The organism is Desulfurobacterium indicum (assembly GCF_001968985.1).
GTDB classification, from domain to species: domain Bacteria; phylum Aquificota; class Aquificia; order Desulfurobacteriales; family Desulfurobacteriaceae; genus Desulfurobacterium_A; species Desulfurobacterium_A indicum.
Genome location: NZ_MOEN01000001.1, coordinates 1 through 57,671, shown reverse-complemented (window position 1 = coordinate 57,671; position 57,671 = coordinate 1). Strand labels below are relative to the sequence as shown.

Here is a 57,671-nt window from a genome sequence, read left to right as displayed (position 1 = left end):
CAACGGTTTTATCCCGAAATTTTTCCGGCGACACATGCCAGACAACATCTTTTATATAAAAAGAATTTCTTAAAAGTTCCTCCCTTTTGCCTAGAACGACCTTTCTATTTTTAACATCGATATTTAAAACATAAAGAGGGTATTTATACGGAATTCCCAATCCTCTCCTTTGACCAACTGTGTATTTGTAGAACGCATCAAATTTCCCAAGAACAGTTCCATCTGTTAGAACAAATTTCCCGGAACCGTTTTCTATAAAATTAGATAGAAAAGATACCACACTGCCGTCAATGAAACATATATCCTGACTTTCCCCTTTAAAATCAAATCCTACATCTTTTGCTTTCTTTATAACCTGTTTCTTTGTTAAATTTCCAAGAGGTAAAATCAATTTTTGAACAGCTGACTTTTCAATCGTGGATAGAAAGTATGACTGCTCTTTCCCGAAATCAATTCCTCGTTTAATGACTTTTTGACCAAACTCTTCAGAGTGAACAATCCGTGCATAGTGACCGGTAGCTATAAACGGCATTCCAAAATTCTCAGATAACTCGTAGAGTTTTTTTATTTTTATTTTCTTATTGCACATCACACAGGGATTGGGAGTTAATCCTTTTTTATAATAATCAATAAACGGCTCAATCACTTCTTCAAGAAACAATTCTCTATAATCGACTACTGTCAATGAAAGATTTAAAAGCTCAGCACTTCTCTTTGCTTTTTCAACATTCTCTTTACCAGAAAGTAAAAACAGAACTGGATGAACTTTAAAACCCTGTTTCTTTAACAAATAGGCTGAGTAAAAACTATCAACTCCACCACTAAATCCTAATAGAACTTCTTGTGACATTAATTATCTCCCTCGTCAACAGCAATCTCAACAGTGAAATCGGCAAACTTCAGAACTTCTTTAAATTCCTTTATGATATTTTGATAATTCACTTTTCCTTCTTCAACCATATCCATTAATTTTTCGAGCTCTCTCGTAAATGACTCACTCACATAATCACCGAATCTCGTTGAAAGATAGTTGTAAACCTCTTTTCCTAAAGAAGTGGGATAGAGAAACTTTCCTCTCTCAACAACATATTTTCTGTCAAGAAGTGTTTGAACAATTTTCGCGTATGTGGAAGGCCGCCCTATACCTCTTATTCTCATCTCTTCGACCAGCTCTCCTTGTGTAAATGGGTAAACTACCGGAACTTTTTTAATCTTAAACCTTTTAATCATTATTTCCCCTTTATCAGAATCAAAAGGAAAACGAGGAAGAGAAACTGGTAATATCAGATTCCACCCATTTTTTAAAATCCTACCATAAAAATCTTTTTCTTCCTTAATATCCAACGGTAATACTTTTAGCAAAACTTTAAAAACTTCAACGGAAAACGGAATCATCTGAGAAGCAATAAATCTTTTGAAAACAAGATCATAAAGTTTAAAATGATCATCTGAAAGAGCACCCCCAACAACAGAAATAGAAGCTCTAAGAGTATCTGCTGACATCGATCTAACAGGTCTTATACATTCATGAGCTCCGCCTTCACCCCACTTTCTCGGCTTAAAAAATTCTTCACCGAACCTTTCAAGAATAAACTCTCTAGCAACCAAAATACCAGCCGAAGATACTCTAATGGAATCTGTTCTGTGATAAGTTATAAAACCGCTCTCAAATAGTTCTTGAGCAAGTGACATAACTTTTTCTGCAGAAAAGCCAAGTTCGAAAGAAGCAGTCTTTATCATTTCTCCTGTGTTAAACGGAGGAGGAGGAACCCTATCAGCAATTTCCTTTTCAAGAACTTTATATTGAAGCTTTAAATCTTTTATTTTTTCATCTGCACTATCAACGAAAAACTCAAGGACACTTTCATCAGTATAAATTTCAAGGATCGTTTTCTTTTTTTTACTTTCTTCTTCTCTTTCTATAACCCATCCTAAAACAGGCGTCTGAACCCTTCCTGCCGACAACCATTTTTTACCGAAATATTTCTGCAAATTTTGACTGAGGGAAAAACCAACCCATCTATCGGCTATTCTTCTTACTATTTGTGCTTTAACAAGATTTTCATCAATCATCCTCGGATTAGACACTGCTTCTCTAAAAGCCTTTCTTGTAATCTCGTGAAACTCAGCCCGCTTTATATTCCTTTGATAAGGCTTTAAAGAAAGAGCTATATCCCAACCTATCTTTTCTCCTTCAGTATCCGGATCAGAAGCCACAAAAATTTCATCTACTTCAAGAGAAAGCAATCGTAAAGCAGAAATAATTTCCATCTTATCAACATCCATAGGCTTTCCACATCTGGGACAAAAAGTTTCAATTCCCTGGTAACCACAGCGGGAACACTTTTTTATTGTCCCGTAAACAGGAACAAAAAACCCGTCCTCCGGAATGACTCCCCACACACCATCTTTTATAGTCAAATCAAAAACATGACCTTTTGACGCAGTAATAATGAAAAGCATATCACCTGTATTAACCTCATAAGCGTCTATAATTCCAACTCTTCTTCTCGTTGGATTTCCAAAAAAAGAGGCTATCGTTTTTGCTTTGTGAGGAGATTCAACAACTACCAGTGTAGGCTTAACCAGTTCTCCAGTTTCTACTCTAATCTTTCCTTCAAAAATAGCTTTAACTCTTTCTCTATCCTTGTCTACTTGCTTAAAAATCTCGTCAAGTTCGTCAATAGTTATAATTTCAAAGCCTTTTTTTCTGGCAACTTCCCTGCCCAATTCGTTATCAAAAACTTTGAAGTTGATATCTTCAAGATAAAGGAGCAACCTCTTCCTCAAAGAGTTAAAAGCTTTCAGATTATCAACAAGAAGAAAAGAAACACCTTTTGTAAGCCCTCCAGCAAACATTCTCGATGCTCTACCAGAAGCCTGGATATACCCGGTAGAGTCACCGACAACGATAAAGAATTTTCCGTTTTCTTCTTCCAAAAATACAGAATCACTTTTTTTAATTTTATCAATAAAACTTTCATCGGAAAGATTTTCTCTCAAATATCGGGCAATTTCCTCAATCTTTTCTTTAACAGGTGGATAACTATCAAGTTTATCCTCTGTTAAGGTTAGATACCTTCTTAAAAATGGTAAATAAGCGGCTACCTTATCCTGCTCCAGAAACTCTCGACACACCAGAATAAAAGTAAATAAACGGGAGGGGGAAAGAGAAACTTCAAACGGAAACTTCATACGAGGAACACCTATAAAAACAACATATCTAACAGCATCCGGAATATCAATACCCCTGGCAAGAGGATTCCTGTAACTTGCGATACCAACAACCGCTTCTATCTGCCCTTTTCTAAATTCATCGAATTTGTCAACTGAAAAATCTTCATAAGATACGGAAACAATACCTTTACTGTTTAAAAATGAAACAACTTTATCTACATAGTCTTTACCGTAAGCTTCGGAAACAAAAACAAAAACGCCTCTACCAAACATTTTAATAAGTCCCAAACTTTCTTCTAAAAGTCCCTTTTCCGGAAAAACTGCGACATCTTCAACATTTCTAAGAGAGGTTCCTGTCTTTCCTACTTCAAAATCCAAAAGTTCTCTAAAAAGTTTTATCTTTTTAGAACGAGGAGCAGCTGTGGCTGAAGAAACTACCAGAACAGTTTTAATGTTTTGTTTAAAAACTGTTAACTTTTTCTCTAGATAATTCAACCTCTTTAAAAAAAATTGTTTAGATTTTTCCGAAGAAACCTTTGCAAGCTTTTGTTTAATATCAATAATTTCTATGGCAATAGATAAGGCATCATCGTCAAATCCGACAAGTTTTAAAATCTTATCTATATTTCTTCCGCTTTTTAATACAGAATCTACATCATCAACAAAAATAAATTCAAAATCTACAGGAATTTTATTCCAGTTTTTGTATAGAAAGTTGGTAGTTGTTACTAAAATTTCAAAATCACCCGAAAATATCCTTTCTTTTTCTGATTTTTTACCTGTATAAGCCAGAACCTCTCTATCGGTTAATTTTGTAAGTTTCTCATAAACCTGCTGAACCAGAATACGTGTAGGAACAACAATGTAGGATTTTCCTTTTAAGAAAGATGAGGTTACCATTCCCCATGTTGTTTTCCCTATACCGGTAGGAGCTATCAAAGAAAATGAACGCTTAAGGGCAACCCTTTTAGCCCATGTAAGTTGAAGAGACCATGGAATAAAACCTGTTTTCTCTCTGAAAAACTGTGAAAATTCATTAACAAAACCAATTACGTCGCATATATTCTTGTAGTGGCTTAGTTTTCTTCTCTCTTTTAAAATTTTACATATATCTTTCTGAGACATAGAACAATCAAATTCCGGAAGGCATTTTTCGCAGGGAAGCCCTTTATCTAATCTATCGCTCCCTTCATCACCTCTACAGTTAGGACAAAGATTACGGAAAATAGCCGTTTTCACAGTAACCTCCCTTAAAAGGCATTACCTTATTATAAAAAAAGGCGGCTTTAAAGCCGCCTTCAATCTAATTAAAAACTTTATAAACCTTTTAAGCTTTTGTTGCCCATTTTATAAGAATCTCAGCAACTTCAGGCCTTGAAAACTGTTTAGGAGGTTTCCTTCCTTCTCTGAGCATAGCTCTTACCTTTGTCCCGCTTAAATGAATATGGTCTTCTTTCCCATGAGGACATGTTTTCGCAGTTGCCATATTTTCACACTTAACACAGTAAAAAGCATGTTCAAATTTCAAAGGCTTAATTCCAAGCTCATCCACGAACTGCTCAACAAACTCTTGCGCCTCATACGTTCCGTAATAATCACCTACTCCAGCATGATCTCTACCAATTATCATGTGTGTGCATCCGTAATTTTTTCTCATAAGCATATGATGAACCGCCTCTCTCGGACCTGCATAGTGCATAGGCGCCGGAAGAACGGAAAGATGAACACGACTTTTGTTAAAGTAATTCTCTATAAGAACTTCGTAACACTGCATTCTAACAGGAGCAGGAATATCATCCTTTTTTGTCTCTCCAACAAGAGGATGGATAAGTGCACCGTCCATTGTTTCAAGAGCACATTTTATTATGTATTCATGAGCCCTGTGAATTGGATTCCTGGTCTGAAATGCTACAACATTTTTCCAGTCTTTATTCTCAATAATTTTTCTTACAACAGCAGGATCTTGATAATAATGTTCCTCAATACCTTCTCTTACAGGTCTATTTAAAAGTCTTACTATCTCACCACCGATAAATTTATCACCTGCACTCTTTATAAAAGCAACACCAGGATGGTTCTCATCAGTAGTTTTAAAAACATTTTGACAGTAAAAGTCAAGGTCAAGAGTATATTTATCATCAACAATCACAACGGCTATAGGTCTATTATGAACATCGTAAATGGCTATCTCATCACCAAGTTTTACGCTCTTCCAGAAATTCTCCGGAACCGGAAGAACAATAGGAATTGACCACAAAAGACCGTTAGGCAGGTGAACATCTTTAATGACAGATTCAACCTCTTCTTTAGTCATAAAACCTTCAAGAGGAGAATAACCTCCTATGGCTATCATCTCACAGTGACCTACATATCTGTTTCCAGCAACAATCTTTGGCAAAGATTCAACTTTTTTTAAAAGCTCTTCTCTCTCTTCCGGTGTTGGCAGTTTGTTTATGAGCTCTCCTCCATGTGGTGCTATCATCTATCTTCCCCCTTTATCAATCTTCTATCTATCAGATAGGAAATTATCTTATCTGCACACTCATCAAGAGACTCTTTATCTGTTTCAACAACTATTTCAGGATTTAAAGGCTCTTCGTAAGGATCATCAATACCTGTGAAATTTTTAATTATCCCGGCTCTTGCCTTTTTATAAAGACCTTTCGGATCTCTACTTTCACAAACCTCAATAGGACATTTAACATAAACTTCTATAAAATCTCCTTCTTTTACCAATCCTCTAACGAAATCCCTATCTTTCCTATAAGGAGAAATAAAAGCCGTAAGCACTACTATACCGGCATCGACAAAAAGCTTCGCCACTTCTCCTATTCTACGGATATTTTCTCTTCTATCCTCTTCAGAGAATCCTAAATCTTTATTCAAACCCATCCTCACATTATCACCATCAAGAACATACGTGTGAACACCCATTTTATAGAGCTTTTCTTCAACACGATGAGAAAGTGTTGATTTTCCTGACCCGGAAAGTCCTGTAAACCAGAGGATAAAAGATTTATGATTCTTCATTCTCTCTCTATCTTCCCGTGTAATACGCCCTTTATGAGGAATAATAAAGCGTTGAGTCACAACCACCTCCAGAATTTCTTCATAAAAACATCAATTTCAACACGGCAATTGTAACAAACATGTATATTAACGATAAAGGCAATCCAACCTTAAAGAAATCTTTAAATCGATAATTACCAGGACCATATACCAAAAGGTTGGTTTGATATCCTATAGGAGTTAAAAAACTTGCAGAAGCCGCAAAAGCAACAGCCAAAATAAAAGCCTTAGGATCAACAGACAATTTTTGAGCAACAGATAGCGCTATAGGGAACGTTATGGAAGCCGCTGCAAGGTTAGTTATAAATTCGGTCAAAACGTTCGTTGTAAGATAAACAAATAAAAGAGCAGCGGTTATACCAAAAGGGATTGAAACAGGAACAAGTGTATTTGCGATAGCATTGGCAAGACCTGTGTTAACCATTGCCTTACCGATGGCAATGGAAAGAGCAGCAATTATAATAATGTTAAGATCAAAACTTTTCTTAATCTGACTGTAAGAAGCTATCTTAAAAATAACAAAGATTGAGATAAGCAACAAAAGAGATTCGAATAAAGGCACGATTTTTAGAGCAGAAAGTAAAATAGCTAATAAAAATCCAACAAGAACCGGTAACGCTTTTTTCTGATCAATATTGATTATTTCTTTAACTTTTGAAATAACGTAAATATCATCAGAATCAGAAACTCTGTCCCAGAAACTTTTTCCTGCAAGAATCAGTAACAAATCACCAGGTTTTAAAACAATGTCTCCTATTTTCCCCTTTAATCTTTCTCCATTTCTGTGAACAGCTACAATGGCCGCATCAAAACGTCCACGAAAATTTGTCGCTTTTACTTTTTTACCAATGAGAGAAGAATTCTGAGGAATAAGAGCTTCAACAAGCTCTACTTTATCATCTCCAAAAGAGCAAACAGGCGGAAGTTTAAATCCAGCCTCTCCATTTACAAGCTCAATTATCTTCTCTGTTTCACCTGCAAAAATCAAAACATCGTTCTCTTTAATAACATCTTTCGGAGAAACGGGAGTTATTCTCTCTTTCTCTCTTATGATTTCAACAAGAAAAAGGCCTTTCAAATTTCTTAACTTTGCTTCTTCAACTGTTTTGCCTATTATGTTAGATCCTGAAGGAACTATGGTTTCAACCAGATATTCCTTTTTTTTCTCAAGAAATGCAGATACCGCATCCTTCCTCTCTGGAAGTAACTTGTGTCCCCAAATTAACATATAACCCATCCCGGCAAAAACAGCAGGAATTCCTACATAACTAAAATCAAAAATCTTAAATGGTTTAAGACCTGCACTAACCACAAGACCATTAACTACAAGATTGGTAGAAGTGCCTATAAGAGTGACTGTTCCACCTAAGATGGCAGCATAAGAAAGTGGAATAAGCAGTTTAGAAGGAGCTATCCCCTTTTTCTTTCCCCAATCATAAACATATGGAATTAAAGCAGCCACTATAGGTGTGTTATTTAGAAATGCCGAGAAAAAAGAAACCGTCCCCATTAAACGAAATAAAAACTGCCTATACGAAAGCTTCTCATCCATAAGTTTGCTAAAAATATACCCGGTTATGCGAAAGTTTTTAATAATTGAACTTACAACAAGCAAAAGAGCTATTAGTGCAATCTGTTCATTTGAGAAACCTGATAGTGCTTCATGAGGTGTCAAAATTCCAACAACTACCAGGAAAGAAACAACAATAGTAAAAGAGGCAGCAGGATGAAAAATTTCCCTATAAAGCAAAAAAATCAAAACAGCAATCGAAACAAGTAAAATAAGCGCGTGAACACTCATACATTTTTCTCCTGAATGCCAATTGCCATTATTTTAATACATTAAAAAATCTTTTTAAACAAACCTTATTTAATTAAGACTAACAAACGTCCCCTCTCCTTTTACGTAAGAGATAAAACGTCTATAAACATCATGAGAAGAGAGAGTGTCACTATTACCGACACAAATAAGCTTTCTGCGTGCTCTCGTAATAGCAACGTTAAGTCTTCTTATATCTTTTAAAAATCCTATTTCACCGGTATCGTTTGAACGCACAAAAGAGATGACTATAACCTCTTTTTCCCTTCCCTGAAAACCATCAACAGAGTTCACTTCAACCTTTAAATCCCTTTCAAGTAAAAGTTCTTTAATAAGCTTAACCTGATTAGCATAAGGAGCGATTATCCCTATATCTTTCCTTGAGATCCCCATATCTACAAGATGGAAAACAAAATTTACTGCAAGTTTTGCTTCCTCATAATTTTCGTAAGAGGTACTACCAGAGGGCTTAAATTCAAAGGCATTTATCTGTGATGTGTCTGCAAAGGTTAACGCTTCTTCTGGATTTAAAATAGCTTTATATGAATCCGGGATCTTCACATTACCTAAAATCAAATCTTTTAATGTATGATTTCTAACAGAATCATCCGCCACAAGTTTACCGTCATAAAACTCTTCGGAAGGAAATTTCATTATCTTTTCATTCATCCTATACTGAACAGTAAGCATAGTTGAAAGCTCTTTATAGTTATCTATCAGTCTTTCAAAAAGAGTCTTTTCAAGCTCTTTGGCTTCTTCACTTGTAACAGTAGGCGGGAGTTGCTTGTGATCACCAGCAATATAAAACCTTTTAGCTCTCATAATAGGTATAAGAGTGGATGGTTCAACCTGTTGACTCCCTTCATCTATTACAGCAACGTCAAATTCAAAATCCTCAAGTAGATCCGATTTAACCATCGAATTGGTTGATATAACAACATCGGCGTCGGCAATGATTTCTCTGAAAAGCTGTGTTTCCATCTCTTTAAGTGCTTTTATTCTTATATCTATCTCATAGTTGGCTAAAAGCCAATTTGCCATAGAACGGATTTTCTTAGCAGGAACTCCTCTGAATGATTTCCCTTTTTTTCCTAAATGAATAATCTCTTCATCTGTCATACCTCTTCTCAGCGAAGGAACAGGTTTGAGAAATTTATCCCTTTTCTCTATCAATTCTCTTACTTTTTCCCATCCCTTTCTTATGGTTTTGCTTTTTTCATGCTCTTCAAAAAGAGCAAAAATAGAAAATTTCTCCAACTCTTCCAGCACTCTTGCAGGATGACCTATTCTAACAAGCTTTAAATCAGAATATTTTGATAAATTTAACAGAATATTGTCCGCTGCAATATTGGAATCCGCAGTGGCTAAAACTCTCTCTTTCCTTCTAACAAGCTGAACGATCAACTCCGTTATAGTACTTGTTTTTCCCGTCCCCGGGGGACCGTGAACAAGATAAAAGTCTGGAGAACCTAATGCGTGACTAACAGCCAATTTCTGAAAGTCATTCAACTTTTTGTTAACGGGCACAAAAGATCCTTCTTCTGAAAGTGTCGGCTTCTTTAAACCTAAAATAATATTTCTCAACTCTCTTTTTCTACCAAACGCATGACGAAACTCTTCCAGATTTTCCTCCATCCGTTTAAAGGTAACATCGTTTACATAAAGATCAAGTCTAACACCTTTTTTATAAACCCACTGAGGTGGTTTGTTATCAAATGCAACAGTAACTGTTTTTTCCGTCACCCTTATAACTGTCCCTAGGAGATCACTTTTGAGAGGATTACCGCGGCTTACCAGAACGATATCACCGTTTCCTATCTCCGTTTCAATAGGCTTTTCTCTGTAAAATCTGACAAGGTGAAGATGAAATTTCATCCCGGCACGTGTGCCTTTCAAATCAAGAATAGCCCTTCCTAAAAGCTCTCTTTCTCTTCCAGATAATCTTCTAATCTCCTCTTCCTGGAATTCCATTTCGGCAAGTCGTTCAACATCGATAAGATGCTTAAAACGCTCTACATAGCTGTGAACCGTCTTTATCTCTTTTTCAGTTTCTTTATCAGGTACAAAGTCTCCATAAGCTTTTACAAGTAATTCATCTTTCAGATAGACAAGCGCCGAAAGATTAGCTATAAAAACTTCTTTGATATCGTGTTTCCTCAATCCTATCTTTTTCAACTCTCTGTATAACCTCTTCTCATCTGTAACACCATTTATTAAAATCGGCATCTTTACCTCTCTCAAAATTTCTTTTATGCTTGTAATATACAACCAATTGAAAACTTTTCACTTTCTAAACTCTTCAAACGTTGATTTAATTGTTATAATATTTTTCTAGCAGTTTCAAAAACAACCACCGGGTGGCTTATGGCTGAAAACACAGAAAAGAAAGATGTAAAGTCAACAGGGAGGATTACAGGCGCACAAAAAGCAGCCATTCTCATACTTTCTCTACCTGAGGACGAAGCAGCCAATGTTCTAAAAAAGATGAAAGAGCATGAAATAGAAAAACTTGTAAAATCCATGTTCTCTCTGGGACCTGTTAACAAAGAGCTCGTAAAGCTTGTTCTCGAAGAGGCTTACGGAAAATTGACACAGCTTGCCCCATTAAAAGTCGCTCCCGATAACCTCAGAAAGCTACTTGAAAAAGCCCTACCTCCCGAAAAATATAGAGAACTGTTAGAAAGCACAATGTTTTCAGAAAACAAAAAAATGGTATTTAAAGAACTTGAAAAGCTTGATCCTAAATTCATAGCTAAACTAATAGAAAAGGAACATCCACAAATAATTGCCATTGTTTTATCCCAGATAAAGCCACAAAAAGCCGCTGAAATAATTCAATACCTGCCTAAACGGTTAGGAGTTACGAATGTTAGAGACGAAGTAATTAAGAGGCTGGCAACCCTCGAAAAAATATCAACCAACACTCTGAAACTTGTAACAGAAGCGTTAGAAGAAGAACTCATAACAGTAGGTGCCGGAAAAGAACAGACACTAAGCGGTGTTGATATAGCTGCCGAAATTGTCAACGCATTGCCGAAAGAACTTGCCAATGAAATTCTGGAAGACATTAGGAAAGAAAATGAAAGTCTGGCAGACTCCATTGAAGAGAGAATGTTTAAATTTGAAGATATTCTCAAACTTGACAATCGTGCAATTATCGAAATTCTCAAAGCTGTTGAGAAAAATGATCTCATTCTTGCTCTCAAAGGTGCACCTGAAGAGATTGTTAATAAATTTCTTTCCAACATGTCAAAACGTGCCGCTCAAATGCTTATGGAAGATATGGAAGCCCTCGGACCTGTTAGAAAATCTGATGTTGAAAAAGCAAGAAAGAAAATCATTATGGTCATAAAACAACTTGCAGCTGAAGGTAAAATAGACATAGGTGGTTCTGAAGAACTGGTATAAGGAGGCAGTGTGGCAGAAGATTTCCTCTCCCAGGAAGAGATAGATGCTCTCCTTGGGGAAGATAAAAGCGATAAGGAAGAAAGTTTTGAAGCCCAGAAAATAAGACCTTTTGACTTTTCTGAACTCGAACAGATAAAAAAGGGAGATGTTCCGGGCCTGGAGCTAATATTTGAACGCTGGATCAAAATTTTTAGTGAAAGGATAAGAACACTGGTTCCAAGAATTTCTATGGTAAGTAAAGACAGTATTTACATAACAAAATTTGATAACTTTATGTCAAAAATCCCCCTTCCCTCAAGTTACAGTATAGTAAGCATGAAGCCTTTAAAAGAAAATTTTCTTTTTGTCCTGGATTCACGACTGGTATTTGTAATTATAAGCGTTATGTTCGGTGGGCCTGCCAAGCCATTTAAAGTAGAAGGTAGAGACTTTACAAGACTTGAAACAAAAATCATTAGTGATTTCGTCGATATAGCTCTCGAAACATTTGAAAGTATCTGGAAAGAGTTTTACCTGGTAAAAATAGAGCTGAAATCAATAGAGCTAAACCCTTCGCTTGCAAGAATCGTATCACCTAACGACAAAGTTATAGTAGTGGAATGCAACATGGATATCGAAGGCTATGAAGCACCTTTCTTTTTCTGTTTTCCTCAGGATCTATTTTTGCCGATAAAAGATATGATCTTCTCCGAAACAGGCTTTACTAAAAAAGATCCAATATGGGATAGAGAACTTATAAGAAAACTCAAACATCTAAAGCTCAACTTACACCTTGAACTGGAAAGGAAAAAGGTTAAAGTTAAGGAACTCATTAACTGGCAGGTTGGGGATAAAATTTCCCTTTCCGTAATGAAGGGAGACGAAATTCTTCTTTACGTTGAAGACAGACCCAAATTTAAAGCCAAAATGGGTAAAATAAAAGATAAATATGCAGCACTTATAACAGACATAGCTATTGAGAGGAACGGAAATGACAGAAGAGAAGCAAAACCAACCTCAACAGGAAACGGAACAGAACCAGACGACAGAAAATCAGCAGAGCAGTGAACCTTCCCAAGAGGACCTTGCTGCCCAATGGGAACAAGCACTTGCCCAACAACAGACGGAATCAGGAGAGCAGCAAGAGGGAAGGGACGAAGCCTCTGCAAATACGACTACCGAAACACCTGCTGAAGACGTAATGGCTGACTGGTCTCAAGCACTGGCAGAGCAGCAGGCAACCGAAAAGATGGCCTGTCCCGAGCTTGAAAAAATGGAGCTTTTAGCCGATATCCCGGTGGAAATTTCTGTGGAGGTTGGCAATACAGAAATGAAGCTGGAAGATATTCTTAATCTTCATCCTAACAGTATAGTAGAACTTGACAGACATATAAACGAACCAGTTGATATAAAAGTAAATGGGAAACTTGTTGCAAAAGGCGAGCTATACGTGGTAGAAGACCAATACGGAATAAAAATAACACAGATAGTAACCCCCGAAGAACGTTTGAAACTCATAGATTACTAATTCATCGCTATACACTCCACCATATGCAACTATTTGGAGGACGATTTATGGCTGAAATAGCATTCCTGCTTGACCTTGAAGGAACACTGGTAAAAGACAAATCTTACACACCATTCCCGGAAGCTCTTGAATTCACAGAAAAACTTGACTCCATGGGAATACCGTGGATAGTTGCAACCAATAATTCAACAGAAAAACCTTTAGAACTCATAGAGATTCTTAAAGGCAAAGGTTTTAATGTAAATGAACAAAAACTATTATCTCCATCATTCCTCGCAGTAGATACGCTTAAGAAAGAAGGTATCAAATCCATCTACTTCCTTGGAACAGAGAAAATAAAATCATTTTTTCAAGAAAGTGGTTTTAAAGTAAAAGACGATTATAAAGTCGATGCAGTTGTGGTAGGAAGAGATAAAGAGGTTAATTTTAAAAAACTAAAAACTGCCACATCAGCGATTGTATTAAATAAAGCGAAACTTTACTCATACCACATGAACAGAATAATTCTTGATAGAGATGGTTTTGTAAGTCCCAGCGTTGGTGCAATAGCAACATGTCTTTCGTATGCAGGAAATTGCCCTATTGTATCCTTTGGCAAACCGTCAAAACTCTACTTTGAAAGGGCATTTGAACTTGTAGGAATAAAAGACCCTGCAAAAATTTATATGGTAAGTGATGATCCTTTCTCAGACCTTGCAGGCGGCAAAGAAACAGTCGGTTTTAAAACAGTTTTCGTCCTTTCCGGAAAATACTCATCACCGGATATACTTGACTCCATAGATGAAAATTTAAGGCCGGACTATGTGTTTAAAAACATCAAAGAATGTGAAAGGTTACTCAAATGATCAAAATAGCTTTTACGCTGTTTATAGTATGGACACTCTTGCTTTTAACTCCCGGCCCTGATTTCATACTGGTTATGAAAAACACAATCAGCGGTGGATACAAAAACGGGTTTTTAACTATTTTAGGAATAACATCAGGAATAGTTATTCATACCTTGACCGCCATTTTTGGCATTTGCATTCTCTCTCAAAATCCAACACTGTTTAAAATTGTGAAAACTGTCGGTTCTCTATACCTGATATATATAGGAATTTCCGGATTTTATCAGATGAAAAAACAACAGGAAAGTCTCAATATAGAGGAAGAAAAAAACACACCTGCAAAAAAAAGTTTCAGGGAAGGTTTCTTCTGCAATATATTAAATCCAAAGCTTCCTCTAATTTTACTGGGAATATTTACACAGTTAATTCCTCCTCAAACACCAACCCACATTAAAATTCTATTCGGAATGGAAATCGTAGCTACAAGTTTCATAATGTGGAACATAGTCTCTCTGCTCCTCGGCAATAAATACATCCTCAGCAAATTAACAAAAATAGAAAAAGAAATTCTGTTTATGGCAAACCTTGTTTTAATACTTCTCGGAGGATATGAGTTGACATTTTAGAACCAGTCTTTTAAGTTGAAATATAGACTACAAGAAAAAGGGGGAATCATGGGAACAAAAGGAAGAGCACTCGTTGGCGAACATGCTGACAAAATCGTTGAAATGTTGAATAAGGCTCTCTGCGATGAATGGCTGGCTTATTATCAATATTGGATAGGCTCCAAAGTTGTAAAAGGACCTATGAAAGATGCGGTAATAGCGGAGCTGATTGAGCACGCAACTGATGAATTGAGACATGCGGATATGCTTGTAACAAGAATCCTTGAACTCGGCGGAACACCAATATTGACACCGAAAGAATGGTTTGAAAAGACAAATTGCGGATATGATGCCCCAAATGATCCATTCGTCAGAAAAATTCTGGAACAAAATGTCAAAGGAGAACAGTGTGCCATTGACACTTACAGTGAGATATTAAAATTTACAAAGGACATAGACCCTATTACTTATAATCTTGTCCTTCAGATATTAACTGACGAAGTTGAGCACGAAGAAGATCTTCAAGCACTACTTGAAGATATCGAAAATCTAAAATTCATAAAGTAGAGCCGTCAACACGGTTCTACTTTTAAAAACGAAGCAATTTTCACCATAAACAACGGCTCATCAAATGCGGGTATGTTATTTCTTTCAACATACTCTATACCGTTTTTAATAGAATAGCCACCTATAAAACACGGGAAAACAGGTTTTTTCACCCTTTTATGAAACTCAACTATTTCACGGGCTATAGAATGAATATCCGTCATATATTGAGGTGTTACCACCACAAAAACAACATCCCAATCAAGGTTTTCCATAACTTCAAAAGTTTTCTCATATCTTAAAGACGTAGCATCACCTAATATATCCACGGGATTTATATGGCTCCACCCTTCAGGCAGGAAAGAGTCCAGTTTATCCTTAATCGAAGCTATATCGACAAGTGAAAAACCGTAGTTTGAAAGATAATCAGCAAGAAGAGCCCCAAAACCGCCCGCGTTGGTAATAACAACGGCCCTGTTACCTTTCAATCTTCCATAACAGGAGAGAACTCGCGAACATTCAAGAGCTTCATCAATACTATCTACGACAATACCTCCTTCTATTGTAACAATATCTTTAAAAACTCTGTAATCGCCAGCAAGAGCACCTGTATGAGAATATGTTGCCTTTTTCCCTTCAGAACTTTTCCCTGCCTTTATAAATATTACAGGATTCCTTTTCAAAATGGGAAACAGGAGATATCCATCTTTTACCTCTTCAACGTAAACTATAAAAATTTTGTTTTCTCTTCTGGTTGAAAGCGAAGAAAGAAGAGAAGTAACTGAAATATCCAACTGGTTTCCAAGACTAAACACTGAGGAGAAACCAAAATCTTTCTCAACAGCTTTATCTAAAACAGCCGTAATAATCGCTCCGCTCTGAGAAATAAAAGCAACATCTCCCTTTTCCGGCATAATTTTTGAAAACGAAGCATTCAACCTGATGGAAGGAATTATGAATCCGAGCGTATTTGGACCCAAAATCCTTATATCAAACTTTTCAGATATCTTCCTTATCCTCTTCTCAAGTGTCTTTCCTTCTTCCCCCCTCTCACCGAATCCTGCTGAAATGATAACAGCAAGTTTAACACCTTTCTCACCACACTCTTTCAAAACTTCAGGAACTAAACAGGCAGGAATAGCGATGACAGCACAATCCACTTTTCCAGGAATAGATGAAATTGACGGGAAGCATCTTTTTCCATGTATTTCATCATATTTCGGATTAACAGGAAAAATTTTACCTGTAAAAGACGAGAGATTTTTCAAAACAGCATAACCAACAGAATCCCTCTTTTTAGAAGCCCCTATAACAGCAATCCTTTCAGGAAAAAAGAGGCCAGGATCAATATATGAGGTTTTCTTTCTATTTCTAAATAATATATCTCCTGTAAAACCTTTACCATCAGCTGGAAGAACAAAATTTTCACTTACGAAAAGAGGATTGATCTCAACTTCCATTAATTCTGGATATTTCTCAGGGATCTTTAAAAATTTCAAAACAAAATCAACAAAAAGTTCTATATTCCCTTTTACATTCCTGTATCCGGTCAGAAGCTTAAAAAGTTTTGTTTTATGAAGAGCCTGTATAATTTGAGATTTAGTAGCAGAATTCGGTACAAACACAACATCTTTCAAAAACTCAACCCAGAAGCCTCCCGTGCCAAAACCAGCAACAAACCCAAAAGAGGAATCCCTTTTAAGGGTTAAAAACACCTCTATACCATGTAATTTTTCTTCAACAATAAAATTATCTATATCGGGAAAACGTTTTGTAATAACAGAAATAGTTTTTAGCAGCTCTTTCTTATCCAAACACTCAAAAACAGCATTCATCTCTGTTTTATGAACAGGTTTTTCAAAAAGAGGCTTAACAACAGCCGGAAACAAATCCCAATCAATCTTGTCATAAGAGTGAAAAACTTTATGTTTTAAAACAGGCAATCCTGCAGCATCAAGCATCTCATAGACCTTATCTTCTGACAAAAATCTCATACCCCCTCCAAACACCGATAGCTTACATTTAAATATACTCTAAAAACTGCTATCATTCCTCTTATTCAAGATTTTAAGAGGTGAAGCTTGAAGAAAGCCAACTTAATCGTTTACATGGGAGGTCCATCTAACCTGCAGGAAATTAAACCTTTCCTTTACCGCCTATTCTCTGACAGGGATTTAATAAATTTCGGAGTTCCCAAATTTTTACAAAAACCACTCGCTTACATGATAGCCACTATCCGTTCAAAAAAAGTGGCTCCCAACTACAAAGCTATCGGAGGCGGTTCTCCGACAGTAAAATATTCTCTTGAAATAGCAGAAGCGGTTGAGCAGAAAACAGGTGTAAAGACGTTTGTTGGGATGCTTTACTCCGAACCGCTGCTTGAAAAAGTAGCTGAAGAGATGAAAAACTACGGTGCCGAAGAAATAGCAGCCATTTCTCTCTACCCTCACTACTCATTCGCAACAGCAGGTGCCTGCATAAGAGATGTAAAAAAATACTTTAAAAACGCAAAAATGGTGAAATCGTGGTGTAAAAACCCCCACTATATAAAATGGATAAGAAAACAATTAAAAAAAAGCATTAAAAATACTAAAAATCCTTACATTCTCTTTAGTGCTCACAGCCTGCCTGCATATTTAATAGAATCAGGGGATCCTTACGTAAAAGAAGTCAAGGAAACTGTTTCTCTTGTAATGGACGGACTTAACGTCCCGTTTTCCATATCTTATCAGAGTAAGGTGGGACCTATAAAATGGCTTGAGCCAACAACAGAAGAAACAATAAAAAAACTGGGAAAAGAAAACATCAGAGAACTTATTGTCTTTCCAGTAAGTTTTATATCAGAACACATAGAAACACTGTTTGAACTTGATGTAGAATATAAAGAGGTGGCAGAAAAGGCTGGAATTGATAGATATATTAGAGTACCGCTTAACCACAAGGACGAAGATTTAATAACAGCTATATCTCAAGAATGTCAAAAACTTTTAAGAGGTTAAAAGATGGAAAAAGTTGCAGTTGTCGGTGCAGGAGTTTCAGGTCTTTCAACAGCATTTTACATTGAAAAACTCAGAAAAGATGACGTTTCAGTTACTGTTTTCGAAAAGGAAAACTTGCCGGGCGGCAAAATGTTAACTGTCCTGAAAAGTGGTTTTATTATAGAAACAGGACCGAACGGCTTTTTAGACAATAAACCTTACACACTTGACCTTGTAAAAGACTTAAAGATAGAGGATAAAGTTTACAAAAGCTCAGACAAAGCAAGAAAACGTTTTGTGTTTGTTAACGGTAAACTTGTTCGCCTTCCTGAAAATCCAATAGCCTTCTTATCATCATACGTTATGTCTCTTAAAGGTAAGTTGAGACTTGCAGCAGAATATTTCATACCACCTAAAAAGGACGACTCTGATGAAAGTCTCTCGGCATTTGTTAAAAGAAGAATAGGAGAAGAATCCCTTGAAAAACTTATAGATCCGATGGCAGCAGGCATATTCGCAGGGGATCCTGATAAGCTAAGCATAAAGGCAGCTTTTCCTGCTGTGTGGCACCTTGAAAAAAAATATGGAGGCCTGATAAAAGGTCTTTTAGCAATGAAGAAAGAGAAAAAAGACGCTACAGCGGGTCCGGGCGGTGTTCTAACATCTTTTAAAGGCGGTGTCAAAGACCTGATAGACGCTCTCGTTTCCAACATAAAAGGAGAAATTTACCTCGGGGCTAATGTTAAAAAGCTGCTTCCGGAAAACGGAAAGTGGAAAATTGTTTATGAAAAAGGTGATGAAATATTTGAGGAAACCTTCGACAAAGTTGTTCTTTCAACACCTTCTTACATCACAGCCGCCCTTGTCAAAAAGTTTGATAAAAAGCTTGCGGAGAAACTTTACGAAATAGAGTATTCACCGATAGCAGTTGTAGCCTTTGGATTTATAAAAAGAGGACTGGGACACGACCTTGACGGTTTTGGTTTTCTCGTCCCGAGGTCCGAAGGGAGAAAAATATTAGGTGCTCTCTGGGATTCAAGCGTTTTTCCCAACAGGGCACCTGAAGGAAAAGCACTGATAAGAGCAATGGTCGGCGGAGCAAGGCAACCTCACCTTGCACTTGCTGGAGAAGATGAAATAGCAAGAATAGCTTACAAAGATATCAAAAGAATCATGAAAATCCGCCACAAACCCATTATGACAGCCGTCTTTAAACATCCAAAGGGCATCCCCCACTACACTGTAGGACATGTCGAAAAGGTAAATGAAATCTTTAAACTTGCCTCAAACCATAGTGGGTTATTTTTAAACTCTAACGCTTACAGAGGCGTCGGTGTCAACGATTGTGTTTATAACTCACTAAAAACAGCAGAAATGGTAACTTCAGAATAAAAAAGGGGGCTTAAAAGCCCCCTTTCAATTTCCACGAACAATATTAATTACTCTTTATCTTCACTCTCTTCCTTGCCTTCACCAGCTTTCTTCTCTTCTTCACCTTCTGTTTTTATCTCAGCTTTTGTGGCTTCTGGAAGCTCAGGTTTTTCAACGCTAAAGGTAAATTCACCTTTCTCCTTATCGTAATCAACCTTAACGGTGTCACCTTCCTGAACGTTACCTTTAAGTATCTCAACAGAAAGCGGTGTCTCAACTTCTCTTTGTATGGTCCTTTTAAGAGGTCTCGCACCAAACTCAGGAACATAACCGCGTTTTGCAAGTTCTTTCTTAGCTTCTTCGGTAAGCTGTACTTTAATACCTCTTTCCGCAAGTCTCTTATTAAGCTGTCTGATTAGCAGATCAACAATCTGCTTAATCTCTTCCTCTGCAAGAGGATGGAAAATAATAATTTCGTCTATCCTGTTGAGGAACTCAGGTCTAAATCTCTTCTTGAGTTCATTCATTATCTGCTCTTTAATCTTGTCATAGTTCTTCTCAAACTCTTCCTTGGAAAGATGCATAAGATATTCTGATCCAACGTTAGAAGTCATAATTATCACCGTGTTGCTAAAATCTACCGTTCTACCTTTCGCATCTGTCAATCTTCCATCATCAAGTATCTGGAGAAGGATGTTAAACACGTCAGGATGTGCTTTTTCAATCTCATCAAGAAGGATAACACTGTAAGGTTTCCTTCTAACAGCTTCCGTTAACTGCCCACCTTCGTCGTAGCCAACATATCCTGGAGGTGCACCGATAAGTTTTGAAACCGCATGTTTTTCCATGTACTCAGACATGTCAAGTCTTATAATTGCCGTCTCATCACCAAAGAGATATTCGGCAAGCGTCTTAGCAAGTTCTGTCTTACCAACACCTGTTGGTCCCAGGAACAGGAAACTTCCAAGCGGCCTGTTTGCAGGTTGAAGTCCTGCTCTTGCCCTTCTTATAGCCTCTGAAATAGCCTTTATAGCTCTTTCCTGGCCGATAACTCTCTCGTGAAGCTCTTTCTCCATTCTCAAAAGCTTCTGTATCTCTTCTTCCTGAAGTTTAGAAGCAGGAATTCCCGTCATCTCAGATATAACTTCCGCAATGTCTTCTGCAGTTACAACCGGTTTGTCACCTTTAGATTCTTCTTTCATTTTAGCCTGCTTCTCTTCAAGTTCCTTAATCTTCTCTTCAATTTTCTTGATTTCAGCTTTTAACTTAGCAGCCTTATCAAACTCTTCCTTTTTAACAGCTTCATCAAGTTCAGCCCTTAATTCATGAAGCTTTTCTTTAAGCTCATGCATTTCAGGTGAAACATAGGTTGCCTGAATTCTCTTTCTTGCACAAGCTTCGTCAAGAACATCAATAGCTTTATCAGGCAGGTATCTTCCCTGAATATACTTTTTGGAAAGCTTAACAGCTGCTTCTATAGCTTCATCTGTTATCTTAACCTTATGATGCTCTTCAAGTTTCGGCCTTAGACCTTTCAACATAAGAATTGCAGTATCTACATCAGGTTCATCGACCCAAACCGGAGCAAACCTTCTTTCAAGGGCAGGATCTTTTTCTATATGCTTTCTGTATTCATCAGTTGTCGTAGCACCTATGACTCTAAACTCACCTCTTGCAAGTGCAGGTTTCATGATATTAGCAGCATCCATTGAACCCTCAGCCGCTCCTGCACCGATAACCGTATGAAGCTCATCGATAAAGAGGATGATGTTACCTTCATTTTTAACAGCATCAAGCACCTGCTTTAATCTCTCTTCAAACTCACCACGATATTTTGTTCCTGCAACAAGAGCAGCCATATCAAGGGCGACTATCCTCTTATCCTTTAGATCATCAGGCACTTCACCATTAACGATTTTCTGAGCAACGCCCTCAACAATTGCTGTCTTACCAACACCAGCAGGACCAACAAGAACAGGGTTGTTTTTCGTTCTCCTTGAAAGAATCTGAATAACCCTTTTCATTTCAGTTTCTCTATCAATTACAGGATCAAGCTTGCCCTCTTCTGCCAGTCCTGTAAGATCAATAGCATACTTTCTCAAAATCTCCGGAAGCTGCCTGCCTGCCCTCTTGCCAGTAATATCTCTTGAAACTTTCTTCTTACCGGATCTATACTTCTCAACCGCTTTAACAGCTTCCTCTTTGGTTATACCAAGTTTGTTCAGAATCCTTGCAGCCATGCCTTCAGGAACATTAAACAGTGCAAGGAAAAGATGTTCAACATCAACATTTCTCGCTTTCATATTTCTTGCTTCATCTATCGCCGAATCAAGAACTTTTTTAAGAGTTGGTGTAATGTAAATTTCCTCATATCCGGTATAACCGGCAGAAAGTCCAAGTCTCCCAAGCCTATCAACATGTTCTCTTATAAATTTTTTAACTTTGATCGGATCGTAACCGGCTATGGTAAAAATATCTATAACAGGTGAGCCTGGAAGTTCAACAAGTGCAAGAAGTAAATGTTCTGTATCAACATACCTCTCACCAAGCTGCCTTGCTATTTCCTGTGAAAGCATAATAGAATCCTTTGCCCTTCCACTTAAAAGATCCCAGATGTTCATAATCTACCTCCCTATAGAAAAATTTTTATTTTGTTTTTTCGCATAACGCAAGGTGGACAAACCCACCGAATCACTCGGAAAGAATCTCAATAAACTTTTTCACATTCAACTCTTTAAACTGCTCATTTTCCAACTTTTCGATTAACGCTTCTTTTAAAGTTTCGTCAAGAAACTGAGCAAGCATCTCAAACAAACGATCAAGTTCATCCTCTATCGTTAATATGAGTTCAACACCAGCTACATTTACTCCTTTATCACGAGTAAGAGAAACAATCCTCCTCAACCGCTTTAAGTCTGCTTCAGAATAGAGCCTTGTTTTACCTTTCGTTCTGGAAGGTTTTAAAAGCCCTTCATTTTCATAAAATCTTAGTGTTTGAGGATGAACACCTACTAATTTAGCTACAACACTTATCATATACACCGGTGTGTGTTCATCTTTCATATCACTGCCTCCTTCTGATTAGAAATTTAGGATTTTTGAATCGAGTTGTCAAGAAATTTAAAACATTTTTTTAGATTTTAACCTTAGTAAGTTGATAGTTGTTTTAAAGGCTAAATTCCTATATATTATATATATATGTAGATTGAATGGCTATTTTACTTTTGGGAAATCAACTATGAAAATACTGAAAAGAAAAGGCTTTACTTTAACAGAACTTATTGTAAGCATAGTTATAGCTGGAATTCTTTCTATCATAGCTATCCCAAAGATTATTACCTGGATACACTATTCAAAAGTGAGGCAAGCAGCAGAAGAACTAACATCTGACCTTATCTGGAGCCAAAGTCTTGCCATGGAAAAAGGAAGCAGCAAAGTAGTAATAAATTCAGACAATTATGAAATTTATGCACCAGCAACAAACTCAACTCCAATAAAAACCATTTCAATAGATTCTCCTATCACTTTAACTCCAAGTTTCTCAGGAGGAACAAACTACATAAATTTTAAACGGAACAAATTACCTGTTCAAAATGGAAATATAACAGTGTCCGGATATGGAATTTCATACAAAATAACGATCAGCGCAATAAGCGGAAGAATCTATTTACAGAGGTTATAAATTGAAAAAGGAAGGTTTTACACTTATTGAAACTTTAATAGCAATGGCAATATTCACTATCGCCATGCTTGGAATAGGTATGCTTATCATATTCAATATTAAATATTCAAAAATAAATCAAGAAAGAGAAGCAGCTCTCTATAAAGCCAACAAAGTTCTTGAACATCTTGTAAGCCTTAACTACACTGATTCCTGCTTAACTGTGGGAATTGATGAAACTTGCAACAACGATCCTGATACATGCTGCGATGGATTTAGCGGTGATGCCAATATCGAATGGATAGTAGAAAATGGGGTAGATCCAAATACCAAAAAGATAAAGGTAATCAGCAGTTTTTCATATCAGAACTACCATGGAAACGTTACACTAGAATATATCAAAGGGAATTGGTAATGAAAGAATACAGAGCCGGTTTTACACTCATAGAACTCATAGTAGGAACAATAATAGCCCTAATCATTATGGCCGCTGCTGTCATCTTCTTTTCATTTGGATACAGGCAGATGGACACAACTATGAAAACTTCTCGAGGCAACATATCTGTATTTAACGTCATAGAAATAATAGATTCCGACCTGAGAAAAGCAGGATACGGAGGTGTAGCTTCTGCTGGCCTAATTCCCGTAAGCGGAACTGGAACATTGGCCGATCCTCTAACGATATATTTTATTGACTACACTAAAACAGGATGTGATAACCAGACATGGACAAACGCAAGTTTAACATGCAAATATAAGATTGAATATTATCTGAATAACAATAATATTATTAGAAAGGTCTATCGAGGAGCTATCGGGAGCGGAACTGCTGCTTCAATGTTTGATGGAAACATCGTAACGATAAATACATTCAATGCCTCGGTTGACTCCAACAATCATACTGTTTCCTACACAATAACTGGAAAAGTGAGAAATGAAACTTTTTCTATAGGTGATAAAGTAATTTGCAGAAACTGGTAAACCTTTAAAGGGGGATTTTATGAAAAAAAGAAAAGCATTAGTTTTAGAAGTTACTCTTGGTGTAATTGCCCTTTTAACGATGTTGGGCGGCATAACAACCTATATGATTCAGAAAGAATCACAAGGAACCGGTAGCACAAAATATTCAGTTGAAGCACTTAAAATTGCTGAAAGCGGAGTAGAAAGAGTTCTTGCCGATATTAAAAGTGGAAATTTAAAACCTACAACAAGTCCTCAAACCGCTACAGCAACATTTGCAAACGGAACATACATTGTAACAGTTGTCAAAAATCCGGATGGCACAATAAAAGTAGATTCAGTGGGAAAAATTAAAGATATATCAAGAGAAGTAAAAGTAATCATTAAAATTGAAGGAGGTCCGTTCTTTCCATTCTCTATAAACGGAACATTTGATATAACTGGCATGGATAGCACGCCATGGACAGAAGCAGAAATGGGTGTGGTTAATATCAGTAGTACAGCAGAAAATCTCCTTACAAATGCAAACTTTACTGTCCACAAATTCAGTAGCCTTGAACCTCCTAAAGCCGCAGATATGGATACTTCAACTATTTTCGCCCCACTTGATAATGAAACTTGTGATATAGGAAATCCCTCATCAGATGTATATTTATCATCACTTTCAAATATAGAAGGGAAAACCATTTGTGGGAAAAACATATTTATAGATACATCCATTGATGTAGACAATGTTAAACTGCTGGCAGAAAACGATATTTATGTAAAAGATGAATTGGGAGACAAAGGAATGAAAACAGACTGGAACGTTACTATAGCTGCAAAAGACAAAGTAATATTTGATGATAAAATAAAATTTACTGGAAAAACAAAAGGTGGCTATAATTTACTCGTTTATGCAGGAAATGAAATAGACGCAAATACGTTTCCCCAAGGCGTTATAACTGTCACAGGAAATCAAGATGCAACAAAAACATCATCCATTTTTTTTATAACACCAGGTGCTATTAATGTAGATTCCTCTTTTCTATGGGATACAGGTTCCACAAAACAAGGAGCAAACTTTGTAATATGGGCAGATAAAGGTGTAAATATAAATGATTCAAAAAGCATTCATTTAACTGGCTCCTGTCCTGATGGATATGAAAGAAACTTTGCATTTATAGTTGCCGATGGAGATGTTCACATGAAAGATTTGGATTTTAAGAAAAACACACATCCCAGCGGTCTTACATATGAAGAGATTAAGAACTACTGCCTAAACGGAACCTCTCTTGGAATACCTTTATTCTATAAGAATTTTTACTGTGAACTCAAAAAGCAAATTGACAATGCGGGCACCGGTGGAAAAATAATTATAAAAGAGTGGAAAGTTTATTAATTTAAAAACGGGGGATTGATCCCCCGTTTTCTATGCTTTATTGAGAGCTTCTTTTCCTATTTTTACACCTTCTGCAAAGGCTTTCTTGTTAAGGTCAACAAACCTTGAAGGAACAGCTTTTTCTATGGCTTTTATGAAAGATTCTTCGGAAATCGGACATTCGCTATCTTCAAGAGCAACCTGAAGAACACCAAGAGCAACAATATTCATTGTCTGTCTTTTACCTACAATTTCTGTAGCTGTTCTTGCTATAGGCGCAGCAATCAGTCTGTACCTGTTTGCATCAAGATCACACTGGACAAGGTCAGCATCAAATACAACAATTGCACCATCCTTAACATTTACAAGAACATCAGCATCTTTCTCGCCACACTCCGGATCAAGTCTTATGGGTTTTCCACCAACCATCTCATCATAAGCCTCTTGAGATTGAATAACAACAGCATCAAGATTAAAAACTTTTGGAAAATCAATAGGTTCATTTGAAATTACAACATCACCCATTGAAGTTCCACTTCTCATAGCAGCACCATAGGTTGCCGTCTGCGTAACGTGATAACCTTCCTGAACAGCTGCCGCAGCAAGAACATAAGCAGCAAGGAGAGAACCCTGCCCGGCAGAACCTATAACTCTAATTTCGTATCTCATTACTTATTCCCTCCCATTACTTTTTCAACAACACTATAATACTTCTCTGTGTACTCCTCTCTGTTATCAACATGATGGAGGATACCTCTTGGAAGTTTACCCTGTCTTTTCTCTTCGGGAAGCTTTTCCCATGCCTTGAGAGGAATTGTATTTTCTTTAAGCCACATATACATATCAACAATACCCATTTTATTTTTTCTCCCATACTGAATAGTGCAAGGTGTAAGAACCTCTATGAGAGAGAAACCTTTATGTTTAATACCTGCCTCTACAAGATTTACAAGCTCTGTAACGTGATAAGCGGTTCCTCTTGCAACAAACGTTGCGCCAGCTCCAATTGCAAGATCAGCAATTGAGAAGTTCGGCTCATAGTTACCGTAAGGAGTTGTTGTAGCGTATGAACCACTCGGCGTCGTAGGTGAAACCTGACCGCCGGTCATACCGTAAATCCAGTTATTAAAAAGAAGAACAGTAATGTCAATATTCCTGCGGCATGCATGGATAAAGTGGTTTCCACCAATAGCCGTGCAGTCACCATCTCCAGTTGTAACAATAACTGTAAGCTCCGGCCTCGCAAGCTTCACACCTGTTGCAAAAGCAAGTGCTCTTCCGTGAGTTGTATGAAGGGTGTAACCGTCAAAGTATCCGGGTGTTCTTGAAGAACAACCGATACCGGAAACCATAGAAACATCGTTGTTATCAATACCAAGCTTATCAAGCGCTATACATATGGCTTTTAAAACCTGACCGTTACCACAACCGGGGCACCAGATGTGGGGCATTTTATCAATTCTAAGATACTTAAAGTATGGCTTTTTCTCTAACGCTTTTTCAAGCGAAATATCTATCGGTTGAAGCATCATTTACCTCCTAAAATCAAGCTTTTGAAACGGGAATTACTATTTTTCCACTTGCAATTTCTTCTATCTTTTCAAGAATCTCAAACGGATAAATCATCTGCCCGTTGGCTCTGTTCATTCTGAATATTGGACACTGTCCTTTAGTACACCTTTCAACCTCAAGAACATATTGTCCCATGTTAAGCTCAGGAACAAGAATTGCTTTAACCTTCCCTGCAAGCCTGTAAAGTGTCTCTTCAGGAGAAGGCCAGAGAGTTATAGGTCTGAAAAGTCCTACTTTTATACCTTTTTCCCTTGCAAGTTTAACCGCAAGTTTCGCAGATCTTGCTGTTGAACCGAAAGCAACAATGGCAAATTCCGCATCATCAAGCATGAATTCTTCGTTTTTCTCAAGCTCTTTAGCCCTTCTTTTGACCTTTCTTATAAGTCTTTCAACAAGCTCCTGACACATTACAGGATTTGTTGTTGGGAAACCCGTATAGTCATGCATAAGTCCCGTCACGTGATATCTGTAACCGTCTCCGAAATCGGCAAGAGCCGGAACATCATCCTCTTCAGGTTTATATGCAAGGTACTCTTCCGGTGGAACCTTAGGCTTTTTCCTGTTCCAGATTTCAGGATTTTTAAACTTATCCATATCAACAGACTCTTTCATGTGTCCGATAACTTCATCCATAAGAAGAACAACCGGCGTTCTTAAAACTTCTGCCCAGTTGAAAGCTCTTATCGTCTCTTCCATCACCTCTTCAACAGAAGCAGGGCAAAAGGCAGGAATGAGTTTGTCACCGTGAGTTCCCCACTGAGTCTGCATAATATCCTGCTGACCAACCTGTGTAGGAAGACCTGTTGAAGGACCGCCCCTCTGAACGTTTACAATAACTACAGGAGCTTCTGACATCACTGCATATCCGATGTTTTCCTGTTTCAAAGAAAAACCGGGACCTGAAGTTGCAGTCATTGATTTCTTACCGGCAAAAGCACCACCAATGGCACACCCCATTGAAGCGATCTCATCTTCCATTTGAATAAACGCACCACCAACTTTCGGCAGTAATTCGGCCATCTTCTCTGCAACTTCTGAAGACGGAGTAATAGGATATCCTGCATAGAACCTGCAACCGGCGATAATTGCCGCCTCAGCACAGGCATGGTTACCATACTTTAATTCAAGCTTTGCCATTTCAACCTCCGTTATGCACTTTTACTTCCAGTAATTTCTTCAAACTCTTCCGGTGTGAAAACAAAGATACAGAAGTCAGGACATACAAGTTCGCACTGCTTGCAGCCGATGCACTTTTCAGGATACTTGACAGTCATAATTGCCTTTATTTTGTCAAGCTCAAGAACATTTGTAGGACAGATAGCGGCACAAACGTTACATCCCTTGCACCAATCAACGTTAATCTCAACTATTCCCTTTGGCTTTGACATCTTTTCCTCCTTATAAAAGACCTCTTTCTTTGAGAGCTTTTTCAACAGTTTCACCTATTTCAGCAGGTGTCTGACATACATAAGCACCAGCAGCTCTTAATGCTTCCATCTTGCTCTTTGCATCTCCCTTTCCACCGGAAATGATGGCACCTGCATGTCCCATTCTTCTTCCCGGAGGAGCAGTTACACCGGCAATGTAGGCAACAACTGGCTTGGAAACATTATTTTTTATATATTCAGCTGCTTCCTCTTCCATCGTTCCGCCAATTTCACCTATGAGAACTATTGCGTCTGTATCTGGATCGTTGTTAAACATTTCAACAGCTTCTCTGTGAGTCGTTCCCGGAACAGGATCTCCACCTATACCGACAACCGTTGACTGTCCGATTCCCCTCGTTGTTAACTGATAGGCAGCTTCATAGGTAAGTGTTCCACTCCTTGAAACAATTCCAACTCTACCTTTTTTAAAAATGTGTCCTGGCATAATTCCCATCTTACACTCACCGGGTGTTATAACACCGGGACAGTTCGGCCCAACGTATCTAACACCTGTCCCCTCTAACGCCCTTTTTACCTTAATCATATCGTTAACAGGAATACCCTCTGTAATACAGATAATTATTTTTATTCCTGCATCTGCAGCTTCAAGTATTGCATCTGCGGCAAACGGTGGCGGAACAAAAATTAAAGAAGCATTAGCACCAGTTTCTTTAACAGCTTCTTCGACCGTATTAAAAACTGGAACACTATATTTTCCTTCATCGTCCTGCCATGTCATTCCACCTTTACCAGGTGTAACACCGGCAACAATCTGTGTGCCATAATCAAGACACTGTTTTGCATGGAAAGAACCTTCCTTGCCGGTAAGTCCCTGAACAACAACTTTTGTGTTTTTATCTATAAGAACGCTCATCTCATCCTCCCTGTTAATTAAAGTTCACCTTTTGCAGCTTTAACAGCTTTTTGAGCTCCATCAGCCATATCCTTTGCCGGAATGATATTCAGTCCACTTTCTTCCAGCATCTTTCTACCAAGTTCAACGTTTGTTCCTTCAAGCCTAACTATAAGAGGTCTATCAAGCTCAACCTGCTTGGCAGCTTCAACAATACCCCCGGCAATTCTGTCACATCTCACGATACCGCCGAAAATATTTACAAAAATGGCTTTAACATTCTCATCTGACAGGAGAAGTTTAAATGCTGCCGCAACTCTCTCAACAGTAGCTCCACCACCAACATCAAGGAAGTTAGCAGGCTCACCGCCATAAAACTTAATTGTATCCATAGTAGCCATCGCCAGACCGGCACCGTTAACCATACAACCGATATTTCCATCAAGTTTTACATAGTTGAGATCCCACTTTTTAGCTTCAAGCTCAAGGGGATCGATTTGCGTGGTGTCTTCCAGTTCAAGAATATCTTTATGTCTGAAGAGTGCATTGTCATCAAAGTCAATCTTCGCATCAAGGCAGATAAGATCTCCCTCTTTTGTAAGAACGAGGGGATTCACCTCTATGAGAGATGCATCAAGGTCAAAATACATTTTACTTAGAGTCATTGCCAATTTAACAAACTGAGATATAACCTTTTTATCTGTAAGACCTATTTTGAAGGCTATCTTTCTTGCCTGGAAAGGCATAAGACCTGTTACAGGATCAACATGCTCTTTTATAATCAACTCCGGATTGGTTTTGGCAATTTCCTCAATCTCCATTCCTCCGGCGGCAGAGACCATCAAAACCGGCCTTGAAACTTCTCTGTCAAGTGTCATTCCCACATAAAATTCTTTATCTATATTTACTCCAGCTTCTATCAGAACAACGTTTATCGGAAGTCCTTCCGGGTTCTGATAAGTTTTAAGACGGTTACCTATCATCTGGGCTGCTATTTCAGCAGCTTCCTCAGGTGATTTTGCAAGCTTAACTCCGCCTGCTTTTCCTCTTCCTCCGGCATGAACCTGTGCTTTAACAACAACTATCGGAGTTCCAAGCTCTTCTGCGGCTTGTTTTGCTTCTTGAGCTGAGTGGGCAACAATTCCAAGTGGGACCGGCAGGCCATACTTTTTAAATATTTCCTTAGCCTGATACTCATGAATCTTCATCTTTTTCCTCCCTGCTTATGGTTGGAATTATTTTACCAAAAATTTTTACATTTTTTTAACATTTATACATTCGCAGGGAGAGCCTTAAATATTAAAGTTTCATTATTGTTGTCTAATTTCAAATGGTTTGCTCATGTATGTAACAGCCACAACCGAAACAGAAACATAAAGTCCAAAAATAACCAGAATTTCCTGCGGGTTTGTCTTCAATAAATACCCTATTATAGTTGTTGATGTAATCGCCATAAGAATAAGGCCAGCAAGAGCAATACCTTTATGAGCATGTGTTTTCTCTTTTAATTTTATATTTGCTATTGAGACCCCTATTGAAACCATTAAAAAGGTCAAACTTGAAAATTCAGCTATTATACTTAAACTGCCAAGCATGGAAAACAGGAGAGAAAGTATAAAGAGAACGGTAAGAGCAGCTACAGGAACCAATTTTTTATTTCTTTTAGATAAAAATTTGGGCATTATTCCCTGTTCTCCCATTTCTGCCATCATTCGTGAAGCACCGAACATAGTCGAATTAATAGCCGAACTTGTTGCCATAAGAGCTGCAATACCTATCAGAACTCTTCCAAAAACACCCAGAACTGGCTGTGCAACCATAGCAAGGGCATACTCTTTTGCTGTAACTATCTGATGATAGCTTAATGTTCCAACGGCTATTACTGCTAAAAGAAAATAAATTAATCCAGTTATCATTATTGAACCGTAAATACCTCTCGGAATATCTCTATCAGGATTTTCCGTTTCTGCAACTGCATTTGTAATAAGCTGAAATCCTTCATAGGCAACAAAAATAACAGCTGCTCCCAAAAATACGGGAAGAACACCTTTATTCATAAGGGGAACAAATCTGTGAACGTCAACTCTTGCAATCCCTATAACAGCAAACAGAGAAAGAATTAGGATTTTCACATAAACAATAATATCCTCAGTTACACCTGAAGACCTGACACCTTTAACATTAACATAATAGAAAAAGAGAAGAACAAGAACAGATAGAACCATTCTAACAAGATTCGAAGATGGATAACCAAGAAGATCAGCACCGTAAGCACCGAAGGTAAAAGAATAAAGAGCCAGAGTTCCGATATAACCCAAGATAACTACCCAACCTTCAATAGAAGAAATAAACAGCTTATCGGGAAATGCTCTTTTAAGATAAGTGTAACTTGCCCCATCATCTCTGAAAGTAAGGCACAGTTTCACATAGTGATAACCTGCGGCAAGAGCAATTAACATATCTATAAGAAATGATATGGGAGCACCGTTTCCAGCAAGGCCGACAGCTATCCCAAGTACAGAAAATATACCACCACCTATCATTCCACCTACACCGATAGCAATAAGTTCCTTGAGTCCCAATTTTTCTTTATAAAGTCTGTGTATCTTGGCATTTCTGTGTCTGAAAAGCATTTTTTCCTCCTCTAAGCCGGAAGCTCTATAACAAAAGTATTGCCATCAACAAGATATATCTTTCCTCCATGGTCTTCTATTATTCTTTTAGCAATGGCAAGACCCAGTCCCCAACCACTCTTTTTTGTAGACATGTGAGGAGAAAAAATCTTATCTCTTAAATTTTCCGGAATACCGGGACCGTTATCCCTGAAAGAGATATAGACCCTTCCGTCTTTATAGAACGTTGATATGGAAACGGCAGTAGCACCAGCGTCAATACTATTTTCCATCAAATTAAGAAAAACTTCTCTAAAAAGTTTCTTATCCACCGGAATTTCAGGAATATCTCCGAAATCAAAATTAATTTTTATTTTTTCACCGTAAGCAAGAGCATAAGTTTCTATCAATCTATTTAAGTCTTCCATCTTTTTCTCAGGAAGAGGAAGCCTTGCAAAAGTTCTAAACTCATCAACAAGACGCCTTATTATCTCAACCTCTTCAACAATCAAAGAAACGGCTTTATCAACGGCGCGTTTTAACTCTTCCGGAACATCTTGCTTTGAAATTAATCTCCTAACACGTTCTGCGGAAAGAGAAATAGGTGTAAGAGGATTTTTAATTTCGTGAGCAAGTCTCTGAGCAACCTCTTTCCATGCAGACATCTTTTGAGCATTAACCATCTCTGTAAAATCTTCAATAATCACGACGCTACCTTCTCCGTCAGGAAACGGAATAACTTCAACAGATAAAAATCTCTCATTCCCATCAACGATTTCTGAAATTTCTCTCCTTCCTCCGCCGTATAAAAGAAGTTCCTGAACTGTTGCTTTTATTTCTGGATAAGGAGAAAACACTTCCATAAATTGCTTCCGTCCTTCAAGATTTTTAACAATAGAAAGAGCAGCCAGGTTGTAAGAAATAACCTCTCCGTCTTTAGAAACAGTAATAACTGCAGGGGAAATACTGTTTATAACTTTCTCAACATAGTTTTTTTCACTTTCAAGCTTTTCTTTTAAAGCTTTAAGCTGCTCTACCATATAGTTAAAAGCCACTATAACATTTTTAAGCTCATCGGTTCCCTCTTCCTCCACCTTAACATCAAGATTTCCCCTTGAAATCTTTTTAGTGGCTCTGTAAAGAGATTCCACAGGAATATTAATCCTCTTCTCAAAATATCTGGCAAACCATAAAGCTCCAAAAAGGACAAGAAACGCCATTATCAAAAACGTGGCAGTATAAATACCTTTTATGGGCCTTTCATAAGTTTTTAGCATATTATAATCTTTTTGAAGCTGTTCAAGCTGAGAAAAATTTTTAACAAAAGATGAAGGAATCTTCCTGGAAGCACAGTATATACGCCCTCTTCTTTTTACACATACGGTCAACTCCCTTTTTTTCACATCAAACCTTGAATAGATACTTTCAACTTCAAGAACTTTTTTAACAGTTAAAGGCTCTACCTCTATATTCCCTTTACACTCCACACTTTTACCAATACGGCAAATACCTTCAAACCCTTCTTCCACAGGATTTACCCTTTTGAACGACGGAAAAGTCTTCAGAAATCGAGCAATATCATCAGCAACAAGATTTAAACTTTCCCTTGCAAGTAAAAGAGAAGTTTCAACACTCCTTTTCATCTGAAGACGAAAAAGCCTATCAAGACCTTTATTAACAAAACTTGTTGATATTATCACCGCAAAGAGAGAAGGACCTAAAATGAGAAGAGAAAAGGCAGTAACAAGTTTAAATCTCAATCTTGTGGAGCGGTGAGGGATGAAAAACAGAAAGATATTTCTAATTAAAAAAACAAAAATAACCAAAAGAACAAGCAAATTGAGAGAGAAAAGAATGTGAAATGTCGGATTACTTAAATAGAATTTTCCGGAAATACCGGAAATAAACCTTGTGCCGTAAAACAGCAGGATAACAAAAAGCAAAGATAATCCAGCTATTTTTAAAGCTCTGTCTCTCGAACTCTTTGTTCTAAACACCTACTATCTCTCTCATCGAGCTAACAAAAGGTATCTCTGTTCCCTCTGAAAGAGGTTGTTTTAGTAACTTGATTGCCTCTGGTAAAAGCTCAATTAAATCTGTAGCCACCAGGGATTCCTGACCAAACTTTTCTTTCGCCATATCTCCAGCAAGGGAATGAAGAAAAACCCCCGCTGTGGCAGCTTTTTCTGCAGAAATACCCATTGCTACAAACGCTCCTATAATTCCCGTGAGAACATCTCCGGTCCCTGCCGTAGCCATACCCGGATTTCCTATAATGTTTATAAATGCTTTCCCTTCGGGAGTTGCAACAACGGTTCTACCTCCTTTTAAAACAACAACAACGCCATGCTCTTTTGCAAAATTAACAGCATGAGTAACAGGATCTGCGACTATTTCTGAGGTTGGAAGGCCGGTAAGCCTTGAAAACTCCCCACCGTGAGGTGTAAGAATTGCCGTTTTCTTTAAATTTTTCAAAATATCAACATTTTTTGAAAGCGAATTCAAACCATCTGCATCTATAACAAACGGCAGGTCAACATTTTCCAGAATCTCCTTAACAAACACTTCTGTATCCCTGTTCCATCCAAGACCCGGACCTATTGCAACTGCCGTAAATTTGCTGTTTTTAAGAGAAGTAACAACCTCATCAACAGAATTAGCGTTAAAATGTCCCCTCTCTGCTGACATTATAGGAATCGTCATAGGCTCTGTAAGTTTAACTTCAAAGACAAAATTAAGGTCTCTTGGAACGATAGCCGAAACAAGGCCAACCCCTGTTCTAAGTGCTGCCAGTGCACTCATTGAAGGAGCACCAGTTTTTCCACAAGAACCACCGACGACCGCCAAAAAACCAAAATTATACTTATGGCTGTTAATATCTCTCCCAGGAAAAACGTCAAAAACTTTATCTCTGGTTAAAACATACCTTCCGGGATTATGCCTCTCTGAAATTTTCGCCGGAATTGAAATGTCAACGACAAACACATCTCCTACATATTTACAGGCAGGAGCCATAATATGAACAAGCTTTGGAAAAGCAAAAGTAACAGTTACATTTGCCTTAATAAAAGTACCTTCCGGTAAAACTCCGGTATCTGCAAAAAGTCCTGAAGGTATATCAACAGAAATAACTGGCGTTCTGCTTTTGTTTATTATATCTATAACAGCAGCGTAAAATCCCTCAACAGGTTTTGATAAACCTGTTCCAAAAATTGCATCTACTATAAAATCGGCATTTTCGCATTCGGAAAATAGATCACCTAAATCTATCTCCCTTTTAACAGAAACAATTTGAACCTTCATTCCACGCAAAACATCGTAATTAATCCTTGCATCACCTTTTAAATTCCCCGGTTCAGAAAGCAGAAAAATTTTAACATCGTAACCGCTGTTTATAAGATTTCTGGCAACGGCAAGGCCATCACCTCCGTTATTACCTTTACCGCAAACAATTACAGCTTTCCTTCCGGGTATCTTCTTCTTTATAACAGAAGCGACACCACGGGCAGCATTTTCCATCAAAACAATACCCGGAATACCGACACCTTCTATCGTCTCTTTATCCATAATTCCCATCTCGGAAGCTTTAAGAACAAACATAGATACCTCCCCTTAAACAACTCCAAATTTCTTCCGCTTTGCCATAACAAAATCTTTCAACTTACTCAAAGTCAAGGTATTAATAACCTCCCTTTTCTCCACCCAGCCTCTACGTGCAGTTCCAACACCAAGCTTTATCATCCACATGTGATCCCTGTGATGGGAGTCGGTTCCTAAAGAAAATCTGACACCGAATCGTTTTGCAAGACGGCAATTAGAATCTTTCAAATCAAGCCTGTTATAGTAGCAGTTTATCTCCATTGCCGTTCCTGTTTCAGCAGCCGCTTTAAATATTTTCTCAAGATCCAGCGGATAGGCTTCCCTTGCACCTATAACCCTTCCCGTCGGATGGCCTATAACATTAACATAGGGATTTTCTATGGCTTTAAGTATCCTATTCGTATTGTCTTCATTAAATCTTGAGTGAACGGAAGCAACGACAAAATCAAGTGTTTTTAAAACCTCGTCATCGTAATCAAGCCTTCCATCAGGAAGTATATCTACCTCTGTCCCTTTAAGAAGAACAAGTTTTCCGTTTAATTTCTCATTCCATTTATCTATCTCGTAGTTTCTCCTCATAAGGTCCTCTTCAGAAAGTCCAGAAGCTATCTTCAAAGATTTTGAATGATCCGTTATAGCTATGTATTCGTATCCCCTTTTCAGAGCTTCATCAATCAAATCCTCTATTTTAGACGCACCATCAGACCAGTTGGAATGAATATGAAGATCCCCTTTTATTTCAGAAAGTTCAACAAGATCCGGAAGTTTATGTTCAAACGCTGCTTCTATCTCTCCAGTATCTTCTCTTATTTCCGGCGGAGGCGTATCCATACCAAGAGCCGCATATATCTCCTCTTCCGTTTTCCCTGCAATTCTTTGCTCCCCTTTAAAAAGGCCGTATTCGTTAAGTTTAAGTCCGTTCTTAACACATATAGTGCGGAGATGAATATTATGGGCACGAGAGCCGGTGAAATACTGAAGCGCTGCACCGTAACAATCAGGTTCCGTTACCCTCAGGTCAACCTGTTCTCCCTCTTCAACAATTATCGTAGCCTTCTTTGTGCCCTTCCATAAAAGCTCTTTCACGTTAGGAAGAGAAACAAAAGCTTCTATAATTTCAAGATTTTTACCGGTCGCGAGAATATCAATATCTCCAACAGTTTCTTTCATACGTCTTGTTGATCCGGCAACAGAAATATGCTCAACAAACGCCTGACTTTTAAGCTGTTCAATTATCCTATCAACGATAAAAACCGCAACACCAAGCAAAATCCTGCCATGGGATTTTTCAAGAAGCTCTATGCCTTTACGTATTTTCTCAACTTTCTTCTGTCTGAAACCAGGAAGCTGGTAAAGTTTTCCCTGTTCTATAGCCCTTTTTAGGTCTTCAAGGCTCCTAATACCAAGCTGCTCATAGAGGAGCTTAACAGTTTTCGGACCAACACCAGGAATATCAAGAAGAGTAAAAATCGTGTCCGGCACTTCTGTCTTAAGCTTCTCAAATTCTTCAATCTTTCCTGTTTTCAAAAACTCAAGAATCTTTGCCTGCAGGCGTTTTCCTATACCGGGAAGGGAAGAAAGTTTTCCTTCTTTTGCAAGAACTTCTATATCCTCTGACAGGTCATTTATTATTCTTGCTGCATTTCTATAAGCTCTAATATGGTAGGGATTATCTCCTTTAAATTCAAGTATATCAGCCCATTCATCAAATATTCTGGCAAGCTCTTTATTTTTCATTGTTTTCTTCCTTCTAGAAGGTTAATGTCTCATAAAGTTCAGGAATAATCGGTTTAATTCCTATATCTTTTAATATAGCCTCTCCGTAATCCTTCATCACATCTTTTTCACCATGAACAAGAACAATTCTGGTATCTTTTTTAGTCCCTCTTTTTATCCAATCAATAAGTTGCGGTTTATCGGCATGAGAAGAAAAACCGTTTATCGTATAAACCTTTGCATTTACTTTTATATACTCATTGAAAATTTTAACTTTTTTCTTCCCTTCAATAATTTCTCTTCCAGTAGTTCCTTCTGCCTGATAACCTATAAATACTATGGAACTGTTCCTATCCCATAGATGATGCCTTAAATGGTGAACAATCCTACCTGCAGTGCACATACCATTTCCAGCAATTATTATGGCGTGAGACTTTACCTGATTTATCCTCATAGACTCTTCAACCGTTCTTGTGAAAGTTAAACCGGGAAAGTTCAGCGGATCTCCTTTTTTGAACATTTCAAGAGTATCTTTATCAAAACATTCTTTATGTCTTTTGAACGTTCTGGTAATCGAAATGGCAAGAGGACTATCCAGAAAAACCTTACATTTTGGAATTTCCCTCTTTTCTATAAACTGCTTTAAAAAGTAAAGAATATCCTGTGCCCTTTCAAGGGCAAAAGTAGGTATAAGAACAACACCACCTCTTTTAAAGGTGTCCAGTATAGCTTCTTTTAATTCTCTAACAGATTCTACAACCGATTTATGAACTCTGTTTCCATAGGTTGATTCAACAATAAGAACATCCGCCTTTTCTGGATAGAAAGGATCACGAACAAAAGGTTTTCCTTTATTTCCGAGATCTCCTGAATAGACGACCCTTTTTCCTTCAATTTCCATCTCTATAAAAGAAGAACAGAGAATATGGCCCGCATCGCTGAATCTGAATTTTAAATCCTTTATACCAACCCATTCACCGTAAGGAATAGGCTCAAAAAGATCGAAAACATCAAATACATCATCAAGAATAAAGAGTGGAGCAACAGGAGGTAATCCTTCCCTTTCCCGTTTTCTATTTACAGTTTCTATCGATTCTTCCTGAACTTGAGCGGCATCCATCAGTATTAATCTTGCAATATCTATTGTTCCAGGTGTAGCATATATTTTTCCAGAAAAACCTTCCTTTACAAGCAGAGGAAGACGACCACAGTGATCAAGATGGCCGTGGGAAAGAATAACAAAATCAATATCAGAAGGCCTGAAAGGAAAGGTATAGTTAAGATCCTCAAGCTCCATAGCTCCCTGAAACTGACCGCAATCAAGAAGAAATTTCGAATTACCTGTTTCTATAAGATGGCAACTTCCCGTAACAACCTGTGCTGCTCCACAAAACATTATTTTCATAACCCTAATCCTTTTCTTATATCTCCTTCAGTCGCAGGCCCTAAAATAACTTTAACAATCTTACCGTCCTCAACCAGAATTTCAGAAGGAGTAGCAAGAACACCAAATTTTCTGGCAAGTTCCGGTTTCTCAGTAACATTAACTCTTACAACTTTTATCTTCGCATCCTTAACAAGCTTCTTTATAATCGGCTCCATTGCTTTACACGGCTGACAGGTAGGTGAGTAGAAATAGACAAGCCCTTTCCCTTTTTTTAGACGGGCAAATTCCCCATCAAGTAAAGGAAGCGGCTTTCCCTTCATTCTTTTAGACTTAAATCCCCAGTAAATCCTGAGAAGAATAATAAAAGAGAGATACAGAAAAGCTATGAAGAAAAACACCCTGGCAATATAATAGAAAATTCTTATAGCTGTATCCATAAACCCTCCGGGATTTTTTATCATTGATTGATTTTACCATTTAAAATAAAAACGCCCCCTTTGAAAGGGGGGCGTTTTTAAAAAGTAATCTTTTACAGACGAATAACTTTCAAGGTCTCAAACCTGGCACCAAACATATGAACTGAACAGGAAATACATGGGTCATAAGCCCTTATCATCATCTCGGCATACTTTTTGACAGTAGCCTCATCCTCGGAAGAAAGCCTTTCAGCAAGCGATTTTAAATCCTTCTCCATGTTCGCCTGTAGCTGAGCTGTCGGTGTAATTATATTTGCGTTGATGCATCTGCCGTTTTCATCAAAGGAATACTTATGATAGAGAGTTCCTCTCGGTGCTTCCTTAAGTCCAAAACCTGTTCCGGCTTTCGGCTTAATTTCTACTCTTGAAATCGAAGGATAATCAGCAAGTATAGCATCTATAAGCTCAATACCTTCCTGTGTAAGTTCCATAAGTTCTATTGTCCTTGCAACATTTTGATGTAGACTGTTGTTTGAAGGGAACTTAATTCTCATATTTTTCATAATTTCCTTCGTCTTAGGTCTCAAAGAATCAAGATGAAGATTAACTCTTGCAAGAGGACCTACTAAAAACGGCTTCCCTTCTATTGTTGACTGCTTTGCCATAGAATAGCCGTTAAAACTTTCAATAACAAACATCTCAAACTCGTTTTTGGTAAACACAGTCCCATCAGACAGATATATCTCATTACCGACGAATGCAAGCTTATCTTTTGATATTGCCATTTGAAACATAGGCGGATCATTCAGCTCAGGATAATCAAGAGAATCAAAAAGTTTAACCGTATCTTCAACATCTACCATTATCTCTTCAAGTTGCTCCTTTAAAGCAAGAAGTTCCTCTTTCGTAGGATAAGTGGCGAAACCTCCAGGAATAATGTTTTCTCCGTGGAAATGTTTCCCCGTGATTGTCTTCATTATGGTATTACCCAGGTTTTTCATCTTAAACGCACGCTTAACAACGTTAGGATACTCTTTAGCCATAGCAAGGGCAGAATCATATCCCATGTAGTCTGGAAGTGCCAGAAAATAAACGTGAAGTGAATGACTCTCAAAAAATTCACCGACTATAAGAAGCTTCCTCAAAAGTTCTATAGGTTCTGGAACCTTAACACCAAACGCATCTTCAATAGCCCTTACAGAAGCTATACGGTGAGAGACATAACAAATACCGCATATTCTCGAAACGACTTTTGGAATGTCTGTCCAGAGTCTTTCTCTTACAGTGTATTCGTAAAATCTCGGCCCTTCAGTTATCCTTACTTTAACATCTTTTACCTTATCCCCTTCAAAAATTATCTCTATGGCACCATGACCTTCAACCCTCGTTAAGTGATCCACCTTTATCTCTTTCTTCATCATTCGACCCCTGCATCTTTAAGTTTTTCTTTCAGGTAGTTGCCGCGGAAAACTTTCATGAAATTAATCATATCTTTACCTTTAAGTCCCCTCTCTGAGAGAACTTCCACCATCTCCTTATAGTTCGGAGCATCATGATCACCACGACATCCCTGACAACCAAGCCCCTTTGACGTACATGGAGCACCACAACCAGCTGTAGTAATAGGACCAAGACAGAAAAGTCCCTGAAGTGTTCTACATTCTGTCTCTGAAAGCTTACACTCGTAACAAACAGCCATTTTCGGAAAGAACGGTTTAACACCATTTAGAAGAAAAGCTGTTGCATAGACGAACTGTTTTCCATCAACAGGGCATCCAGGAAGAGAATAATCAACCTTTACAACCTCCTCAACAGGTCTTGCATGAGTAATCTTAAAAGGCATATCTGTAGTCCCATAAACCGTTTCCAGAAGCTCATCAACAGGAACATCATTATTGTTTGCCTGAACACCGCCAAAGCAAGCACAGGTTCCTATTGCAACGAGAACCTTGGCTTTTTCCCTTCCCTTTTTAACCATTTCTTCATCAAGAGATGTAGAAACAGAGCCTTCAACAAAAAGAACATCAAGCTCCTCATCAAGAGTGTTGGCACTGCTGCCTATTGGAAAATATTTAATCTCTGTTAAATCAAGAAGTTTTAAGAGCGCTTCTTCATAGTTAAGTATCTCACACTGACATCCTGCACAGCTTGTAAGATACATTATTCCAATTTTTGGCTTTGCCATACCGCACCTCTTAAATCATTTTTGGTAGATTTTTCGTATCCCAGAGTGGGAAAATAGGACCGTCAACACATGTAAACTTGTAACCAACCTGACAATGGCCGCACTTACCCACTCCACATTCCATCTTTCTCTCAAGAGAAACAAAAACTTTACTTTCCTGATAACCATTCTTTATAAGTTCAGCTCCGATAAATCTATAAGCCACAGGTGGTCCACAAACAGCCACATATGTATCGGAAGGATCAAGATCAACTTCAGGAATTAGAGATGTAATAAGTCCTTCTTTTTCCGTCCAGGCTTTATCATCTTCTGTTTCCACTCTATCAAGGATATAGAGACATCTAATATCATCTCTCTCTTTTAACCTTCTGAGCTCATCCTTATAAAGAACAGCTTCATAATTTCTTGTTCCGTAAAGGAGATAAACCTCTTTATACTTCTCCCTCTTATCCAGTACATACCATACAAGAGAACGAAGAGGCGCCATCCCAAGGCCGCCTGCAATAATCAGCACATTGTGGCCTTCCATCAAATCAACAGGAAAAGAGTTACCATAAGGACCTCTTAAACCAAGAATATCTCCACATTTCATACTGTGAAGAACTTCCGTTTTTCTTCCCACTTTCCTGACTGTTAATTCAATTGTTCCTTTTCTTGTTGGAGAAGAACATATTGAAATCGGAATTTCTCCAGCCTTAGGAACAGTCAACATAACAAACTGCCCAGGCTTGTGACTCCATTTTTCGTTAAGTTCATCCTCCAGAAAGACAAAGGAAAACTTCTTATGATCAGGTGCAAGTTCCTCTATATCTGTTATCCTCACCTTTTGAGGTTTAAAAGGATCATGCACTGTGGATATCGTTAGTAACTTTTCCAGGCTCTTCTTCATCTCCCGCTCCTCTCAATTTTTTAAGTGTATCAACAATTCTTATACCTGCCGGGCATTCATGCTGACATCTACCACAACCAACACATCCAAACCTTTCTATCTGATAAGGATAACCGACAAACTTGTGATAGTAGCGGTTTCTAAAGCGCTCTTTAATGTTTTCATGAAATCTGTGTCCACCCGCAACAAGAGAATAGTAAGGATATTGACAGGATGTTATAAACTCTATTCTCGTAACAACTTTCCCATCTATCGAAGGCATATCAACACTGGTATAACAAAAGCAAGTAGGACACGTATTGGTACAGGTTCCGCAGCTAAAACACCTCTCTGCCTCTTCCTCCCAGATCTCAGAATCATACTCAAGCTCAATAACCTGAGTAATCCTTTCAAGATCAGGAATATTTTTATCCTTAAACAAATGCTTTTTCTCTGCCGTAACTCTCTTATAAAGAGACAACTCCTTCTTGGAAATTTCTCTGAAAATAGACTCCAAAGAATGAATAATTTCATCACCTTTAACGCTTCCTATTGAAACGAAATAACTGTCTCCAATATCCGTGAAAAACAGATCCCAGCTTGTGCCGTCAGGAAAAGCAGTTCCCGTAGAAATGCAAAAACAATCGTCATCCGGAACACAGGAAATACCTATCAGTGTAGTCTCCTTTCTGGCTGCCAAATAACGAGGATCAGGATTATCCCCTTTGAGATAAACCGCATCCAGAATGGCTATACCGTGAAGATCGCAAGAGTGAACTCCGAAAATCACTTGAGGCTGAGGTTTGAAATTTTCCACAAACTCCATCCTTTCCGGGCTATACTCAAACCTCTCTCTTAAGTAACCGAGAATAAATTTTTTCGGCGGCAGAATCGTCCTGACATAGTCCGTTTCCACCTTTGAAACATCATCAATCTCAGAGAAGATATACTTTTCCTTCTTTTTAACAGGCGCAATCAACCTTCCGAATTGTCTAACACCTTCCAGAAATTGTGAAAGATTTTCTTTCGGAAGGATTTTCGCCTTTTCAAGCTGAAAGTTCATCATACCCTCCTGTTGGGGAATTGGAACAGATTTAGTATAAGAAAATTCTGATATTATGTCAAGAATTAATAAATAATATTACCAAATATATCGAGAATTACACAAGTTATTAAAGAATAAAATAAAAATGCGACAACCGGAAGGTCGCCGCATTATGAAAAAACTGTATTAACCATCAATAATACTTCCAATTACCTATAATCAGATCATACCTTCCAACATTATTCTGAAGTTGGCCTACAAACTGCTCAAGAAGGTAAAGTTCCGGATCATCTGTTGCAGCTGTTCCATTTGAAAGAAGAGCAATCCACTTGTCAACCTCTTCCTCAGAAATACCCGTAACAGCTCCACTTAATATCAGATCCCCTATATTCAACTTCCCACCTGTCAATATACCAAGCGTAACAAGATTACCGTTCTCCGCAAGCCAACGCCTTCCGTGTCCACCTCTTGAAGAAACCTCAAGATCGAGAGAACCGAGATTCATATCGCCATTTGACCATAACAAAAGATTAATGTTTTCAGATATACTTCCACCTCTCCCCCCTTTATGAGAAAGGGAAAGGACATTCCAATCACCAAGGTCTATCTCACCTTTTGCAGCTATCATTATATTCCCATTCGTTACATTTAAGGAACCCCAGCGACCACAGTTCTTTTCCATCACATTTATTAGAGCATTACCCATATAACCACCATGCCCTCCTCCTCTCCTTAAAGTAGAATCTGATGGACTTCCAATAATATCCCCACCCGCATAGATAAGAACATTGTAATCGTAACCCTTACCTTTTATGTTTATCGGAGCGTTTAACTCAACATCACCATTAAGTGCTATCAATCCAGCTGTCCTGTTACCACTCCTCTTCCAACAGCCACAACCAAGATGTATCTGTTCATCCACCTTTATATCACCATAGAGGGAAACATAGGTAACCTCTGTTTCACCTCCCCTAAATCTATGACCACGGCTACCTGTAATATCTATGTCATCTTTAGCGTAAACCACCACAGGTTCACCTGTATAACTTATCCCGTTAGACTCTATACCACCGTTGGTATTGCACAGAACAACCGTCCCATCTCCAGTTATATCTGTAAGAGTCACAGAAGTTCCATTTGAGAAATAAACCACATCTCCCTGCACTCTAGTCACATCCATATAATCACAGGTTCCCGGATTAAACACTGTATCTGTAACCGAAGGAATAAACGGAATAGCAGCACCACCTGTAAAAGGTTTAAGAATAACATTTTCCCCAAGCGTAGGCGACTTAGAGATAAAAGTTACATTGTAAGCAGTTCCATTAAATTCCAACCTATTACCGGGAGAAGTTTTAAACTGGCCTCCCGTTCTAAAAGCTGTAACATCTGGGAAAGGTTCTTCAATAGAAAGATAATCCATTGTGAAATTTTCTTTGGCAGCAAACGAAGAAAATGTTCCAGATGTCCAGAAGTTTACAACAACAGCCCTATTGGCACTGTTTGAAGAACCTTTCGAAACTATTCTTCCTGAACCTGAAGTTTGATCATAAACAACCGCAACATCATAACCAGATTTACCTAAACTTCCAGAAAAGGCAGAGAAATTTCCTTCCCATTTAATACGAGATATAGCCCTTTGAACACCTGCTTCAGCAGCAAGTAATGCCTGCTGTGCATCTTTTGTCGTTCTTGTACTCTTAGTTTCTTTAGTAATGACGTAAGCTGCGATTCCACCTGCAACAGAAAGAACCGTAATTACGCCAAGAAGTGTAATTAAAACCACTCCTTTTCTTTTTCTTTCCATCTCCTCCTCCTGCAAAACAATACAAACAATACAAATAATCATTATATAAATTATATTGTAAATTAGAGAAAAGGCAAGCTACACTTGATATTCATTATTTTGTTGAAAATAAATTTTGTTTTTTAAAGAAATTTTTTTCTAATTTCTCTCAGAAAATTATGAGCAAGCCGTGTAGGTTCAGGTAATCTATAGCTCGTAACAGTAGAAAAAACCAGGTTTCCTGCAGTCTCGATATCTGTTAAATTACCAGGAGAAACAAAAACAGGTTTAACATTGTCTTTTGTCCGTAAAACCACTCCAAGTTTTTCATTGGTATATTTATCAAAAATGTAAGAATAATTTCCTTTTTGTTTACCTGGCATATTAAATCTTCCGTATAAAGGCTTTTTAGCGCACCCTACTGTAGGTACATTCAGAACAACACCAAGATGAGCAGCAATTCCGAGACCTCTTGGATGAACGATACCATGGCCATCAACTATGATAACATCTGGTTTCTTCTTTATCATGCGGAAAGCTCTAATAAGTAAAGGTATCTCCCTAAAGGCTAAAAATCCAGGAACATAAGGAATCGTAATCTTTCCCGTAGCATAAACTCTTTCAACAACCTCAAGCTCCGGATACTTCAAAATAACAAAAGCAGCTATACCTTCTGTCGGCGTCTTAAAAGGATTTAAAAACGTTAGGTCACAACCCGCCACCAGATTAATCGAACCTTTAAAAGGTTGTAATTTTATCTTCTTTTTTAAAATTTCCTGAGCATACGCTGCTTTTCTATAATCAAACATCCTAAGTATGACTCCTTGAAAACAGCATCAACCCTAATGAAAAGAAAATAAACTCTGGTGCAAAACTTGCGTAAATAGGCGGCAAAACCCCGCTCTTACCCAAACTGTTAAAGAAAGAAATTGTAATCCACATTAAAACAGTAATAACAATAGCAACTACAGCAGTATAACTTTTCTGGTTCCGAGGATTAAAAGCTCCCAAAGGTATGCCTATAAAAGCAACCACAACAGAAACAAGCGGTAATGCTATTTTATTGTAAAGTTCAACCTGGTAGGCCGTCACATTATAACCGAGAGCTTTGAGGTGCTTTATCATTCTGATAAGAGAAAAAATTTCCATTTTTTCAGGTTCAGCAGAGTAAACTTTCAAATCACGAAGAGAAACGCGCAAATTTACCTTTAAATCCTCCTGATGACGGAAGACTTTATTCGAAAAGTCTCTTATGTATACATCTTTGAGCATCCACACATTATTTCCCAAATACTTAACATTTATGGCGTCCGTTCTTTTTATAGGTTTAAACCTTTTATCCACCTCTATCATCGAAAAATGTTTCCCCTCACCGGTTGCAAAGTTAAGTTTTTCAATAGAAACAAACTTATTACCCGCCTTACTCCATATTTGAGACCCTATTACAAGAGGTTTCTTTTTTCCCGAATTTATTAAAACATGTTTTTCTATCTTCGCCGCAGCAGGCACAACTGTTTCCTCAACAGAAAAAGCAAAAATTGCAATAAAAAACGCAAAAACGATAAAAGGAATGGAAAATCTGTAAAGACTTATCCCCAAAGCTTTTATTACAAGAAGTTCATTTGTAGAAGAAAAATCCGCCACTGTAACCATAACAGAAACCAGAACAGCAACAGGAAGCATTCTTACAACATAGAGAGGCAATCTTGAAAGCACTAAAAGCAGCACATCGCTTAAATGTCCGCCGCCAATCTGATCAACTTTACCTACAAAATCTATGACAAGAAAAAGAATAACAAGAACAGAAAAAATCAGAAAAAAGTATTTTGAAACCCTTTTAAAAGTATAGATATCCAATTTTTTAAACATCGACACCTACTCTAAATAAGCTTCAGACATAACCCTTCTATAAAAAACAAAAAATAAAACAACAAATACAAAATCAACAACAAGAGGAAGAGCAAAAAATCCCGATTTCATGGCAAGCTTTTTGGCAACGGTATATAAGACATAGTAAACAACAATCATAAACAAACCTAAAAGAACTGCAGTTCCTATTGAACCTTTAGGCATAGAAGCAGCTATAGTAAATGCTAAAAGTCCCATTATTAACGGTGTTAAAGATATGGCCAATCTCTTGAAAAACTCAACTTTATCTTCAAGATTCCACCTTCTAATCAGCTGAATCAAATTTAGATATTTCGAGGAAGAAAATGTCTCTCCTTTAACGAATTTATAGACAACAAGCGTATATGTATTGAAATTTAGAAGTTTCAAATTTTCCGGTTTATTCCAGTCTAAAAACTGACCGACACCATCCTTAATATCAAGATAAACAGTGCCGTTATCCATCCTTATCCTGCCATAATTGGCAAATATTGTTATCTTCTCATTTTTTTTATCCACGGAAACCATAAAATCACCTAAAATTCCCCTTTCCGGGAAAACCTTTTCTGCATAAAAGGTTACCCCAGGAAAATTAGAGGTGAAACTGCCGGGAGTAATACTAAGAGAAAGTTTTTTTCTAACAAGCTCCTGAATCTGCCTCTTAATAGAGACATTACTGGCGGGCATAACAAACATTACAGAGAAAAAATTCAAAAAAGTCAAAACAAGAGAAATCAAAAAAATCGGTTTTAAAAGCTCCTCCACACTTATCCCACAAGATTTTATGGCTACTATTTCATTCCTTCCATTCATGAGAAAAAAAGTTATCAGAACTGCAAATGTTAAAGACATGGGGATTAAGAGCCCCAGAAAAGAAGGGATCATTTTAAACAAAATTACAAAAAGGTAAGAGACCGGTACACCATACCCAAGAATGGTCTCGGCGATAAAAGAAGCGCGATTCATCACTATAATCAAGATAAAAACAACCAGTAAAAGCAAAAAAAGCCTTACAACTTCAGTAAAAACATACCTGTGTAGAACTTTCATTTTCTCTTTCTTATCCTGTACCAATCAACAACAAGAGAACTTGCTATAAAGATAGACGAATAGGTTCCAGTTATAATTCCGACAAGCAGTGCAAAAGAGAAGTTATTTATGGTGCTACCGCCAAAAAGAAAGAGACAAAGGACAACAAAGAATGTAGTAAGCGACGTAATTATCGTCCTTGAAAGTGTCTGGTTGATACTTTCATTCACAAGCTCCTCAAAAGGCTTTGAATTTTTATATATCTGCATATTCTCTCTAATTCTGTCGAAAACAACGATAGTATCGTTAATAGAATAACCTATAACCGTAAGAATCGCAGCAACAACAGGTAGATTAAACTCTCTACCTGTAACCATAAGAAAACCTACCGTTATGAGCGCATCATGAATAAGCGCAAGAACGGAAGTAACAGCAAACACAGGTTCAAACCGCCAGGCCACATATATCAATATAGCAATAAAAGAATATAGAACTGCTAACAGCCCCTTTTCTTTTAGCTCTTTTCCAACAGCAGGACCTATCATTTCAACTCTTAAAATCTGAACTTTATCTTTAAGTTTACTCATAAGAGTAGTTTTTATCTCTTCAACAATACGATTAACATTACTTGCAGCAGGTACTTTCAGTATATATTCGTTAGCATTTTGAATCTGCTGAACGGTAATCCCATTACCGATATCTGTCTCTTTAAAAATCTCCCGCAACTTTTCAGCGTTAACATTTCCCTCTACTTTTATCTGAACCAGAACACCACCAGTGAAATCAATTCCGAAACGAGGACCTTTGTAAAGGCCGTAAGCCCAGGTCCCTATAATCAAAAGTAGAGAAATAGCATAAGCTATGTATCTTTTTCCTATAAAATCAAACTGTCTTTCCATGCTCTTTTACTCCTTAAATGCTGAAAAGTTGAGGTTTATATCTCACTACTATGTCAAGAATAACCTTAGTTACAAAAACGGCAGTAAACATACTACAAAGAATACCCAAAGAAAGTGTAACGGCAAAACCTTTAATTGGCCCTGTTCCAAACTGGAAAAGAACTGCAGCCGATGCAAGCGTTGTCACATTTGCATCAAGTATCGTTCCCCACGCCGAAGAAAATCCAACTTCAATAGCGGATATAAGAGAACGGCCCTTTTTGAGTTCCTCTCTTATCCTTTCAAAGATGATTACGTTAGCATCAACGGACATACCGATAGTAAGGATATATCCTGCAATACCTGGAAGCGTTAGCGTTGCTCCAAGAAGCGCAAGAAGTGCCCAGAGAAGAATAACGTTCATCATCAAAGCAACATCAGCTACAAAGCCAGCAAACTTGTAATAAACTATCATAAACAGCATAACAATAATCAAACCTGCAATTGCAGACTTTATACCTTTTGAGATAGATTCATGGCCAAGAGAAGGACCTATCGTTGTTTCTTCTATAATCTTCACAGGAGCAGGCAAGGCACCGGCTCTGAGAACAATAGCCAGATCTTTCGCTTCTTGATATGTAAACTGACCTGTTATCTGTCCTTTACCGCCTATTTGAGAACGGATTACAGGAGCTGATTGAACCTTATTATCAAGAACAATTGCAAGTCTTGTTCCTATATGAGAAGCTGTATACTGTTCAAATATTTTCGCTCCCTGACTTTTAAGCTCAAAACTAACAGCCGGCATGTTGTATTCATCAACACTCGGATACGCATCTTTTAGATAGGCACCTGTAAGAATAGGTTCTCTTTTTACAAGGTAATACATTTTGCCGACAACTTTTCCTTTCTTTTTAATTTCCTGTACAAGGATTTCTTCATCGTCAGGAATTTTTCCGCCTAACTTCTTAAGAAGCTCTTCTTTAGAAGGTGCAACATCTATCACCTGTTTAAATTCCAGTTTGGCAACCCTACCGAGAATCTTTTTCGCCCTTTCTGGATTTTTTATCCCTGGAAGTTCAACTATTATTCTATCCTTACCGCTTCTTACTATAACAGGTTCGGCAACGCCAAGTTCATCAATCCTGTTTCTTATAGTTTCCAGAGCCTGACTACAAAGTCTATCAACTTCTTTCTGTTTATACATCTCTTTCATGGAAAGTTTAAGCGTGGTCTCTCCTACCTTTTGAATGTTAAAAATATCACCGTAATCCTTCTTTAAAAGCTTCTCAGCCTGAGACATTTTATCAGCATCAAGTAACTCAATAGTAATGGACGTGCCTTCTCTTTTAATATCAAGTATCGGAATATTTTCACTCTGAAATAGCATTTTAATTTCTCTCATATAAGAAGAAGTCTCATCCTCAAGTGCTTTCTCAGTATCCACCTGAAGAACAAGATGTGTTCCCCCTTGAAGATCAAGACCTAAATTAACTTTCTTCGTTAGGCTTACATATACAGCTCCTATCAAAACTGCAAGAATAAGGAAGATTCTCCATTTTAAATTCTTCATCTTTCTCTCCTGCCTCTTGGCTGAAATCAAGGACTTATTATACACGCTTTCTACCAAATCTGTTAGAAAAAAAATAAAAAAGCCCGCTTTAAAGCGGGCTTTTCAAGATAACCTTCTTACTCAGTCATTTCTTTAATTATCTGGAATATTCTCGTGACAATTCAAACAGAGCTCACCGTTTTCAGTTTTCATCCTCATAAGCTGACGAGGACCATTATTAAATTCAACATGTTCCAGATTCCTGAATGAAATTGTTTTAAGTGTGGCTTCAAAATCTGCTTTAGCAACCTGCTCCCCTATGCCCGAAAGAAGCTTACCCTCATGCTTATCAAATGAAGTTGGGTGAGGATTATGACATGTAATACAATGAATCTTTCCATTAACAGATGGAAGATTAGTTACAGCACATCTCTGTCCAACATGCTCAAGAGCACCTGGATGTGGATTTTTTGTATGACAACCGATACAAACCCTTCTCGGATCAGCTGTATTATTCTTTCCGTGACAGTAAGCACAAGTCTGCCTTAACTTCTTACCCGAATAGAGCCACATACCCTCGTGAGGATTAAACTTGGCATAACACTCTTTTGTGTGACAGTTCATACAAAAAGCAAGCGTTTGCTTTTTTGAGAAATTCCCCCTTAAAAACATGTTATCCTGCTCACCGTTCATATCATGGCAGGTAACACAACTAACTTCACCGTTAACAAGAGGAAACGTCGAAGGAACATGAACACAACCTGAAGGTTTGCCCTTACATAAAGTTGAGGTTACACAGGGCTTATGACATTTTAAACAATAAGAACTATCCGTACCCGTATAACCTTTCCCTCCACACTCAGCTGCAAAAGAGACATTTCCCCCCACCATCAAACCGATGACGATGGCTACAAATACTCTCCCTATCCTCATTCTTCTACTCCCTGCAGGTTTTGGTTTCAGATATTCAAAAAGTTCTAATAAACTTGTTTGCTAAACATGCAAATTATAACACAGCTTGCAAGAAAAGTTATTCCATTTTATCACAATTGCCGTTAAATCTTCAGGCTGCACTTTAACCCAAGGTTATTGATAAGTTCCATATCGTCTTTTAAACTTCTTCCCCTGGTGGTAAGGTAATTACCTACCATAAGCCCGTCTACAACTGCAACTGCGAAAGGTTGCAGTTGTTCTAAATTATACTCACGACCGCCACAGATACGGATGAATGTATCCGGAAAAAACACCCTTGCAGCAAAAATTATCCTTAAAACTTTCAATGGTGTCAAGAAATTATTATACTCAAATTTAGTACCCTTTATTGGATAAAGAAAATTTAATGGTATGGAATCAACAGCCAACTCTTTTAAAGACGTTAAAAAAGAAACGATATCTTCTACTGATTCTCCAAGCCCAAAAATTCCGCCGCTGCAAACAGAAAATCCCAATTCCTTGGCTCTTGCAATCGTTCTGTATCTGTCCTCCCACCTTTGAACAGACGAAACATAAGGATAAAACTCTTTTGAAGTTTCCAGATTGTGATGATATCTGTCTATTCCACTTTTCTTAAGATAAGAAAGAGAATCTCCATCAAGCTGTCCCAGAGAGGCACAAAGTTTAGCTTTCGGATAATCAGCCTTTATCCTTTCCGCTACTTTTCCAATTCTCTTGATTTCAGACACAGTAGGCCTTATTCCGCTACACACGAAACTGAATCTATCTACACCTTTAGAAAACATTGAAATGGCTGAATTATAGAGCTCTTCTTCAGATAGAAGAGGATATACTTTTATGTTCGCTTTGCTCTTTTCCGACTGAGCGCAAAACTTACAGTCAGAAGGGCACCTTCCACTTTTGGCATTTAAGATGGCACATGTCTCTATAAAACGGCCTGAGAAGGAAAGTTTGAATTTTAAGACATTAGAAAAAAGAAAAAGAATCTCTTCAGGTTTTGTTGTCAAAATATCGTTAATTTCTAACTTCATTTTTTCAATTTTTGAACGACTAACTTCGTTATTTCTTTAAATGTTTCTATTACACCTACCCCTCTAATGGCAATTGCTTCAAAATCAGGATAATTCCACTTATTGAGATCTTTTCTTAAAACTTCAACAGGTAAAATATTAGGCAAATCCCTTTTATTATACTGGAAAACCAGTGGAGTATCTTCAAACTTAATACCGAGCTCTTTCATGTTATTCAACATATCATCAAGAGTATCAAGATTGGCATCATGTCTCTCTTCTTGAGAATCAGCAACAAAAACAATACCGTCAACACCCTTTAAAATTAGTTTTCTACTTATCTTGTAGATAATCTGCCCGGGAGTGGTATAAAGATGAAATCTGACCTTAAAACCCTTAACTGTTGCTACCTCTATCGGAACAAAATCAAAAAACAACGTTCGCTCTGTTTCCGTAGCAAGTGTAATAAGTTCTCCCTTGTTCTCCGGTCTGATATGATCATATATCCACTTTATGTTGGCAGTCTTACCGCTCAATCCAGGACCATAATAAACAATCTTACAGTTAATCTCTTTTGTCGCAAAGTTTATTAGTGGCATTTAATGACTCCGCCTTCCTTTATTCAAACAGATTATCTATATCTATCTCATCAAAATTAATCTCTTTTCCAATCTGCTGTTCCTGCTCGGATTTCCTTTCTATCTTACGTATTATTTCCTCAAGAATGGGACGATACTTTTTAAGTTTCACACGAATTATGCCAAGATTTGACGCAAATTTCTCGAAAATTATCACAAGAATCAACTTCCTGTCAAGAAGAGACATATAGATACCTTCGTCCTCAGTTTCAGTAAAGGCATGATTTAAAGTTTTATCGCCAAGTAATTTTGAAAGAGCTTCAGAAGCCGCAACGTTACCTGCGGTAAGTGATGCAAAAGTTATATCATTAGAAGTATAAGCCGGAGCATCACTCCGGCTTATTAATTGACCCGCTTTATCTATTAAAAATACCACCTTTGCTCTGCTTTCACTGCAAAGGGCTGTAAGAACCTCTCGTAACTTTTTATCCTCTTCGGGTCTAATGCTTAACACTTTCTCTCTCCTTATAACTGCTCAAGTTTAAGAAGTCTCTCCCACCGCTTATCAACGTCTTCTTGAAGCTCTTTTATGAGGTATTCATTTCCAGGCTTAAACATATGCTTAAATCTTCCCTGCTTCTTGAGAAACTCCTCTATCGGTTTTCTCTCTTTCGGCTTGTAGTTTATCTTCCACTTCCCGTCTTCAACTTCAAACAACGGCCAGTAGTTGGTTTCAACAGCAAGCCTGGAAATTAGAATTCCCTCTTCTTCTTTTGCCCTCCAGCCTCTCGGACAGGTGCAGAAAACGTTCAAGTAAGATGGTCCTTTAGTATTTAAAGCTTTAATGAATTTTCTCATAAAATCATTGAAATGTGAAGGTGCAGCCTGAGCAACATATGGAATGCCATGAGCAGCTGCTATCTCTGGCATCCACTTTTTGGGCTGTGGTTTACCAGGAATAACTTTACCGGCAGGTTGAGTTGTCGTTGCAGCATGCCTTGGTGTAGCGCTTGAACGCTGAATACCGGTATTCATATAAGCCTCGTTATCGTAACACACATAGATAAAATCGTGACCCCTTTCCAGTGCCCCTGAAAGAGACTGAAAACCAATATCATAGGTTCCACCATCACCACCTAAAGCCACAAACTTTACTTTTTTATCGGAAGGGAGCATTCCTTTTCTTTTAAGAGCTTTGTAGGCAGCTTCAACGCCTGAAATGGTGGCAGCCGCATTTTCAAAGGCGTTGTGAATCCATGGCACTTTCCAGGAAGTGTGAGGGTAAATTGAAGTACAAACCTCAACACAGCCGGTTGCATTTGCTATCACGAGAGTATAGCCGGCTGCCTCTGCCGCCATGAACATTTGCCTGAGAATTATTCCAGCAACACAACCAGTACAGAGCCTGTGACCTGGAGCTATACCTTCTCTTGAATCTGTCAAATCTCTAATAGGGGGAACCTTTATCTCTCCCTTAGTAACAAACTTTGGTTTATCTGATACCTGTGCCATTATTTCCTCCATTAATTATTATACTTGCAAATTGAGATAGGTTACAGGCGGAACTTCCTCTCCTGCTGCCTTTTTCTTGACAACATCGAACGCTTCTTCTATATGGTTAATATTGCAATCTCTTCCGCCCAGTCCGTAGATAAGACCTGCAATAGGATAGAACTTGTTTCTTGTATAAAGAGCCGTGCAAACCTCTTCGAAAAGAGGACCGCTGTATCCGCCAAATGTTTCAGCTCTATCCATCACTCCGATAGCTTTAGCATTTGAAGCAACAATCGCATCTGCAAGATCATAGTAAGGAAAAGGCCTAAACGTTCTAATCTTTATTATTCCTACCTTTTCACCTCTCTCTCTCATCCTGTCAACAACATATTTTGCGGTTCCTGCTGCTGAACCCATAACAATAAGAATGTATTCGGCATCCTCAGTTTTATACGCTTCGATATGTTCGTATTTCTTACCTCTCAGCGCTGCAAACTCTTCACCGACTTCTCTAATTACCTTGTAGGCATTCATCATAGCTTCTCTCTGTTGACGCTTAAACTCCATGTAAGAATCGGACATGGCGATGGCACCGTGAGTTGTCGGATGCTCAACATCAAGAAGAGGATGAAACATTCTCTGTTTCCCAACAAATTCTCTCACTTCCTCATCTTTGAGAAGAGATACACCCTCTATCGAGTGAGAGATAATAAAACCGTCCATACCAACCATCACCGGAAGCCTGACCCTTTCATCTTCGGCAATCTTAACAGCCTGAATAAGGTTATCATACTCCTCCTCGGCATTCTCGGAAACAAGAATAATCCATCCCTGGTCTCTTGCACCCATCATATCCGAGTGGTCACCGTGAATGTTAATAGGAGATGAAAGAGCTCTGTTAACAAGAGCTATAACTGCAGGAAGTCTCATCCCTGAAGCAACACCTAAAATTTCCCACATTAGAGCAAGACCGGGACCTGCTGTCGCCGTCATTGCTCTTGCACCGGCCGCTGCAGCACCAACAACCGCAGAAAGGGCACTGTGTTCACTTTCAACCGTAATAAACTCAGTATCAACAAGACCATTTGCCACAAAATCGGCGAAAAAGTGCATCATCTCTGTTTGTGGCGTAATAGGATAAGCAGCAACAACGTCAGGGTTTATCTGCCTTAAAGCTTCAGCTGCTGCCATGTTCCCTGAATAGGGAACCACTTTTCTCTCTTCTATCATAGTAACCGCCATAATTAGTCCTCCTCACGAAACAGATATTCCGGTTTCATTACAAGCGCTTTCTTTGACTCATCGTCTCCCTTGCTTTTTGGACATTCATGAGCACATATACCACACCCTTTACAGTGATCATAGTCTATACCTACAACTTTTTTATCCTTAACGATAATTGAACTGTCCGGACAAAACACCCAACATATCATGCAGTCTATACAATTTTCCCTGTTAAAAACCGGTCTCCAGGCACGCCACTCTCCGGTTTTATATTCAGCACTGTTTCCCGGCTCTGTAATAAGAGCACCTATCTCTAAATCTCTCCAGCCTTTCATTCTCCTTTTACCTCCCTGTAAGCTCTCTCAAGGGCTCTGAGGTTCGCCTCAAGAAGCTCCTTTGAAACTTTTTTGCCGAAAGTGGCTTTAATATCTTCCTTCACGCTGTCAAGAGAAACGAGATTCTCTATTACTTTCACAAGAGCACCAAGCATAGGAACGTTCATAAACGGTTTTCCAAACTCTTCCATCGCAATAGCACTAGCGTTTACAGTGTAAATTTTTCTATCCTTTATATCTAGCATGTTCCTTATCTCTTCAGGCGTCTTATCCGTGTTTATAACGAGCACTGCATTTTCGGATGTCCCTTCAAGTATCGGAACCGTTTTCAGAAGCGTAGGATCAACAACAACCACAATATCGGGATGGAGAACAAGACAGTGAAGAGTAATCGGTTTTTCGGAAACCCTGTTAAAACTCCTTAGAGGTGCACCTGCCCTCTCAGCACCGTAGTCCGGAGCACTCTGGGCATATTTACCTTCCCTGATTGCAGAACTTGCAAGAATCTTTGAAGCGGTAACCGCTCCCTGACCACCTCTGGCGTGCCATCTGATTTCTATCATCAGTCTCCTCCAGTTATAAGTTTCATATCTTCAAATGAACGTTTTAACGTAAGCTCATCAGCCATATCTATGGTGCCACCGTAAGGTATTCCATAAGCTATACGGTATATTTTAATACTTTTTCCAGTAAGCCTATCTATTATAAACTTTGCCGTTGCTTCACCCTCAACAGTAGGATTAAGAGCAATGATTACCTCTTTCACATTATGCTTCTTAATCCTTCTGAAAAGCTCCCTTATTCTTATATCATCGGGGCCAACGTTCTCAAGAGGCGATATAACACCTCCCAAGACGTGATAGACACCTTCAAATCTTCCGAGCTTTTCAATGGAAACAGCATCTCTTGGCTGCTCAACAACGCAGATAACAGATTTATTCCTGCTATCATCTGAACAGATGGGACATAGCTCCGTTATTGATGGAAGTCCGCATTCGCGGCACGATTTTAACCTATCAAGTCCTTTAAGGGCATTAACAATCTTGAGTTTATCATTCTCCGGAAGCTTTGAAAGTGAAAGAACAGCCCTTTCAGCAGCTCTTTCACTTATTCCGGGAATGGAAGACAAAAATTCAACAACAATCCCAAGAGTCTCAGGATATATCAAAACAGACCTCCGAGATCTATTCCAAGACCACCTGTAATCTTCTTCATCTCTTTTTCCATCGTTTCATTAGCCTTATCAATTGCCTGGTTCGCAGCAACAACTATCATATCCTCAAGCATTCCAACATCACAATCTTTTATAACTTCAGGAGAAATCTTAACGCTAACAAGCCTTCCAGTGCCTTTAACGATAACTTCGACAACTCCACCGGCACTCCCTTTAAATTCCATCTCTTCAATCTCTTTCTTCATCTTCTCTGCCTGCTTCTGCAGCTGTTTCGCCATCTTCATAAGATTGCCCATATTTCCCATGCCACCTTTAAACATTAAAAAAACCTCCTGATATCAATAAAATAAATGTAATCTAATTGTAAAAAATTTGTAAAAATTTCACAAGGAAAATTAACTGAAAGTGCCGAATTTGGTTGTGTCAATAATTTTGTGTAAACCATTAGGAGTACCTCCTGGAGAACATATCCTGAAGTTCTTCCTTAGCCTCAAGGAATCCATTTACTACTCTGTTAGTCCATCTATCATTAAGCACTGCAACTCTTAAATAAACAAATTTTTCAACAGCTCTAACTGATGGTAAAGCACCTATGACCTTAACCCTCTTCCTTATTTCCTTTATCGTCCTTTCTATCAGGTTTGTTGTATATATCACTCTTCTGACAGACTCAGGATACTTGAGGAACGTAAGGAGTTTATAAAGCTCTTGCTCCCATGACTTTACAACCTTAGGATACTTTAATTCCCACTTCTCCTTGAACTTCTCAAAACCCCTCAGAGCCTCTTCTTCCGTAGAGGC

At 38.1% G+C, this 57,671-nt stretch carries 54 protein-coding genes (1 of these 54 running past the window's edge); 12 read left to right on the top strand and 42 right to left on the bottom strand.

Annotation, left to right across the window (positions count from 1 at the left end; genetic code table 11):
- The 6 genes from mnmA to BLW93_RS00245 form a co-directional block, all read right to left on the bottom strand.
- Window positions 1-850, bottom strand: the 5' portion of a protein-coding gene (gene mnmA, locus BLW93_RS00270; RefSeq protein ID WP_076712107.1) for a tRNA 2-thiouridine(34) synthase MnmA. 176 nt of this gene lie to the left of the window's left edge; only the first 850 of its 1,026 coding nucleotides appear in the window; it begins with the start codon at window positions 848-850; its stop codon lies off the left edge, out of view.
- Window positions 850-4,416, bottom strand: a complete 3,567-nt coding sequence (rgy, locus tag BLW93_RS00265; protein ID WP_076712106.1) for a reverse gyrase — start codon at window positions 4,414-4,416, stop codon at window positions 850-852. The genes mnmA and rgy overlap by 1 nt, the downstream gene beginning before the upstream one ends.
- A gap of 88 nt (window positions 4,417-4,504) precedes the next feature.
- On the bottom strand, window positions 4,505-5,659 hold the full coding sequence (gene sat, locus BLW93_RS00260) for a sulfate adenylyltransferase (protein WP_076712105.1): 1,155 nt from the start codon (window positions 5,657-5,659) through the stop codon (window positions 4,505-4,507).
- The gene (gene cysC / locus BLW93_RS00255; RefSeq protein WP_076712104.1) at window positions 5,656-6,267 is read right to left on the bottom strand and encodes an adenylyl-sulfate kinase; all 612 of its coding nucleotides are present in this window, start codon (window positions 6,265-6,267) and stop codon (window positions 5,656-5,658) included. Before cysC ends, sat begins: the two co-directional genes overlap by 4 nt.
- 19 nt (window positions 6,268-6,286) lie before the next feature.
- Entirely contained in the window at window positions 6,287-8,047 is a 1,761-nt protein-coding gene (locus tag BLW93_RS00250) for an SLC13 family permease (protein ID WP_076712103.1), read from the bottom strand.
- A gap of 69 nt (window positions 8,048-8,116) precedes the next feature.
- A complete protein-coding gene (locus tag BLW93_RS00245) occupies window positions 8,117-10,291 on the bottom strand; it encodes an IGHMBP2 family helicase (protein WP_076712102.1) in 2,175 nt (724 codons plus the stop codon).
- Between the two features lie 138 nt (window positions 10,292-10,429).
- On the opposite strand from BLW93_RS00245, the gene fliG reads away from it, so the two are divergent.
- Genes fliG through BLW93_RS00215 form a run of 6 tightly spaced genes read left to right on the top strand, consistent with a single transcriptional unit; the run spans window position 10,430 to window position 14,979 of the window.
- Window positions 10,430-11,473 carry a flagellar motor switch protein FliG gene (gene fliG / locus BLW93_RS00240; RefSeq protein WP_076712101.1) on the top strand — a complete coding sequence of 348 codons (1,044 nt, stop codon included), beginning with the start codon at window positions 10,430-10,432 and terminating at the stop codon, window positions 11,471-11,473.
- A gap of 9 nt (window positions 11,474-11,482) precedes the next feature.
- Window positions 11,483-12,520: a flagellar motor switch protein FliM gene (gene fliM / locus BLW93_RS00235; protein ID WP_076712100.1), complete on the top strand. Its 1,038-nt coding sequence runs from the start codon at window positions 11,483-11,485 to the stop codon at window positions 12,518-12,520.
- Entirely contained in the window at window positions 12,444-12,980 is a 537-nt protein-coding gene (fliN, locus tag BLW93_RS08955; protein ID WP_076712099.1) for a flagellar motor switch protein FliN, read from the top strand. The genes fliM and fliN overlap by 77 nt, the downstream gene beginning before the upstream one ends.
- Before the next feature lie 47 nt (window positions 12,981-13,027).
- Complete coding sequence (locus BLW93_RS00225; protein ID WP_076712098.1) at window positions 13,028-13,825, top strand: HAD-IIA family hydrolase; 798 nt, start codon at window positions 13,028-13,030, stop codon at window positions 13,823-13,825.
- Window positions 13,822-14,433, top strand: coding sequence for a LysE family translocator (locus BLW93_RS00220; protein WP_076712097.1), 612 nt, complete (start codon window positions 13,822-13,824; stop codon window positions 14,431-14,433). The genes BLW93_RS00225 and BLW93_RS00220 overlap by 4 nt, the downstream gene beginning before the upstream one ends.
- A gap of 48 nt (window positions 14,434-14,481) precedes the next feature.
- Window positions 14,482-14,979, top strand: a complete 498-nt coding sequence (locus BLW93_RS00215) for a ferritin-like domain-containing protein (RefSeq protein ID WP_076712096.1) — start codon at window positions 14,482-14,484, stop codon at window positions 14,977-14,979.
- Between the two features lie 5 nt (window positions 14,980-14,984).
- Here the strand turns inward: BLW93_RS00215 and BLW93_RS00210 are convergent, their stop codons facing one another.
- Entirely contained in the window at window positions 14,985-16,952 is a 1,968-nt protein-coding gene (locus tag BLW93_RS00210; protein WP_076712095.1) for an acetate--CoA ligase family protein, read from the bottom strand.
- Between the two features lie 87 nt (window positions 16,953-17,039).
- Between BLW93_RS00210 and hemH the strand changes: the two genes are divergently transcribed.
- Together hemH and hemG are read left to right on the top strand one after the other, a co-directional pair.
- Window positions 17,040-17,957: a ferrochelatase gene (gene hemH / locus BLW93_RS00205; RefSeq protein WP_076712094.1), complete on the top strand. Its 918-nt coding sequence runs from the start codon at window positions 17,040-17,042 to the stop codon at window positions 17,955-17,957.
- A gap of 3 nt (window positions 17,958-17,960) precedes the next feature.
- On the top strand, window positions 17,961-19,328 hold the full coding sequence (gene hemG / locus BLW93_RS00200; protein ID WP_076712093.1) for a protoporphyrinogen oxidase: 1,368 nt from the start codon (window positions 17,961-17,963) through the stop codon (window positions 19,326-19,328).
- 47 nt (window positions 19,329-19,375) lie between these two features.
- Here the strand turns inward: hemG and BLW93_RS00195 are convergent, their stop codons facing one another.
- Window positions 19,376-21,928 carry an ATP-dependent Clp protease ATP-binding subunit gene (locus tag BLW93_RS00195; RefSeq protein WP_076712092.1) on the bottom strand — a complete coding sequence of 851 codons (2,553 nt, stop codon included), beginning with the start codon at window positions 21,926-21,928 and terminating at the stop codon, window positions 19,376-19,378.
- A 70-nt stretch (window positions 21,929-21,998) separates the two neighbouring features.
- Entirely contained in the window at window positions 21,999-22,370 is a 372-nt protein-coding gene (locus tag BLW93_RS00190) for a heat shock protein transcriptional repressor HspR (RefSeq protein ID WP_076712091.1), read from the bottom strand.
- Window positions 22,371-22,545: 175 nt separating this feature from the next.
- Between BLW93_RS00190 and BLW93_RS00185 the strand changes: the two genes are divergently transcribed.
- The 4 genes from BLW93_RS00185 to BLW93_RS00170 are packed head-to-tail and all read left to right on the top strand — an operon-like array spanning window position 22,546 to window position 25,309.
- Window positions 22,546-22,989, top strand: a complete 444-nt coding sequence (locus BLW93_RS00185) for a pilus assembly FimT family protein (protein WP_076712090.1) — start codon at window positions 22,546-22,548, stop codon at window positions 22,987-22,989.
- 1 nt (window position 22,990) lies between these two features.
- Window positions 22,991-23,383, top strand: a complete 393-nt coding sequence (locus tag BLW93_RS00180) for a type IV pilus modification PilV family protein (protein WP_076712089.1) — start codon at window positions 22,991-22,993, stop codon at window positions 23,381-23,383.
- A complete protein-coding gene (locus tag BLW93_RS00175) occupies window positions 23,383-23,949 on the top strand; it encodes a PilW family protein (RefSeq protein WP_076712088.1) in 567 nt (188 codons plus the stop codon). Before BLW93_RS00180 ends, BLW93_RS00175 begins: the two co-directional genes overlap by 1 nt.
- A gap of 19 nt (window positions 23,950-23,968) precedes the next feature.
- Window positions 23,969-25,309, top strand: coding sequence for a hypothetical protein (locus BLW93_RS00170; RefSeq protein WP_076712087.1), 1,341 nt, complete (start codon window positions 23,969-23,971; stop codon window positions 25,307-25,309).
- A gap of 30 nt (window positions 25,310-25,339) precedes the next feature.
- Here BLW93_RS00170 and BLW93_RS00165 read toward each other — a convergent pair whose 3' ends face one another.
- The 33 genes from BLW93_RS00165 to BLW93_RS00005 form a co-directional block, all read right to left on the bottom strand.
- Window positions 25,340-25,957, bottom strand: a complete 618-nt coding sequence (locus BLW93_RS00165; RefSeq protein ID WP_076712086.1) for a 2-oxoacid:acceptor oxidoreductase family protein — start codon at window positions 25,955-25,957, stop codon at window positions 25,340-25,342.
- The gene (locus BLW93_RS00160) at window positions 25,957-26,817 is read right to left on the bottom strand and encodes a 2-oxoacid:ferredoxin oxidoreductase subunit beta (RefSeq protein ID WP_076712085.1); all 861 of its coding nucleotides are present in this window, start codon (window positions 26,815-26,817) and stop codon (window positions 25,957-25,959) included. Before BLW93_RS00160 ends, BLW93_RS00165 begins: the two co-directional genes overlap by 1 nt.
- 16 nt (window positions 26,818-26,833) lie before the next feature.
- On the bottom strand, window positions 26,834-27,997 hold the full coding sequence (locus tag BLW93_RS00155) for a 2-oxoacid:acceptor oxidoreductase subunit alpha (RefSeq protein WP_076712084.1): 1,164 nt from the start codon (window positions 27,995-27,997) through the stop codon (window positions 26,834-26,836).
- A gap of 11 nt (window positions 27,998-28,008) precedes the next feature.
- A complete protein-coding gene (locus BLW93_RS00150; protein WP_022846273.1) occupies window positions 28,009-28,248 on the bottom strand; it encodes a 4Fe-4S binding protein in 240 nt (79 codons plus the stop codon).
- A gap of 10 nt (window positions 28,249-28,258) precedes the next feature.
- Window positions 28,259-29,161, bottom strand: a complete 903-nt coding sequence (gene sucD / locus BLW93_RS00145) for a succinate--CoA ligase subunit alpha (protein ID WP_076712083.1) — start codon at window positions 29,159-29,161, stop codon at window positions 28,259-28,261.
- 17 nt (window positions 29,162-29,178) lie between these two features.
- Window positions 29,179-30,348, bottom strand: coding sequence for an ADP-forming succinate--CoA ligase subunit beta (gene sucC, locus BLW93_RS00140; protein WP_076712082.1), 1,170 nt, complete (start codon window positions 30,346-30,348; stop codon window positions 29,179-29,181).
- A gap of 102 nt (window positions 30,349-30,450) precedes the next feature.
- The gene (locus tag BLW93_RS00135) at window positions 30,451-31,773 is read right to left on the bottom strand and encodes an APC family permease (protein WP_076712081.1); all 1,323 of its coding nucleotides are present in this window, start codon (window positions 31,771-31,773) and stop codon (window positions 30,451-30,453) included.
- Between the two features lie 11 nt (window positions 31,774-31,784).
- Complete coding sequence (locus BLW93_RS00130; RefSeq protein WP_076712080.1) at window positions 31,785-33,749, bottom strand: sensor histidine kinase; 1,965 nt, start codon at window positions 33,747-33,749, stop codon at window positions 31,785-31,787.
- Complete coding sequence (locus BLW93_RS00125) at window positions 33,742-35,352, bottom strand: bifunctional ADP-dependent NAD(P)H-hydrate dehydratase/NAD(P)H-hydrate epimerase (RefSeq protein ID WP_076712079.1); 1,611 nt, start codon at window positions 35,350-35,352, stop codon at window positions 33,742-33,744. Before BLW93_RS00125 ends, BLW93_RS00130 begins: the two co-directional genes overlap by 8 nt.
- Before the next feature lie 12 nt (window positions 35,353-35,364).
- Window positions 35,365-37,089 carry a DNA polymerase/3'-5' exonuclease PolX gene (polX, locus tag BLW93_RS00120; protein WP_076712078.1) on the bottom strand — a complete coding sequence of 575 codons (1,725 nt, stop codon included), beginning with the start codon at window positions 37,087-37,089 and terminating at the stop codon, window positions 35,365-35,367.
- A gap of 13 nt (window positions 37,090-37,102) precedes the next feature.
- Window positions 37,103-38,473, bottom strand: coding sequence for an MBL fold metallo-hydrolase RNA specificity domain-containing protein (locus BLW93_RS00115; RefSeq protein WP_076712077.1), 1,371 nt, complete (start codon window positions 38,471-38,473; stop codon window positions 37,103-37,105).
- Window positions 38,470-38,892: a thioredoxin family protein gene (locus tag BLW93_RS00110; RefSeq protein WP_076712076.1), complete on the bottom strand. Its 423-nt coding sequence runs from the start codon at window positions 38,890-38,892 to the stop codon at window positions 38,470-38,472. Before BLW93_RS00110 ends, BLW93_RS00115 begins: the two co-directional genes overlap by 4 nt.
- Before the next feature lie 92 nt (window positions 38,893-38,984).
- Window positions 38,985-40,292, bottom strand: a complete 1,308-nt coding sequence (locus BLW93_RS00105; RefSeq protein ID WP_078058025.1) for a Ni/Fe hydrogenase subunit alpha — start codon at window positions 40,290-40,292, stop codon at window positions 38,985-38,987.
- On the bottom strand, window positions 40,289-41,056 hold the full coding sequence (locus BLW93_RS00100) for an NADH-quinone oxidoreductase subunit B family protein (protein ID WP_076712075.1): 768 nt from the start codon (window positions 41,054-41,056) through the stop codon (window positions 40,289-40,291). Before BLW93_RS00100 ends, BLW93_RS00105 begins: the two co-directional genes overlap by 4 nt.
- Before the next feature lie 10 nt (window positions 41,057-41,066).
- Window positions 41,067-41,945: an FAD/NAD(P)-binding protein gene (locus BLW93_RS00095; protein WP_078058024.1), complete on the bottom strand. Its 879-nt coding sequence runs from the start codon at window positions 41,943-41,945 to the stop codon at window positions 41,067-41,069.
- Entirely contained in the window at window positions 41,899-42,987 is a 1,089-nt protein-coding gene (locus tag BLW93_RS00090) for a 4Fe-4S dicluster domain-containing protein (RefSeq protein WP_076712074.1), read from the bottom strand. Before BLW93_RS00090 ends, BLW93_RS00095 begins: the two co-directional genes overlap by 47 nt.
- A 175-nt stretch (window positions 42,988-43,162) precedes the next feature.
- Entirely contained in the window at window positions 43,163-44,776 is a 1,614-nt protein-coding gene (locus BLW93_RS00085; protein ID WP_076712073.1) for a hypothetical protein, read from the bottom strand.
- Window positions 44,777-44,898: 122 nt separating this feature from the next.
- Complete coding sequence (locus BLW93_RS00080) at window positions 44,899-45,564, bottom strand: endonuclease V (RefSeq protein WP_076712072.1); 666 nt, start codon at window positions 45,562-45,564, stop codon at window positions 44,899-44,901.
- Window position 45,565: 1 nt separating this feature from the next.
- On the bottom strand, window positions 45,566-46,624 hold the full coding sequence (locus tag BLW93_RS00075) for an LptF/LptG family permease (protein ID WP_076712071.1): 1,059 nt from the start codon (window positions 46,622-46,624) through the stop codon (window positions 45,566-45,568).
- 6 nt (window positions 46,625-46,630) lie between these two features.
- On the bottom strand, window positions 46,631-47,692 hold the full coding sequence (locus tag BLW93_RS00070) for an LptF/LptG family permease (RefSeq protein ID WP_076712070.1): 1,062 nt from the start codon (window positions 47,690-47,692) through the stop codon (window positions 46,631-46,633).
- Window positions 47,689-48,570: a protein translocase subunit SecF gene (gene secF / locus BLW93_RS00065; RefSeq protein WP_076712069.1), complete on the bottom strand. Its 882-nt coding sequence runs from the start codon at window positions 48,568-48,570 to the stop codon at window positions 47,689-47,691. The genes BLW93_RS00070 and secF overlap by 4 nt, the downstream gene beginning before the upstream one ends.
- A gap of 13 nt (window positions 48,571-48,583) precedes the next feature.
- Window positions 48,584-50,122: a protein translocase subunit SecD gene (secD, locus tag BLW93_RS00060; RefSeq protein WP_076712068.1), complete on the bottom strand. Its 1,539-nt coding sequence runs from the start codon at window positions 50,120-50,122 to the stop codon at window positions 48,584-48,586.
- Window positions 50,123-50,254: 132 nt separating this feature from the next.
- The gene (locus BLW93_RS00055) at window positions 50,255-51,034 is read right to left on the bottom strand and encodes a cytochrome c3 family protein (RefSeq protein ID WP_076712067.1); all 780 of its coding nucleotides are present in this window, start codon (window positions 51,032-51,034) and stop codon (window positions 50,255-50,257) included.
- 122 nt (window positions 51,035-51,156) lie between these two features.
- A complete protein-coding gene (gene bioB, locus BLW93_RS00050) occupies window positions 51,157-52,086 on the bottom strand; it encodes a biotin synthase BioB (RefSeq protein ID WP_076712066.1) in 930 nt (309 codons plus the stop codon).
- Window positions 52,083-52,664, bottom strand: a complete 582-nt coding sequence (locus BLW93_RS00045) for a GTP-binding protein (protein ID WP_076712065.1) — start codon at window positions 52,662-52,664, stop codon at window positions 52,083-52,085. The genes bioB and BLW93_RS00045 overlap by 4 nt, the downstream gene beginning before the upstream one ends.
- Window positions 52,665-52,683: 19 nt before the next feature.
- Window positions 52,684-53,157, bottom strand: coding sequence for a roadblock/LC7 domain-containing protein (locus BLW93_RS00040; protein WP_076712064.1), 474 nt, complete (start codon window positions 53,155-53,157; stop codon window positions 52,684-52,686).
- An 11-nt stretch (window positions 53,158-53,168) separates the two neighbouring features.
- Window positions 53,169-54,155: a thiamine pyrophosphate-dependent enzyme gene (locus tag BLW93_RS00035; RefSeq protein WP_076712063.1), complete on the bottom strand. Its 987-nt coding sequence runs from the start codon at window positions 54,153-54,155 to the stop codon at window positions 53,169-53,171.
- Window positions 54,156-54,173: 18 nt separating this feature from the next.
- The gene (porA, locus tag BLW93_RS00030) at window positions 54,174-55,379 is read right to left on the bottom strand and encodes a pyruvate ferredoxin oxidoreductase (RefSeq protein ID WP_144443965.1); all 1,206 of its coding nucleotides are present in this window, start codon (window positions 55,377-55,379) and stop codon (window positions 54,174-54,176) included.
- Between the two features lie 2 nt (window positions 55,380-55,381).
- A complete protein-coding gene (locus BLW93_RS00025) occupies window positions 55,382-55,696 on the bottom strand; it encodes a 4Fe-4S dicluster-binding protein (RefSeq protein ID WP_076712062.1) in 315 nt (104 codons plus the stop codon).
- Window positions 55,693-56,259 carry a 2-oxoacid:acceptor oxidoreductase subunit gamma family protein gene (locus BLW93_RS00020; protein WP_076712061.1) on the bottom strand — a complete coding sequence of 189 codons (567 nt, stop codon included), beginning with the start codon at window positions 56,257-56,259 and terminating at the stop codon, window positions 55,693-55,695. The genes BLW93_RS00025 and BLW93_RS00020 overlap by 4 nt, the downstream gene beginning before the upstream one ends.
- Entirely contained in the window at window positions 56,259-56,864 is a 606-nt protein-coding gene (gene recR / locus BLW93_RS00015; protein WP_076712060.1) for a recombination mediator RecR, read from the bottom strand. The genes BLW93_RS00020 and recR overlap by 1 nt, the downstream gene beginning before the upstream one ends.
- Complete coding sequence (locus BLW93_RS00010) at window positions 56,861-57,190, bottom strand: YbaB/EbfC family nucleoid-associated protein (RefSeq protein WP_076712059.1); 330 nt, start codon at window positions 57,188-57,190, stop codon at window positions 56,861-56,863. The genes recR and BLW93_RS00010 overlap by 4 nt, the downstream gene beginning before the upstream one ends.
- Before the next feature lie 124 nt (window positions 57,191-57,314).
- Window positions 57,315-57,671, bottom strand: a 357-nt coding sequence (locus tag BLW93_RS00005) for a transposase (RefSeq protein ID WP_173790635.1), incomplete at its 5' end; no start/stop codon positions are given.

Coding starts and splice junctions, on each gene's coding strand:
- BLW93_RS00175 (WP_076712088.1), top strand. CDS start 23,383: ATGAAAGAATACAGAGCCGGTTTTACACTCATAGAACTCATAGTAGGA.
- hemG (WP_076712093.1), top strand. CDS start 17,961: ATGGAAAAAGTTGCAGTTGTCGGTGCAGGAGTTTCAGGTCTTTCAACA.
- sucD (WP_076712083.1), bottom strand. CDS start 29,161: ATGAGCGTTCTTATAGATAAAAACACAAAAGTTGTTGTTCAGGGACTT.
- BLW93_RS00115 (WP_076712077.1), bottom strand. CDS start 38,473: ATGAAAATAATGTTTTGTGGAGCAGCACAGGTTGTTACGGGAAGTTGC.
- BLW93_RS00075 (WP_076712071.1), bottom strand. CDS start 46,624: ATGTTTAAAAAATTGGATATCTATACTTTTAAAAGGGTTTCAAAATAC.
- BLW93_RS00055 (WP_076712067.1), bottom strand. CDS start 51,034: ATGAGGATAGGGAGAGTATTTGTAGCCATCGTCATCGGTTTGATGGTG.
- BLW93_RS00090 (WP_076712074.1), bottom strand. CDS start 42,987: ATGAACTTTCAGCTTGAAAAGGCGAAAATCCTTCCGAAAGAAAATCTT.
- BLW93_RS00215 (WP_076712096.1), top strand. CDS start 14,482: ATGGGAACAAAAGGAAGAGCACTCGTTGGCGAACATGCTGACAAAATC.
- secD (WP_076712068.1), bottom strand. CDS start 50,122: ATGAAGAATTTAAAATGGAGAATCTTCCTTATTCTTGCAGTTTTGATA.
- BLW93_RS00250 (WP_076712103.1), bottom strand. CDS start 8,047: ATGAGTGTTCACGCGCTTATTTTACTTGTTTCGATTGCTGTTTTGATT.
- BLW93_RS00185 (WP_076712090.1), top strand. CDS start 22,546: ATGAAAATACTGAAAAGAAAAGGCTTTACTTTAACAGAACTTATTGTA.
- fliN (WP_076712099.1), top strand. CDS start 12,444: ATGACAGAAGAGAAGCAAAACCAACCTCAACAGGAAACGGAACAGAAC.
- fliG (WP_076712101.1), top strand. CDS start 10,430: ATGGCTGAAAACACAGAAAAGAAAGATGTAAAGTCAACAGGGAGGATT.
- BLW93_RS00155 (WP_076712084.1), bottom strand. CDS start 27,997: ATGGCAAAGCTTGAATTAAAGTATGGTAACCATGCCTGTGCTGAGGCG.
- porA (WP_144443965.1), bottom strand. CDS start 55,379: ATGGCGGTTACTATGATAGAAGAGAGAAAAGTGGTTCCCTATTCAGGG.
- BLW93_RS00210 (WP_076712095.1), bottom strand. CDS start 16,952: ATGAGATTTTTGTCAGAAGATAAGGTCTATGAGATGCTTGATGCTGCA.
- BLW93_RS00025 (WP_076712062.1), bottom strand. CDS start 55,696: ATGAAAGGCTGGAGAGATTTAGAGATAGGTGCTCTTATTACAGAGCCG.
- bioB (WP_076712066.1), bottom strand. CDS start 52,086: ATGAAGTTAGAAATTAACGATATTTTGACAACAAAACCTGAAGAGATT.
- BLW93_RS00225 (WP_076712098.1), top strand. CDS start 13,028: ATGGCTGAAATAGCATTCCTGCTTGACCTTGAAGGAACACTGGTAAAA.
- secF (WP_076712069.1), bottom strand. CDS start 48,570: ATGGAAAGACAGTTTGATTTTATAGGAAAAAGATACATAGCTTATGCT.
- BLW93_RS00160 (WP_076712085.1), bottom strand. CDS start 26,817: ATGCTTCAACCGATAGATATTTCGCTTGAAAAAGCGTTAGAGAAAAAG.
- BLW93_RS00045 (WP_076712065.1), bottom strand. CDS start 52,664: ATGCCACTAATAAACTTTGCGACAAAAGAGATTAACTGTAAGATTGTT.
- BLW93_RS00165 (WP_076712086.1), bottom strand. CDS start 25,957: ATGAGATACGAAATTAGAGTTATAGGTTCTGCCGGGCAGGGTTCTCTC.
- BLW93_RS00095 (WP_078058024.1), bottom strand. CDS start 41,945: ATGAAGAAGAGCCTGGAAAAGTTACTAACGATATCCACAGTGCATGAT.
- BLW93_RS00150 (WP_022846273.1), bottom strand. CDS start 28,248: ATGTCAAAGCCAAAGGGAATAGTTGAGATTAACGTTGATTGGTGCAAG.
- BLW93_RS00070 (WP_076712070.1), bottom strand. CDS start 47,692: ATGAAAGTTCTACACAGGTATGTTTTTACTGAAGTTGTAAGGCTTTTT.
- BLW93_RS00125 (WP_076712079.1), bottom strand. CDS start 35,352: ATGTTTGTTCTTAAAGCTTCCGAGATGGGAATTATGGATAAAGAGACG.
- BLW93_RS00220 (WP_076712097.1), top strand. CDS start 13,822: ATGATCAAAATAGCTTTTACGCTGTTTATAGTATGGACACTCTTGCTT.
- BLW93_RS00105 (WP_078058025.1), bottom strand. CDS start 40,292: ATGATGAAGAAAGAGATAAAGGTGGATCACTTAACGAGGGTTGAAGGT.
- BLW93_RS00170 (WP_076712087.1), top strand. CDS start 23,969: ATGAAAAAAAGAAAAGCATTAGTTTTAGAAGTTACTCTTGGTGTAATT.
- BLW93_RS00195 (WP_076712092.1), bottom strand. CDS start 21,928: ATGAACATCTGGGATCTTTTAAGTGGAAGGGCAAAGGATTCTATTATG.
- BLW93_RS00085 (WP_076712073.1), bottom strand. CDS start 44,776: ATGGAAAGAAAAAGAAAAGGAGTGGTTTTAATTACACTTCTTGGCGTA.
- BLW93_RS00020 (WP_076712061.1), bottom strand. CDS start 56,259: ATGATAGAAATCAGATGGCACGCCAGAGGTGGTCAGGGAGCGGTTACC.
- BLW93_RS00110 (WP_076712076.1), bottom strand. CDS start 38,892: ATGGATACAGCTATAAGAATTTTCTATTATATTGCCAGGGTGTTTTTC.
- sucC (WP_076712082.1), bottom strand. CDS start 30,348: ATGAAGATTCATGAGTATCAGGCTAAGGAAATATTTAAAAAGTATGGC.
- BLW93_RS00245 (WP_076712102.1), bottom strand. CDS start 10,291: ATGCCGATTTTAATAAATGGTGTTACAGATGAGAAGAGGTTATACAGA.
- BLW93_RS00190 (WP_076712091.1), bottom strand. CDS start 22,370: ATGAAAGATGAACACACACCGGTGTATATGATAAGTGTTGTAGCTAAA.
- BLW93_RS00135 (WP_076712081.1), bottom strand. CDS start 31,773: ATGCTTTTCAGACACAGAAATGCCAAGATACACAGACTTTATAAAGAA.
- sat (WP_076712105.1), bottom strand. CDS start 5,659: ATGATAGCACCACATGGAGGAGAGCTCATAAACAAACTGCCAACACCG.
- BLW93_RS00100 (WP_076712075.1), bottom strand. CDS start 41,056: ATGGCAAAGCCAAAAATTGGAATAATGTATCTTACAAGCTGTGCAGGA.
- polX (WP_076712078.1), bottom strand. CDS start 37,089: ATGAAAAATAAAGAGCTTGCCAGAATATTTGATGAATGGGCTGATATA.
- BLW93_RS00035 (WP_076712063.1), bottom strand. CDS start 54,155: ATGGCACAGGTATCAGATAAACCAAAGTTTGTTACTAAGGGAGAGATA.
- BLW93_RS00010 (WP_076712059.1), bottom strand. CDS start 57,190: ATGTTTAAAGGTGGCATGGGAAATATGGGCAATCTTATGAAGATGGCG.
- BLW93_RS00080 (WP_076712072.1), bottom strand. CDS start 45,564: ATGTTTGATTATAGAAAAGCAGCGTATGCTCAGGAAATTTTAAAAAAG.